Below are 54,771 nucleotides of genomic sequence, written 5' to 3' on the forward strand. Positions count from 1 at the left end.
GCGGATGAGGCGGCCCGTGGAGGGTCACCGAGCATCCGCGAGGAGCGGGGGCCGGCCACGGCGCGCGGGAACGCCGCCCTCCTCCGGCAGCTGGTGTCGAACCTCGTCGCCAATGCCCTCATCCACAACCTCCCGGACGGGGCCGAGGTCGCCGTACGCACCCGGACGGCACCCGATGGCTCAGCGCTGCTCGAGATCGCCAACACCGGTCCCGACCTCGATCCGGCTCGCGTCGCAACGCTCACGGAGCCGTTCGTGCGCGCGGGAGACCGGACCCGCGCGGCATCCGACCGGGGGATCGGTCTCGGACTGACGATCGTCTCGGCCATCGTCCGCAGCCATCGCGGCGATCTGCGGATCACCCCGCGTGAGGGCGGGGGCCTGATCGTCCGCGTGACACTGCCCGGCGCCTGACAGCGCCTAGGCCGTCTCGGCCCGGCTCTGACACTCGATGCACGCGGGAGCGTAGGGCACCGCTTCCAGGCGTGCCGGCGCGATCGCGCGGCCGCATCCGACGCAGCGCCCGTACGAGCCCGCGTCGACGCGATCCAGGGCCTCGGTGATCAGGGTGATCGTGGCGCGGTGCGATGCGGCGGTCTGATATGCCACCGGGTCGACGGAAGGAACCGCGCGCGGCTCGATATCCTGCAGCAGCTCGCGGCGTTCGGCGAGCAGCGCTTCGAGGCGCATTCGAACGTCGCTCGACGTCGCGTCGGCGGTCTTTTCCATTTTTCTTCCGTTCTGATTTTTCTGGTGCGCGAAAAACCCCGGTCTCAAGCCTGCAAGGGCGAAACAACGGGGCGGTGACCACCCACCATAGCCAGTCCGCACAGAAAAGCAAGCTGCGCCGAGGCGGCCCGAAAAGCGGATTTGACTTCTTTTTCTTCCGGGCTATGGTCGGGAGTCACACGCCAGCCACGAGGGGAAGCGAGTTCTCATGTCGACCAAGACACCACGCACACGAGGCGACAAAAAGGCGCCGCAATTGTCGTTGAAAGAAAAACGCGCGGCCAAGCGCGAGAAGCAGGAGGACGGCGCGTTCCTGAAGCCCCGCAAGGGGTCCTCCCGCTGACACCGCGAGCGCGCATGCGGGATATCCCTTGGCGCATCTCGAATCGATTCGATACACTGATTGACGGCGGCGCTCCGGCGCCGCCGTTGTCGTGCCCGCATCTTCTCGAAGGCCACCGCGATGTCCCGCACCCTCACCACCGGCAGCCCCTGGCGCGTCATCCTCGCGTTCTCGGTGCCTCTCCTGATCGGCAACGTGGTGCAGCAGATGTACCACATCGTCGATGCGGTCGTGGTCGGGCGCTGGCTCGGCGTCGACTCTCTCGCCGCCGTCGGCGCGACCGGCTCGATGCTGTTCCTGCTCATCGGGTTCGCGTGGGGACTCACCTCCGGATTCGCGATCCCGACGGCGCAGGCCTTCGGCGCGGGCGATCACGCCGCGGTCCGCCGGTCGGTCGCGGCCGGCGCCACGCTGACCGCGATGACGAGCGTCGTCCTCACCGTCGTGGCTCCGTTCCTGTCGCGTCCCCTGCTCGAACTGCTGCAGACTCCCCCCGAGCTCCTCGATGATGCGACGACCTTCGCCGTCGTCAGCTTCCTCGGCGCCGGGGCGACGATGTTCTTCAACTACCTGGCGGCGATCATCCGCGCGATCGGCGACTCCCGCACTCCGCTGATCTTCCTGACGGTGGCATGCGTCTTCAACGTCGTGCTCGTCGTGCTGATGGTCGGGCCGCTCGGATGGGGCGTCGGTGGCGCCGCCCTGGCGACGGTCGTGTCGCAGGCGTTGTCGGTCGGGCTGTGCCTCGACTACATCCGCCGCCGCATCCCGGTCCTGCGCATGCGGCGCGCCGACTGGCGCATCACGCGCGCCGACCTCGCCCTGCACCTGCGACTCGGACTGCCGATGGGTTTCCAGGCGTCGATCATCGCGATCGGCACGCTCGCGGTGCAGGTGCGCCTGAACGAGCTCGGCGCCGACGCCGTCGCCGCCTACACGACCGCTTCACGCGTCGACGGGCTCGCGATCGCTCTGCTGCAGTCGCTGGGACTCGCCGTCTCGATGTTCGTCGCGCAGAACTACGGCGGTGGACGTCCCGACCGCATCCGCCAGGGCGTCGCACAGGCGACGTGGATGGCCGTGATCGGCGCTGTCGGACTCGGCGCGGTGCTCATCACTCTCGGGGCGCCGCTCGTCCGCCTGTTCGTCGGTGACGGCTCGGACGACGTGGTCTCGCTCGCCGCCCTCATGCTGATCATCAACGGCGCGACCTATACGGCGCTGGGCGTCCTGTTCGTGCTCCGCGGGGCGCTGCAGGGCCTCGGCCACACTCTCGTGCCGACCATCACCGGAATCGTCGAGCTCTTCATGCGCGCCGGAGCCGCTGTCGTGCTCGGCGCGCTCATCGGTTTCGCGGGGGTCGCGTGGAGCAACCCCCTCGCCTGGCTCGGTGCCACCGCCATCCTGATCCCGGCCTACCTGCGAGCGCGTCGCGAACTCGCGAGCATGCCGGTCGCACGCGCGGATCACATCAGCGCGGCCACGACTCCCGTTCCGGTCGTCGGCCCCGCGAGCGGATCGATGGTCGTCGATGCGGTGGTCACGCAGCCGGTCCCCGTCGTCCCGGCCCGGCGACGCCGGCGTACGGTCGCCGCAGCGCTGCGCCGCAGCCGCGGCTGACCCCGGGTGACCTGCGGATCAGCTCGCGGATGAACCGGGGCGTGATGCCCGGCGTGGCGTCCGCTTGACGGGGGCGGCTGCCGCCGCGGGCTCTTCGGCGCGCGGCTCCACGGCGGGCTCCGCGGGAGCGTCCGTCACCGGAGCCTTCCGGCTGCGGGGTGCCCGCTTCGGCCGAGTGGGCGCCTCGGCATCGGCCCCGGCTTCGGCTTCGGCTTCGGTATCGGCTTCATCCGACGGTGTCTTCGGAGCGGCGGCCCGGCTCCGCGAAGCGCGCTTCGGCCGAACCGGGGCGTCGGTCGAAGGCTCGGTCTCAGCCGGAACGGACTCGGCGACGGGCTCGACGTCAGCCGCGGGGGCGGACGCCGCATCGGTGCTCGGAGCCGGCGCAGCCTCGTCCGTCTGCGTCTCCGTCGACGCGTCGGCGTCCGTCGCGCGCTTCGCGGCGGTGCGGGCACCGGTTCTGCGAGGGGTCCGGGTCTTCGACTCGCCGCTCGCCGACGTCGTCTCCGCTTCGGACTTCGCGCTCGTCTTCGCCGCTGTCCTCCCGCCGGTCTTCTTCCCGGCCCGGCCCGCAGCGGGCGCCTCATCCGTGACCGGAGCGGCGTCAGCCGAAACCGCCGGCTCGTCAGTGCTCGCGACGTCCGACGTCTCGGTCGCGTCGGATGCCGGCGCGGGCTCGATAGTTGCCACGCCGGCCGCCGTCTCCGTGCTCTCCGACGGCGCTGCGGACGCTGCGGCGTTGCCGCGCGCCGCCGACGAGACCGCGTCGAGAGCCGCATCCAGGGCTGCGCCCAGCGTGAGCTGCTCGATCATCGGACGGCGGTTGCGCGGCGTCGATCCGCTCGTCGGTTCTGCCGGAGGCATCGCCCGCGAGCCCTCGTCACGCGCCTCGGCGGCGACCTCCGGGGCCGGCGGCTCAGCGTCCTGCGCGGCGCTCTTGGCGCGGGACGGCTTGCGCCGCGAGCGACCGCCGGTCGTCCCGGCTTCGGCCTCGCCGCGAGCGTCGCCGCGCCCCTTCGCGGACGCATCCGCAGGGGTGTCGTCGGAGCCCTTCACGCCCGCTGCGTCCTTCGGGCGAAGCGACATCCCGCCCGGCTTCGACTCGATCGTGAACAGCCCCACCGCCCGCACGAGATCCGAGAGTTTCGCGTAACCCCAGTTGCGGGGGTCGAAGTCGGGCTGCTGCTTGCGCATGAGCTGCCCCACCGTCCCGAGGTCGGACCAGCCGTCATCGGCGGAAGCCGTCTCGACGGCGCTCCGGAGGAGAGCCACGAGGCGCGCATCGCCGCGCAGCGCCGCGGACGTCCAGCGCTCAGCCGTCGTCGAGCGGGCGGCATCCTTCTCGTCGACGACTCCGAGCACCTCGAGGTAGGTGAACTGATCGCAGGCGTTGCGGAAGGCCTCGGGCGTCTTCCGCTCGCCGAAGCCGTAGACGGTCACACCCTCCTCGCGGATGCGCGAGGCGAGGCGCGTGAAGTCGCTGTCGCTCGAGACGATGCAGAACCCCTGGAATCGGCGCGTGTACAGCAGGTCCATCGCGTCGATGATCAGCGCACTGTCGGTCGCGTTCTTGCCCGTCGTGTTGTCGAACTGCTGCATCGGCTGGATGACGTGCTCGCTCGCGGCATCCTTCCATCCGCGCAGCTGCGACTTGGTCCAGTCGCCGTACACGCGCTTGACCGAGGCGGTGCCGTAGGTGGCGATCTCGGCGAGTACTCCGCCGATCCGCGATGGCGAGACGTTGTCGGCATCGACGAGGACGGCGAGGAGATCGCTCTGCTGAGGCATACCTCCAGCATGTCATTGACGGCGGGCCGGAGCACTGTCAAGCCGCTCCCGCCGCTCCCGCGCCCGCCGTAGCGTGAGGTCCGATGACACTCGAACGCCAGCCCCCGCTGCACCGTCCGACCGTCTCGGTCGTGATCCCGGTGAAAGACGATGCTGTGATGCTGCGGCGGTGTCTGCGCGCTCTCGCCCAGCAGTCCGAACAGCCCGATGAGATCGTCGTCGTCGACAACGGTTCACGCGACGACTCCGCCGAGGTCGCGCGAGCCGCGGGTGCACGGGTCGTCGAGTGCGTGACCGCCGGCATCCCGGCGGCGGCCGCCACCGGCTACGACCATGCGACCGGCGATCTCGTGCTGCGCCTGGACGCCGATTCGCTTCCGGATCCGACGTGGGTCGCGGACTTCCGTCGCGACTTCGCCCAGCGGCCTGACGTCGATGTCCTGACCGGCGCCGCGCACTTCGTCGACGGGCCCCGCGCCCTGCGGGTACCGCTCGCAGCGACGTACCTGGGACTCTATGCACTGCTGGGCTTCGCCGCTCTCGGCCACCTGCCGTTGTTCGGCTCCAACCTCGCCTTCCGTCGCGCGGCCTGGCGCAGCGTACGGACGGAGGTCCACCGCGGCGACGCAGAGGTGCACGACGACTTCGACCTCGCGTTCCACCTCGGCGGGCGACACCGCATCGCGTACTCGCGCCGTGCCGACATGGGGATCTCGATGCGACCCTTCGACGACGGGCGAGCCTTCCGCACGCGTATCGCCCGCGGCTTCCGCACCGTCCTCACCCACTGGCCGGACGAGCTGCCGCACCGCCGCGTCGCCCGGCGGCTCCGCCGCGCGCAGCGCGTGGCCCCGGAGCACCCGGCCTCGGCGCTGTCCGCGCAGGTCAGCCCATGACGGTCTCGACGGGCACGGCTGCGGCGATGCCGCGCATGTTCGGTCCCGACGAGATGCATCCTCACGACCTCCACGTCGCGACCTGGAACATCCGGCGCCGCATCGACGGCCCCACCTGGCCCCCGAACGACCGTTGGTCGGTGCGCGGCCGGCGCCTGGCCACGGTGCTCCACGCCGACCCGCCCGCCATCCTCGGAACGCAGGAGGCGATGCCCGATCAGGCCGACCTGGTGCGCGCCTCGCTCGGCACGGCCTACCGCTTCGTCGGTCATGGCCGGGGCGCCGACGGCCGCGGCGAAGGCTGCCCGATCTTCTTCGACAGCGACCGGCTGCAGCTCACCGGTCACGAGCAGCTCGCTCTCTCCGAGACGCCCGAGGTCGCGGGATCGATGTCGTGGGGCAATCCCGTGCCGCGGGTGGTCGTCCGGGCCGCCTTCCGCGATCGGGTCACCGGCAGCGGCCTGACCGTTCTCAACACCCATCTCGACGTGTTCTCCGCGCGGTCACGGCTGCGCTCGGCATGGCTCCTGCACGACCTCGCCGCCGAGACCGCGGGCCCGGTGGTCGTCATGGGCGACATGAACGCCGGGCCGGGTTCGGCACCTCTCGCGGCGTTGTTCAGCAGCGACCTGGTGGATGCGTGGCATGCGGCGGAGGTCCGGACGACCCCGCTCTGGGACACCTACGGCGGATATCACCCACCGCGCGTGCGGAAAGGCCCGATCGACTGGATCGCGGTCGACCGGCGCACCCGCGTCATGCGCGCCGCGGTCGACACCCGGACGAGCGACGGCGCCGCGCCCTCCGATCACCTCGGGATGCACATCCTCCTCCGCCTGAGCAGGGAGCAGTCGTGAGCCGGCCCGTCATGATCGACAACTTCCTCCGACCGCCCCGCACCACGAGCGCTGTCGCCGCGGACGCGGTGCGGCTGTGCGGCGTCCTCAGCATCGTGGTCGCGGTGCTGAGGTTCGAGCCCACGGACGCCGGCATCCTCGCCTTCGCCCTTCCCGCACTCGTCGCACCGCGGTTCGTCGGCGTCCGTCCCGCATTCGACATCGTGTGCGGCATCACGGTCCTGGTGGCGGCGTGGAGCAACGTCGTCGATCTGTATCGCAGCGTCCCACCGTGGGACATCCCCGTGCATCTCGTTTGCACGGGCGTCCTCGCAGCGCTCGCCTACATCGCGGCGGCTCGGGTCTCGATCGTGCCGCTTCCCGGCGCCGCGGGCTTCCGGCGGCGGACCGGCCTCATCAACACGACGGCGTTCGGTCTCGCCTTCGCCGCCCTCTGGGAGATCGTGGAGTGGGTCGGCAAGGCGTTCGTCGACACCATCCTCGTGACCTACGACGACACGATCGGCGACATGGCCGTCGGTGGACTCGGCGCGCTGATCGCCGGCATCCTCGTGGCCCGCGTGCGGCTGACAGTCGAGCGCACGCCCGCGGCGGGCAGCGACGCCGACCACGACGCCGCGGGCGTCACGCCCTCCCGGTGAGGATGAGGTTCCAGTAGACCCAGGGCAGCACGCGCCGGTCGAAGAACCACGACAGCGCGCTCTCGCGGTACATGCGGCGGAAGAAGGGGATCGTCGGCATGAGATCGCCGGTGGGCCCGAACTCGGCCCACACGACGCTCGAACGCGACACCGTCATCGGGCATACGCCGTAGCCGTCGTACCGCGCACGGGGTTCGCCACCCGAGGCGACGGCCGCGAGGTTCTTCGCGAGCACCATGGTCTGCTTGCGCAGCGCTCCCCCGCTCTTCGAGTTCGTCGTCGCGGCGGCGTCACCGATGGCCCACACGTTGCCGAAGCGCCTGTGGCGGAGGGTCTCGGGGTCGACGTCGACGAACCCGTCCGCATTGCCGTCCGCTGCCAGGCCCGAGGCGCGGATCCAGTCGGGCGCCGACTGCGGCGGCACCACGTTGACGAGATCGAACCGGAGGCGTTCGATGCCGGAGGGCGAGCCGATGACGACTTCGGAAGCCGCGGCATCCACCTCGATCAACGCGCTCTGCGTCCGCAGCTCGATGCCGTAACGGTCGATCGCCCGCTGGATCTCGTGGTCGAAGGCCGGGATGCCGAACACGGTGCTCTCCGGCACGACGAGGACGACTCTGATGTCGTCGAGCACACCGGTGCGCTGCCAGTAATCGCACGCCTGGTACATGGGTTTCTGCGAGGCACCCGCACACGAGGCGGGGCCTGCGGGCTGCGTGAAGACGACGGTGCCCTGCCGCAGATCGCGCAGGCGCAGCGACGTGCGCGCCGCGAGGTCGCCCTCGTAGTGCGTGGTGACGTCGCCCGTGCCGATCGACTCGGCGAGGCCCGGAACGCTCGCCCAGTCCTTCTGCATCCCGGGGCTGAGGACGAGGTGGTCGTAGCCGATCTCGTCGCCCGAGATCAGGCGGACGACCGATCGACGCGGGTCGACCGAGACGACGGCATCCTGGATCCACCGGACGCCGTCGGGGATGACGCTGCGCTGTGGCCGGACCGTCTCGCTGATGCGCGCGGTGCCGCCGGCGACGTGCGAGAACAGCGGCTGATACTCGTGGACGTCCTTCGGCTCGATCAGCGCGATGTCGTCGAGTCCGCGCCGCTGCAATCGAGCCGCGGCGGACACCCCGCCGTTGCCGCCGCCGACCACGACGATCCGGTGATGCGCGTTGTGCGACCGGGTCGCTCGGGGATCGGATGCTGCGTCTGCCGTCGCCATGCGACCACGGTAGGTGGCAGGCGCGGAACGACCGAGGTGCTTGCGTCGCGCGACGGCGGGGTCTAGAGCGTCTCGGTGATGTAGATGAGCACGAAGATCGCGAGAGACCCGACGGCGAGGATGCCCATCGCGACGGCCAGCCGCCGATTGCGGACGGGGGCATCGGCCGACGACCGGGCGGCGACGACCATCATCGCCCAGCCGACGACCGCGAAGATGATGCCGACCGCGGGCAGCGCCGTCTGCAGCTGGAATGCCAGCACGTAGAGCACGATCGCGACCGCGGCCAGGACGCCCGCGGGCACGAGCCACCGCGAGGCCGATCCGTGTCGGAAGCTGGCCTGATTGGTGAGATCGGTGGGATCGGGCCGGGGGTGGCGGTCCGGCATCTGCTCGGGTCCGTGGGGCTCGTTGCGCTTGTCGACCATGTCGTCCTCCCGTTCGACCCCACGGTATGCGCTCCCCGCGCCCCCGCCGACCCCCTTGCGCATCCCGCGCCGAGCACGCACCGTCCGCGCGAGAACGCACCCTGCACGGTGCGCTTTCGGCGCGACGGTGCGTACTCGCGCAGCACAGCCGGCGCGGGCGGGTCAGCGGGCGAGGGCGACCATCTCGGCACTCCGGTCCCAGAGCTCGCGGGCGAGGTCGGCGTCGGTCGCATTGCGGTGGGAACGGGTCGGACGGTCGTTCTCGTAGTAGGCGCCGGGCACCCAGTCACGGTTGGGGATGCCGTCGGCGAGGAAGACCAGTCGAGCGCCGCCCTCGTCGGTGGTCGTGAGCAGGCGCCGGGCGAGGGGGTTGTGGTAGACCCAGCGGAGCGGGCCGGGAACGTTCGCGGCGAACTGCGTCGCGACGACGCCGGGGTGGAACGCGGCCGCCGAGATGCCCTGTTCGCCGAACCGGGTCTGGAGTTCCCGCGTGAACAGGATGTCGGCGAGCTTGGCGTTGCCGTAGGCGATGCGTCCCGAGTAGTGCTTCGCCGCGTTCAGGTCGGTGACGTCGAACCGTGAGAACAGGCGAGCCGCCACACTCGCCGTCTGGATGACGGATGCCTCGCTCTCGATGAGCCGCTCGAGCAGCAGGTTCGTCAGCAGGAACCCGGCGAGGTGATTGACCTGGAAGGTCTGCTCGTAGCCGTCGACGGTGAGGGCACGCGGGCCGAAGATGCCGCCGGCATTGTTGGCGAGTACGTCGATGCGCGGATAGGCCTCGAGCAGCTCGTCGGAGAGCCGACGCACCTGCGCGAGCTCGGCGTAGTCGGCCAGGTGGTAGGGCGCGCCGAGCTCGCTGGCGAGAGCCCGCGTCTTCTCCGGCGAACGCCCGACGAGCACGACTCGATGCCTCTCTCGCGCGAGGCGCCGCGCCGCGGCCGCCCCGATTCCGTCGCTGGCTCCCGTGATGACGATCGTGCGCATGCCCGCAGTCTCGCAGGCTGCGGCCGGTCGACGGGAGTGCTGGCGCATCCGACCCCGGTGTGTCAACGACTTCTCCCCCGGCACCGGCCGGCGGAAGGATCGCGGCAACCGAAGCACAACGGAAGGAGCCGGCATGGCTCAGGAACTGTCGAAGGGCGACCGCGTCAGCTGGGACACCTCCCAAGGGCGGACGCAGGGGAAGATCGTCGAGAAGAAGGAGAAGGACTTCCAGTTCGCGGGTCAGAAGTTCACAGCATCCGCCGACGAGCCGGCCTTCATCGTCGAGTCGGAGAAGAGCGGCGACCAGGCGGCCCACAAGCGTTCGGCGCTGCGCAAGCTCAGCGATTGAGCGGCAGCCACCCCGCAGCGCGACGAGAGGCCCCTCCGCCGAACGGAGGGGCCTCTCGTCGTAGCCGTCAGCGTCGAGGTCAGTTCTCGATGTCGCCGCGCCAGGCTCCGGTCTCGGTGCCGCGCGACTCGATGAACTCCTTGAAGCGCGTGAGGTCCTTCTTCACGGCGTGGTCGTCGATGCCGATGGCCGCGCCGACCGACTCGACGAAGCCCTCGGGCTTCCAGTCCAGCTGAACCGTGACGCGGGTCTCGTTGTCGCTGAGCTTGTGGAAGGTCACGACACCGGCGTGCTCGTCCTTGCCGCCGACGCTGTTCCAGGCGACACGCTCGTCGGGGTGCTGCTCGGTGATCTTCGCGGTGAACTCGCGCTCAGCCCCGCCGATCTTGACCTTCCAGTGGGTCGTGCCGTCGTCGAGCTGGGTGACCGACTCGACGAAGCTGAGGAAGTGCGGGAACGACTCGAACTGCGTCCACTGGTTGTAGGCGACGGAGACGGGAACGTCGACGTCGATGGTCTCGATGATGCGAGCCATGGGCGGCTCCTTTCGTTTCGATTGCGGGGCTGTCACCATGCTTCGCCGTCACCGGCGCCATCGCGACCGACTTGCGACCTCGACGGTCGGCTGGTAGGCCAGGGGCGGAGTCAGTCGAGTCCGCGTACCGGCACCCCGAGCCATTCGGCCAGGTCGCGGATCTCCGCCTCGACCATCTCGCGCTCCTCGCTCTCCCAGGGCACGAGCTCGTGCAGCGCCGCGACGACGAGGTTCTCCTTCGGTTTGTCGAGCGCCGCGTCGAGGAGGCCGATGAACCGGTCGCCGCAGAGGATGGGATGCGCGAAGTAGCCGTAGACGCGCTGCGCCTTCGGCACGAACTGCTCGAGCTTGTAGGTGAAATCGAAGGCCTCGACCAGTCGCGGCCGGTCAAACAGCATTCCGTCGTACGGATTGAGGATCGCCACCCTCCCGCCGGGGTCGTCGTCGATGGCTTCGAGCGCCCGCGGGTCGACCCGCCACTTCCACGTGCTGCCCTCGACGGAGGCCGGCTCGCCGGCCATCCCGACCCCCGACCACGACGACTTCTGCCGCGCGAGCCCCGCGCCCTGCAGGCGGCGCTCGTCGAGGATCGCCCCCGCCTCGTCGTAGGTCAGGTCAGCGGGCTCGGGACCACGCGCCCGCTCGGCGACATCCCAGCGGCGCAGCCGACCGGCACGCCCCACGACCGCGACCTCGCCGAGCCGCTCGAGCAGGTCGAGCATGCGCGGCACCTGGTTGTCGCTGTACCAGCCGCTGTCGTTGCCGGCGGGCACGGCGGCGGTGTCGGGGATGTCGGCCGCCAGCAGCGGTCCGTCCGCGCGCAGGCGCGCCAGCACGTCGGCCCGGAACGCGCTGTTGGCCTCGAGCCACGCCGCGGTGCTGTCGCGCACAGGACGCATCCGCATCCGCACGCGCATCGCGGGCAGCATGCTCGCGGGGTGGAACGATCCGGCGTACTCGAAGAGCTGCCGGTCGTCTTCGACGGCCTTCGTCAGCTGCCCCGGCTCATATCCCCAGCCGATCCTCGCCCACGGGATGGCCTGCTCGCTGGGCGCGATGACGGCCGTCGGGTCGATCTTGATGGCGCCGATCTGCTCGGCCACCTCGACGACGTCGCCGGGACGGTCTGCCTCGAGCAGCTGCGCCCGCACGATGACGCGGCGCGCCTGCTCGCGCGTGAGCCGATGCGGTTCCATGCGATGACGCTACCGCCGACCCCCGACCGCGACGCTCAGAAGCGGGCGACCCACTCGGGAACGGTCGCCGTCGCCGGGCCGAGCAGGACGTCGTCGAACAGGCGAAGGTCCTCGTAGGCCTCGAGGTTCAGCAGAGCGGTGCGGGCCCCGGCTTCCGCCGCCACCGCGACGAGGGATGCCGCGGGCGTGACCGCCCCCGACGTCCCGATCACCCAGAACTGCTCGCACAGCGCCACCGCGTCGAAGATGTCGTCGAGCCCATATACCGCCTCACCGAACCAGACCACGTCGGGGCGGAGCGCTCGGGCTCCGCACACGGGGCAGGGCGGCCCGTCGGCGAGGTCGCCGTGCCACGGCATCCGCTCTCCGCACGCCTCGCAGAGCGCCGACTCGAGCTCACCGTGGATGTGGCTGACGCGCACCGACCCGGCACGCTCGTGCAGGTCGTCGATGTTCTGCGTGACGATGAGCACATCGCCCGGGCGCCGTGCTTCGAGGTCGGCGAGGGCGATATGCGCCGCATTGGGCTCCGCGGCGGCCGCCGCGCGACGACGCTCGTCGTAGAACGCGTGGACGAGAGCCGGGTCGGCCGCATAGCCCTCGGGAGTCGCGACATCCTCGATGCGGTGGTCCTCCCAGAGCCCGTCGGCGGCGCGGAACGTACGGATGCCCGACTCGGCGGAGATGCCGGCCCCCGTGAGGACGACGATTCGCGCCACCGTCAGCGCCGCGCCGTCAGGTCGGGGGCGAGAGCCTCGCGCTCGTCGAAGACGAAGCACTCCCCGTTCCAGTGCGCACCGCCCGCGTGCTCGAAGTAGCCGAGGATCCCGCCCTCGAGCTGGTAGGCGTCGACCCCCTCCTCGCGCAGGACGATCGCCGCCTTCTCGCAGCGAATACCTCCCGTGCAGAAGCTGACGACCGTCTTATCGGCGAGCTGGTCGCGATGCACGGCCGCAGCATCCGGGAACTGGGTGAACCGCTCGATCCGCCAGTCGATGGCGCCCGCGAAGGTGCCGTAGTCGACCTCGAACGCGTTGCGGGTGTCGAGCAGCACGATCTCGCGGCCGGTGTCGTCGTGGCCCTGGTCCAGCCAGCGCCGCAGGTCGTCGGGCGACACGCTGGGCGCGCGTTCGGCGGCGGGGCGGATCGCGGGGCGGTCCATGCGGATGATCTCGCGCTTGACCTTCACGAGCATCCGGCCGAACGGCTGATCGTCGGACCAGCTCTCCTTGGCCGTCAGCGCTGCGAAGCGCTCGTCGGCGCGCAGGTCGTCGAGGAAGCCCCGGACATCGCTCTCGGGACCGGCGAGGAACAGGTTGATGCCCTCCTCGGCCAGCAGGATCGTGCCCTTGAGCCCCGCGCCCACGGCACGCTCGCGCAGCACCTCGCGCAGTGCGGCGGGGTCGGCGATGTGCGTGAAGAGATACGCCGAGACGTTGAGAACGGATGCCACGCCTCCAGCCTACGAAACCGGCGGCCGCACGCGGATCGGGCGCAGTTCCCGACGTCCGCCGCAGAAGAATCTGCGCGGGATGCCGAGAACTGCGCCCGAAGCCGAAGCCGGAACGGCCCGAGGGGGGTCAGTTCACCTCGGAGGGGTGGGCGCTCACGCGGCCCGAGCCGTCGCCCGGGTCGAGCGCCGAGATCGCGTCGACCTGCGCCGTGGTGAGCTCGAAGTCGAACAGCGATGCGTTCTCGACCATGCGCTCGCGGCTGACCGTCTTGGGGAAGACGATGAAGCCACGCTGCAGGTGCCAGCGCAGCACGACCTGAGCCGGGCTCTTGCCGTGCGCGGCGGCTGCCTCGGCGACGGGCTCGGCGCCGAACAGGTCGTACTTGCCCTGACCGAGCGGACCCCACGACTCGATGCGCACGCCCTTGTCGGTCGCCCAGTCGACGACATCCTTCTGCTGGTAGGCCGGGTGCAGCTCGATCTGGTTGACGGCGGGGAGCACACCGGTCTCGGCGTGGATCTTCTCGAGGTGCTCGACGAGGTGGTTCGAGACGCCGATCGAGCGGGTGTGGCCCGCGTCGCGCAGCTCGATGAGCTTCTGCCACGCGTTGACGTAGTTGCCGTTGGCGGGGGCCGGCCAGTGCACGAGGTAGAGGTCGACGTGGTCGAGCCCGAGCTTCTCGAGGCTCTCGGAGAGTGCCTTGCGGGGCTCATCGCCGCCATGGCGGTCGTTCCACAGCTTGGTCGTGATGAACAGCTCGTCACGCGGGATGCCGCTCGCGGCGATGGCGCGGCCGACGCCCTCCTCGTTGCCGTAGATCGCGGCGGTGTCGATGTGGCGGTAGCCCGCCTCGAAGGCCTCGGAGACGAGACGCTCGGTCTCGGCCGGGTCGACCTTGAAGACGCCGTAGCCGAGCTGCGGGATCTCGAAGCCGGAGTTGAGTGACACGTTCGGAACGTGGATCTGATCTGCCATGAGTCCACCCTACGAGCGCGCTCCGACCGCGTCGCCGGGATTGACGCGGGGCGCTCCGAGGGGCATGGCAGCACTCAGCCGGCGAGCGCGTGCAGGGCGTCGCCGGTGAGGCGCTGCGTCGTCCACTCCGACATCGGCTCGGCCCCGATCGAGCGGTAGAACGCGATCGAGGGGGCGTTCCAGTCGAGGACGGTCCACTCCAGCCGCGAGTATCCGCGTTCGACGCAGACCTCGGCGAGCGACGCGATCAGCGCCTTGCCGTAGCCGGTGCCGCGCTGCGATTCGTCGACGAAGAGGTCTTCGAGCCAGATGCCGTGGCGTCCCGTCCAGGTCGAATAGGTCAGGAACCAGATCGCGATGCCCATGATCGCGCCGTCGCGCTCGACCACGTGGCAGAAGGCGCGGGGCTCTGGTCCGAACAGCGTCTCGGTGAGCATCTCGGCGGTGTTCTCGACGGCATCCGGTTCGCGCTCGTAGACGGCGAGGGCGTGGATGCAGGCGAGGATGCCGGTCTCGTCACCGGGGCGGGCGGCGCGCAGGACAGCGCCGCCGGGAAGGTCGCGCGGGGTCATCCCGCCAGCGTATCGAGCGTGGCGTCCGCCGCCACGCCGCGCCAACTCCTCACTTTCGGGCGTTGCCCGCACCGGACGGCCCGGGATGCCCGCGATGGCCGCCGAGACGACTTCCGACCATGAGGAGTTAGCGCGAGCGTCGGGAATCACCCGACGAGCGGGCCGCCGTGCCGCCAGTACCCGAGGAACGAGATGCGCTCCTTCGGCATGCCGACCTCGGCGGTCAGGAACCGGCGGATGCCGGTGACGACGCCCGACTCGCCGGCGAGCCACACGCCGTAGCCCGGGTCGGCCGCGGCGGCGGCACCGTGCTCCGCGGCCCAGGACCGCACCGCCGTGGAGAGGGCGTCGTCGCCGGCGCGGTGCTCGACACGCGTCACGAGGGCACGGTCGGCGATCGATCGCGTGACGAGGTCGTCGGCGGGGTCCGCCGCGCCGACGATCACGTGCGGCTGCGCCTCCTCCGGCAGCGAGTCGACGATGTTCCGCAGGGCGGGGAAAGCCGTCTCGTCGCCCACGAGGAGGAAACGGCTCGCCTCGCCCGGCGTCCAATGGATGCCGTATCCCGTCCATCCCATCCGCACGTCGGGTCCCGTGATGACGAGCGGGTCGCCGGGGCGGGCGGCCAGGGCCCATGCCGAGGCGGGGCCGACGGGCTCGTGCAGGAAGAAGTCGACGTCGATCTCGCGTTCGGCGACGCGAATCGCCGACGGCGTATAGGTGCGCAGCACGTTGCGGTCGTCCTCGTCGAGCGCCTTCCACCGGGCGTACCAGTCGGAGGGGTGCGGGGTCGGCTCGTCGAGCAGGCCGAACTCGGCGAGCCCCGGGTGTGGGCGCCCGGGCATCGGCAACACGATCTTGATGCGCTGGTCGAGCCCCCACGGCGCGAAGTTCGCCAGCGCCTCCCCGCGAAGGGTGATGCGGATGAAGCCGGGGCTCAGTCTCGCCACGGCGGCGACCTCGACGACGAAGGCGCTGTACGCCCAGGGACGCTCAAGGCTCACGGTGCTTCCTCCCCCGTCACTGCCCTGGGCCGACGCGCGCGCAGCGGCACGACGAGCGGCCCACCCGTGACCGGATCATCGACGACGATGTTCGCGAGCCCGAAGACCTCCTGCACCCGCTCGCTCGTGATCACCTCCGCCGGGGGTCCCTCCGCGAGGATGCGCCCGTCTCGCATCGCGACGATGCGGCTCGCGTACCGGGCGGCGTGGTTCAGGTCGTGGAGCACCGCGACGATCGTACGGCCCCGCTCGTTCAGCTCGGCGAAGAGCTCCATCAGGTCGACCTGGTGGGCCACATCAAGGAACGTCGTCGGCTCGTCGAGCAGCAGCAGGTCCGTCTGCTGCGCCAGGACCATTGCGACCCAGACGCGCTGCCGCTGGCCGCCCGAGAGGGCCTCGACCGCGCGCGAGGCGAGCTGCGTCGTTCCCGTCGCCGCCAGCGCCTCGTCGACGGCCGCATCATCGGCGGCCGACCACTGCCGGAAGAGGTTCTGGTGCGGATAGCGCCCGCGTCCGACGAGCTCGCGTACGGTGATGCCCTCGGGCGCGATCGCCGATTGCGGCAGCAGACCCAGTCGGCGGGCGACCTCCTTCGCGGGCAGCTCGGTGATCGCGCGCCCGTCGAGCACGATGTTCCCCGCACGCGGCGCGAGCAGGCGCGACAGGCCGCGCAGAAGAGTGGATTTGCCGCAGGCGTTGGGCCCGATGATGACGGTGAACGACCCGGGCTCGATTCGCACCGACAGATCGCGGACGATCTCGGCGCCGTCGTAGGCGAGGGTCACGGACTCGGCGGCGAGCGATGTCGCCGAAGGGAACGGGTCAGGCACGGCGGCGGACCTCCAGCACGATCATGAGGACGAGGTAGGCGCCGCCGAGCGAGACGGTGACGACGCCGACGGGAAGCGGAGCGGGCAGCACGTGCTGCGCGATGAGGTCGGAGGCGATCAGCAGCACGGCGCCGATCAGGGCGGAGAGCCCGAGCGACAGGTGCGGAGTGCGCGCGATGAGGCGCCCCACCTGCGGCGCGGCCAGCGCGACGAAGGCGATGGGACCGCCGACGGTCGTCGCGGCCGCGACCAGCACGACCCCGACCAGCAGCGCGAGCGTGCGAACGAGCTGCGGTCGGGCGCCGGTGGCGGCAGCGAGGTCGTCACCGAGCTCGAGCTGACGCAGCCGCGGTACGAGCGCGAACGACAGGGCGACGAACGGCACCGCACACGCGAGTGCACCGGCCACCGCCGGAGCCGTGACGCCGTTGAGACTGCCTGCGCCCCAGGCCGAGGCGAACATCGCGGTCTCGAGCTCGATCTGCAGCAGCATCCAGGTGTTGAGCGACGCGAGCATCGCCGAGACGCCGATGCCGACGACGATGAGGCGGAACCCCTGCAACCCGCCGCGCCAGGCGAGCGCCCAGATCGCGACCGCGGTGCCGAGAGCACCGATCAGCGAGCCGCCCACGAGCACCGGCCAGCTCGACGACACCAGAACGAGCGCGGCGAGCATCCCGGTGAACGCTCCGCTCGACAGCCCCAGGATGTCGGGGCTCGCGAGCGGATTGCGGGTGACGGTCTGGAAGAGCGCCCCCGCGATCCCGAGGATCGCCCCCACGCCGAGGGCTCCGAGCGCTCGCGGCAGCCGCCACTCGCGGACGACGGTCTGCACGAGCGCATCGTCGCTCGCGCCGGCCAGCGCCGCGATGACATCGCCCGGCGCGACGGGGAACGTACCGGCGCCGAGGGCGACGACCAGCAGGACGCCCGCGACCACGAGAGCAGCCATCCCGACGACGACGCTGCGCAGGCGGACGGGAACGTGCAGTCCACCGACCCGCAGGCGCAGCATCCGCGGCCCGCCGCTCACAGTGCGCTCGCCCGGCGTCGGCGCGCGAGCGCGATGAGGATCGGAGCTCCCACGAACGCCGTGACGATGCCGGCCGGCAGTTCCGCGGGCGCGATGAGCACGCGCCCCACGACGTCCGCGGCGAGCACGACGACCGGGGCGAGCAGGGCGCTGACGGCGAGGATCACCCGGTGATCGGCACCGAACAGCCAGCGTGCGATGTGCGGCACCATGAGCCCGACGAACGAGATCGGCCCCGCCAGTGCCGTCGCCGCCCCGGCCAGGAGGGTCACCGCGACGGTGACGCCGATCCGGATGCCGGCGAGGTTCGCCCCCTGCGCCCGAGCGACGTCATCGCCCAGTGCGACGGCGTTGAGTCCGGCGCCGAGCACGAGCGCCAGGACGAGCCCGAGCGCGATGAAGGGCGCGACCGGCACGATGGTGTCCCAGCCGCGACCCAGGAGCGACCCGGCGTTCCAGCTGCGCATCGCGTCGAAGGCGTCGGGATCGCTGAGCACGATGCCCGTCGTGATGCCCGACAGCACGGCACCGAGCGCGACACCCGCGAGCGTGAGCCGGATCGGTCCCGCCGCCCCGCGCCCGCCCGAGCCGATCAGGTAGACGGCGACCGTAACGACGAGTGCGCCGACGAACGCGAACCAGACCGCTCCCGACGTCGCGTGGACGCCGAGGACCGCCATTCCGAGCGCGACCGCGAGAGCGGCGCCGGCGTTGACTCCGAGGATGCCGGGATCAGCGAGCGGATTACGCGTGAAGGCCTGCATCAACGCTCCGGCGACACCGAGGGCAGCACCCGCGATAAGCCCCACGACCGTCCGCGGAACGCGGAGCTCGGCGACGACGAACGTCGCCTCGGGCGAGCCCTCGCCGCGCAGCACCCCGATGACGGTGTCGAGTGACAGCGGATTCGCCCCGACGGCCAGGGATGCCGCGACGACGAGCACCAGGGCCAGGGCGATCGCGGCCCCCGCCGCCGCGCGTCCGGCTCTCGAGCTCACCGCCCGTCGAGGAAGCGCTCGATGTCGCTCAGCACGCTCTGGGCGCCGCGCGGACCGACACCGGCCACCCAGGTGCTCGTGTCGACGAGGGTCACCGACGGGAAGGCATTCGCGTTCTGGGTGATCGCCGCCGGAACCGCCGATGCGTCGGTCGTGTCGGATGCCGTGACGAAGACGGCGTCCGCACGCGCGTCGAGGACGTTCTCGGGAGAGATGTCGGCCTGCAGTCCGTCGGCCCAGTCGTGCGCGGGCGTCGTGTAGCCGACGCACTCGAGCAGGCTGCCCGCGAACGAGACGGGTCCGTACAGGCTGAGGGTCGTCTCGTCGCGGGGGCGGATGACCTGTGCCGTCTTGCCGGCGAGATCGTGGGCTTCGCCGATTTCGGCGCAGCGGTCGTCGACGGCGGCGATCTGCGCCGCGACCTCATCCTCGCGCCCGAGCGCCTCGCCGATCAGCTCCGCGTTGTCACGCCACGGGTCCGCCTGCGTCGCGATGAAGACTGTCGGGGCGATCGCGGACAGCTGGTCGTACAGCTTCGAGTGACGCGCCTCGGTTCCGAGGATGAGATCGGGCTTGAGCGCGGCGATCGCCTCGAGGTCGGGCTCGGGTACCGTGCCGACCGGTTGAACGCCATCGACGCCGAGGTAGGCGGGGATCCCCGCGACGTTACTCGCGACCGCGGCTCCGACCGGCGTGATGCCGACGGAGACCGCGGTGTCGAGTTCGAGGGGCTCGAGGGTCACGACGCGCTGGGGCTGCTCGGGAATCTCGGTGACGCCGCGGGCGTGCTCGACGGAGCGAGCCGCGGCGCTGGCCTCAGGGGCGACGTCGGCCGCAGAGGGCTGCGCCGCACATCCGGCCACGACGAGGGCCGCGGCGGCCGAGATGGCGACGGCGCTCAGGGCGCGCCGAAGGGGACGAGACAGCATGTGGGGGCCTTCCCTCGGGTCGATCTCGCGGCGAGCGCGATGAGGCAAGGCAACCCTAACAAAAACGGTCAGTCGGCTGTGAGGGCCGCCTCGATCGGGGTGTCGCCGCCCGTGAACTCGATCATGCGTCCGGCCGTCGAGGGCTCGGCGAGGACGGCTGCGATGACCGCCGCGACATCGCCGCGGGGAACGGACTCCTCGCCCGAGCCGCCCACCGTGATCTTGCCGGTCGGCTCGTCGAGCGTCAGGCCGCTCGGCGCGACGATCGTCCAGTCCAGCCCGCTCTCGCGCAGGTGCGCGTCGGCCTCCGCCTTCGCCTCGGCGTAGGCGTAGAAGGAGTCGTCCTCGGGCACGCCGTGATCCGGTCCCGCACCGAAGTACGACACCATGACGTAGCGGCGCACGCCGGCTGCCGCGGCGGCGTCGATCGAGCGGATGGCCGCGTCGCGGTCGACGGCCCAGGTTCGGGCGGCATCCCCTCCTCCGGCTCCGGCAGCCCAGACGACCGCGTCGTTGCCGCTGAGCAGGTTCGTCAGCTGGTCGACGTCGAAGGACTCGACGTCGGCGACGAGTGGCGTGGCACCGGTCGCGGCGACGTCGGCCTCGTGATCGCGGTTGCGGATGACGGCGGTGACGGTGTCACCGCGCTCGGCGAGGATCGGCTCCAGGCGGAGCGCGACCTTGCCGTGGCCTCCGATGATCAGGATGCGGGACATGGGTGTTCCTTTCGTCGGGGGGGTGTGGATCGGATGCGGCTGCGCCGGCTCTTCGGCCGGCGCGTCAGCCGCGGAAATCGTCGGGATCGATGTCGTCGAGGAACTCGCGGAACTCCGCGACGCGCTGCTCGGCCGCCTCGGGAGTCTCGGCCCCCTCCGGCGCTTCGCTCACGGTATCGGGGATGCCCGCCTCGGCGAGCACGTCGTCGGCGACGAAGATCGGCGCCCCGGCACGCGAGGCGAGCGCGATCGCGTCGGAGGGGCGGGCATCGACCACCCGAGATCCGGTGAGGGCCGTGACCGTCACCTCGGCGTAGAAGGTGCCGTCGTCGATGCGGGTGACCTCGACACGGTCGACGGTCGCGTCCGTCGCGTCGAGCAGGCGGATCATGAGGTCGTGCGCGAGGGGACGCGGGGGCGAGACCCCTTCGACCGCGACGAGGATCGACGTCGCCTCCTGCGAACCGATCCAGACCGGCAGCACCCGATCCGACAGCGCGTCGACGGGCTTGAGCAGGATGACGTGCTGCTGAGCGGGATCGAGCGCGACCCCGAGAACGCGGACCTGGACCATGACACCTCCCGGGGTCGGTTTCGCCCAGCCTATGCACGGGGGAATGCGAACGGGGCCACGGGCGTTGCGGGTTGACATGCAGCGTTTCGGCACTCTCTCGTTCGGTCACTACGGTCCCCTGGGCGGCGGTCGCGAGCTCACCGCCGGTGATTCGCTGCGTCAGGCCATCGACCTCGCGCAGGGAATGGACGACCTCGGCGCCGTGGGCGCCTACTTCCGCGTGCACCACTTCGCACGGCAGCAGGCGTCGCCGATGCCGCTGCTGGCCGCGATCGCCGCGACGACGAAGAACATCGAGATCGGCACCGGCGTCATCGACATGCGGTACGAGAACCCGCTCTACCTCGCCGAGGAGGCCGCGGCCGTCGACCTGATCTCCGACGGGCGACTCGCGCTCGGCGTGAGCCGCGGGTCACCCGAGACCGTCGTCCGCGGGTACGAGGCGTTCGGGTACACCGGCTCGCAGGATCCGCGCGGCGCCGACATCGCACGCGAGCACTTCGACACCTTCCTCCGCGCCATCGAGGGCGAAGGACTCGCCGAGCGCGACCCGAACAGTCCCTTCGGCGGCGGGAACGGGATGCAGCGGATCGAGCCCCACTCCTCCGGACTCCGCTCCCGCATCTGGTGGGGCGCCGGCACGACCGAGACCGCTGAGTGGGCCGGACGCAAGGGTGTGCACCTGATGTCGTCGACGCTCCTCACCGAGGCGGACGGTACGCCGTTCGACATCCTGCAGGCCCGACAGCTCGATGCGTTCCGCGCCGCGTGGCGCGAAGCCGGGCATCCCGGTGAGCCCCGCACGTCGGTCAGCCGCTCGGTCTTCCCGATCACGACCGCCGAGGACGAGCTGTACTTCGGCGGCAGCAACGACCAGGACGGCATCGGTTACATCGACGGCATGCGCTCGACCTTCGGCAAGACGTACGCCGCGGCGCCCGACGTCCTCGTCGAGCAGCTGCTGCAGGATGCCGCGGTCATGAGCGCCGACACCCTCATGCTGACGATCCCGTCGCAGCTGGGCGTCGAGTTCAACCTGCGCGTCGTCGAGTCGTTCGCGAAGCACGTCGCTCCCGCGCTCGGCTGGAAGTCGGCACCCGCCACCGTCTGACCGCCTAGGCTCGGCGGCGTGACGAAGCTCGACGTCCATCCATCTGCACCGCTCGCGATCGCGTCGGGCGCGGTCGTACTCGCGGGACTCGACGTCGCGTCCGGCCTGATCGCGGTGCGAGATGACGAGGCGTATCTCGCTATCGCGGTGTCCGCTGGCCTTCGTCTCTTCGCGGCGCTGTGCCTCGTCGTCGCGCTGGTTGCGGCGTTCCTGACCCCGAAACGGCGGGGCGTGCAGATCGCCGGGGTTCTCGCGGTGGCGGTGGTTGCGATCGCCGTGGTATCCATCGGCGAACACCTCGCCCGCGAAGCGAGCGCCTTCATCCCCTGACCTGACACAGCCCAGCCAGCCGTTAGCGTTGAGCGCGAGCGCCGCTGACCGGCGCACGGCTGCCGCGACCGCGGCACCGCCCGCCCCCGAAGCGAAGGCGCCGCCATGATCATCGAGCTCGTCCGTATCGACCCGACGGGAGCCGACCGCGAGGAACTGATCGCGTTCATGACCGGCGAGGTGTTCCCGTTCCACGTCGGGACCCGGCCGACGCGCGAGCAGGTCGAGGACGGCATCGCCGCGGGACGGTTCCGCGACGACGACAACGACTCGTTCTGGATCGACCATGTCGAGCACGGCCGCATCGGGTTCTTCCGCCTCGAGGAGATCAGCGACGGCGCACCGCTGTTCGATCTCCGGCTGGCGTCGGCGTGGCGGGGCCGCGGCCTCGCGAAAGACGTGCTGGCGACGGCGGCAGACCACGTGTTCACGACGATGCCCGACGTCGACCGCTTCGAGGGGCAGACCCGCGAGGACAATCGCGCGATGCGCCGCGTCTTCGATGCGTGCGGCTGGGTCCAGGAGGCCTACTACCGCGAGGGATGGCCCGTCGAGGGGGCCGAACCGCTGGGATCGGTGGCGTACAGCATCCTCCGTCGCGACTGGGAGACGGGCGAGGTCACGCCACTGCGCTGGTCGTAGCTCGCGCCGAGCACGCACCATGGCGGCGAGAATGGAGGGATGACGCAGCACCGCCGCACCATCATCGACCGTGACGGCGTCTCGCTCACGGTGACCGAGGCGGGAGGGTCGGGTTCCGCGGTCCTGCTGCTGCACGGGTTGGCGGGCAGCTCGCGCGAGCTCATGCCCACGGCGGACGCGCTCACCGACCGGCATCGCGTGCTGCTGCTCGACCAACGCGGTCATGGCTGCAGCACGCGGCGACCCGACGATCTCTCCCGCGACGCCTTCGTTGCGGATGCCGTCGCCGTGATCGAGCGGTTCGCGCCGGACGAGCGGGTGGCGCTGGTCGGACAGTCGATGGGCGCGCACACCGCGTTCCTCACCGCGAGCCGTCATTCCGACCTGGTGAGCCGGCTCGTCATGCTGGAGGGACACCCGGCGGGAAGCGCCGATCCTCAGGATGCCGCCGACCTCGGCGCCTTCTTCGCCTCGTGGCCGACCCCGTTCGCCGACGCTGCCGCCGCGCGGGCCTTCCTGGGCGACTCGCCGCTCGTCGACGCCTGGGTCGCCGACCTCGAGAAGACGCCGTCGGGATTGCGGCCGCGCTTCGACGCGGACGTCATGCAGGCCGTGATCACCGCGGTGCACGAGCCGCGATGGCCCGAGTGGGAGAGCCTCACGGTGCCGACGACCGCCGTCTTCGCCCACCGCGGCATGTTCTCCCCCGAGCAACAGGCCGAGCTTGTCCGCCGACGCCCCGGCACCCGCATCCTGCCTCTCCCCGACGGCACCCACGACGCACATCTCGACGCATTCCCCGCTTGGCTCGCCGTGCTGCGTGAGGCGCTTGCCTGACGTAGCTCGGCCGAGTACGCACCCATGGCGCCGAGAGCGCACCGTCGCGGGTGCGTTCTCGCCGCGACGGTGCGTGCTCGCCGCTCGCACGGGCCCGCAAGGGTACAACCACGGCGGGAGTGGGCGAAAGAGCGAACGTGATCCCGCGGGCGCGGCCATAACCTGTCGTCCGCCCCCGGGTGCCCACCGGCACCTGTTCCAGCGAAGAAAGAAGAAGCACCATGCTCTGGACGATCCTCGGCCTCATCCTCGTCGGACTGATCGCCGGCTTCATCGCACGCGCCGTCATCCCCGGCAAGCAGAACATCGGCATCCTGATGACCATCGTGCTCGGCATCGTCGGCTCGTTCGTCGGCGGATTCCTCGGATTCCTCATCTTCAACCACAGCCCCGAGGGCGGCTTCCTGCAGCCCTCCGGCATCATCGGCTCGATCATCGGCGCCATCATCGTGCTCGGCATCTACGTCGCCGTCACGCGCCGCGGCTCGACCCGCACGCGCTGACACCGCCGCGCACGCGCACCGCGCCAACTCCTCAGATTCGGCGGCCCCCTCCCCTGGCGGGGGCTCGGCACCGCATGGCGGGTCGGATTCTGAGGAGTTGGCGCGTCGTCGTTGGACCGGAATACGAACTCGCCCCCACACCTTGAACCCAACATGAGCACGATCGGAAACAGCGACCTCTCCGTCTTCCCCCTCGCCCTCGGCGGCAATGTCTTCGGCTGGACCGCCGACCGCGACGCGTCGTTCGCGATCCTCGACGTTTTCGTCGAGGGAGGCGGCAACTTCGTCGACACCGCCGATTCCTACAGCGCCTGGGCGCCCGGCCACAGCGGCGGCGAGAGCGAGACGATCATTGGCGAATGGCTCGCCGCGCGCAGCCGCCCCGAGGTCGTCGTGGCGACCAAGGTCAGCCAGCATCCCGACTTCCGCGGCCTGTCCGCCTCGAACGTCCGCGCTGCCGCGGAGGCATCGCTGAAGCGCCTGGGCGTCGACGCGATCGACCTCTACTACGCCCACTTCGACGACGAGGAGACCCCTCTCGAAGAGACGGTCGGCGCGTTCGGCCAGCTCGTCGCCGACGGCCTCGTCCGCCACATCGCCGTGTCGAACTACACCGCCGAGCGCATCGAGGAGTGGCTGCGCATCGCCGATGAGACCGGCGTCGCCCGCCCCGTGGCCATCCAGCCCCACTACAACCTCGTGCACCGCAACGAGGTCGAAGACACGATCGTGCCGATCGCCGAGCGCGAGAACCTCAGCCTCATCCCCTACTTCGCTCTGGCGAAGGGCTTCCTGACCGGCAAGTACCGGTCGACAGACGCCTCGGCTCACAACACCCCGCGCGCCGAGGGCGCCGCCGTGTATGCGACGCCGCAGGGCCTGCAGATCGTCGACACGCTCGAGCGCATCGGCGCCGCACACGACGTGTCGATCGCCTCGGCCGCTCTCGCGTGGCTGCGCTCGCAGCCGACCGTCGTCGCGCCGATCGCGAGCGCCTCGCGCCTCGAGCAGGTGCAGGGCCTGCTCGACGGCGGACGCGTCGAGCTCACGGCCGACGAGATCGCCGAGCTCACCCGCGTCTCGACGTGGAGCCCGGAGGCCTGATCGGCAGCATCCGTAGCTCGGAGAATCACGCGAACCTCGGAGCCCCGCGCACGCGGGCTCCGAGGTTCGTCATATGCTCCGACGTTCGCGTCGACGCGCGCTCATCGCCGCAGGTCGACCGCAGTGGAGTCGCGGGCATGCAGCGAGGGCAGCACGTGGGTGCGCTGAACGGGTCGCGCGGCCCCGCCGGCCAATCGCGCCGTCACCGCCTCGACCGCGAGCCTGCCGATGTGCTGCTTCGGCGGCCGCAGAGCCGTGATGGCGGGCTCGGCGCTCGCAGCGACCTCGTCGTCGTAGGCGATGATCGCGAGGTCGTCGGGCATGGACCACCCGAGGTCGCGCGCCTGCTGCTGCACGAGGACCGCCTGAGGGTCGGAGTGGACGAGCAGCGCGGTCGTCCTGCTCCGGCGGCACTCGGCGAGCAGGTCCGCCACGACGCTCTCGCGCGTTGCGGCGTCGAGCTCGTCGAGGGAGAGATCGCGGTCGATCGTCAGGACGAGCCCGTCGTTCTCGATGGCACGCCGCCAGCCGCGTCGCAACGGGGGTGATGTCGGCGAACCGGCCGATGTCACGAAGCCCACGCGGACGTGTCCGCGCGCCGAAAGATGGGCGGCGGCCAGCGATCCTCCGAAGTCGTGGTCGGTCGTCACCCACTCCAACCGGGTGAGCGCGAGGTGCGAGGGAGCGCTGCGCTCCGCCAGGACGACGGGGATCGGCAACGCGTCGAGCCAGTGCAGCAACGCCGCGCCGTCGGCTCCGAGCGTCTCGGGCGCCACGATGAGCCCGTGAAGATCGCCCATGTCGAGCAGCGACGAGATCTGACGGCGTTGGTCGTGCACCGAATAGCTCGCCCCCCGCAGGATGAGCTGCACGCCCGCATCCGTCGCCGCAGCACGGGCACCGATCACGATTTGCGGCCAATAGTAGGTCAGCGACGGGACCACCATTCCCACCCGGAACAGAGTCGGACGTCTGCCGCCCACCCCGAGCGGTACCGAGGTGTCGAGGCGGCTGCGCAGAGTGGCTCCGCCATGCACCCGCGTGAGCAGCCCGCGGTCGGCGAGGTAACCGATGTCGCGGCGGATCGTGAGTTCCGCGACTCCGAAGCGGCGAGCGAGATCGGCGACACGGACCGAGCCCGCGTACCGGAGCTCGTCGAGGATCCGCTCGCGGCGCGACACCGCGAATCTCGCCCCCGTCGGCTCCTCCACGCCACCCACCATAGCGATCGCCTCGGTTCGAGTGTGTTCGAACGCGATCGGATGCCTCGCCTCGATGGCGCCCGGGTGGTTCCCTCGAAGCATCCCCACTGGACCTTCACCGACGAGGAATCCACCGATGACGAAGATGTCATGGGCTCGGGCGTTCGCGCCCGTCGCCGCCGCTCTCATCACGACGACCGGACTGGTCGTCCCCGCAACCGCGGCGAACGCCGTACCCCTCTCGTCCGTCGCAGCGGATGCCGCCACGGCGACCTCCGGCGCTTCCGAGCTGCCCACGCTCACCTATGACGACGTCGCAGAATGGGCCGAGCTGCTCGTGGACGGCGAGGACGTCGAGCGCGATGCATCGGGCTCGCCGTTCAACACATTCGGCGGCTTCGGCTCGGTGTCGTGCAACAACACCTCGAACCTCCTCCTCGATTACAAGGAGGAGCACCCGGACGTCTATTGGCGCATCCTGCGGATGCTGTTCGACCCGGTGGAGGGCGCGGGTCTGAAGCACATCAAGGTCGAGCTCGGCGCGGACAACAACACCTCGTCGGGAACCGAGCCCGCCACGAAGCGCTCCGCCGACGAACCCGCCAACGTGCTGCGCGGCGCCGGCTTCCACTTCATCGCCGACGCGCAGTCGATCAACCCGGACGTCGAGGTCGAGGCCCTCCGCTGGGGCGAGCCGTCGTGGACGAAGGCCGAGCCCGACCTGCGATACCAGTGGTACAAGGAGACGATCGACGCCGCCTACGACACCTACGGCGTCGAGTTCGACTACCTGAGTCCGTCGCAGAACGAGGTCCACGCGAACTACATCGGCTCCGAGCTCGCTTGGACCGTCGACTTCGCGAAGCGCCTCGAGGCCGACGCGCAGGCGGAGGGTGCTCGCTACGACTACGGGAACATCAAGATCGTCGCTCTCGACTCCTACCGCAACGTCGGTCAGGTCTCGCGAGCCATCCTCGCCAGCCCCGAGGCGCTCGAGCAGGTCGATGCGATCGGCTACCACTACGACATCTCCGGTGATCCGGCGCTGACCCGCCTGAACAAGGAGTTCGGGATGGAGGTGCTCTACTCGGAGGGCGTCGCGCCGATGATCGACCCCGAGTACCGCGTGCAGGCCGACCCCGCGCGCGGCGGCATCGGGGGCACCGTCGGCGCCGTCGACATCGCCGACCGGTTCATCAACGCCTACCGGTGGAGCGGCTCGAGCGCCGACCCCGGACACATGACGACGTTCCTCTTCCAGCCCGCCGTCAGCGCGCTGTACGAGGGCTCGCAGTACTCCCCGAAGCACCTCATCCGGGCGTCCGACCCGTGGTCGGGCTACTACGAGGGCGGTGTCGGCATCGCACTGGTGCGGCACTTCACGCAGTTCATGGACGAGGGCTGGGAGTACATCGAAGGCGCCTCGGGCGGCGACGGGCAGAAGGGCGACGGCGGAACCGTCGTCGACACCTCGACCCGCACAGCCCTGACGCTGCGCACGCCCGCAGCCGACGTCGCCGCGGGCGAAGATCTCGAGTTCAGCCAGGTGCATGCCAACAACACCTCACGCGTCCGGAACTTCGAGGTGAAGGTCGCGAACCTCGACACCGACGACGACACCCCGCTGTACGTCTGGGAGACGACGGGGCCGGATGCCGGTGACGCGTTCGACGCGGACTGGTTCCAGAACACCGGGAAGGTCGTCCCGGTGCGCACCGAGACGAAGGACGGCGTCGAACACGACGTCTACCGGGTGCAGGTGCAGCCGTACTCGATCCTCACTCTGGCGACACAGCAGCACGGCATCCACGACGCCGCGGCCGACTACGCCAGCGGCCAATACGCCGCCACCGCCACCGACGACGTCCTGCCCCTTCCCTACACCGACGACTTCGAGTACGCCGAGTACGCCGTTCAGGACGTCGGGGGCGTCCCGATGGACTACGTCACCCGCCGGGGCGGGTCGCCCCGCTACACCGCCGACCAGAACGGCGCGTTCGAGGTCATCGGCACGGATGCCGGCAACGTGATGCACCAGGCGATCCACGCCGACAACCGCGGCTACACCTGGAACGTCTGGGGCGACGGCTCGCAGCGGAACCCCTCCACCACGACGCCGGCGACGGTACTGGGCGACCACACCTGGACGAACTACACTGCGAAGATCGACTTCCGCCTCGACGGTGTGGTGCGTGACGCATCGCTGGCGAACTTCGCGGGCCTCGGGGTGCGGCAGACGACCACCGAGGGCACCGGCGCGGACCTCGCGACCTACACCGCTCGCGTGCACGCCGACGGAACGTGGGAGCTGCGCAAGCTCGGCCAGAACGTCGCGACCGGCACCATCTTCATGTTCGACGCCGATGCGTGGCACGAGCTCGAGGTCGAGGCCCGCGAGAACGTCATCACCGTCCGCCTCGACGGTCAGCAGCTCGGCACCTACGCCGACACCACGCCGAACCCGACGATGGCCGGGCGCGTCTCGATCGTGAGCGGCTACTACAACACCCAGTTCGACGACCTCGCGATCAGCCCCATCGAGGATCTGTCGTGGCACGCCGTGAAGGTCGATGACGCCGACGCGCGCATCGCGTACCCGCAGGGCTCGTCGTTCACGCAGGCCGGCTATGCCCACTACAACCGCACGCAGCACGTCGTCGCCGCGGGCCGCTCGTTCGCCTTCGACCTCGAGGGCACCGGCTTCAACCTCAACGGCGCGACCGGCGCCTCGGTCCTCTCGATCATGATCGATGATCAGCCGGCACGCTCCGTCACCGTCTCGGGCATCGGCAACCGCCAGACCTCGGCATGGGTGCGCGGACTCGAGGACGCTCCGCACCGCGTCACGGTGCAGGTCGTCTTGGGAACCTTCAGCCTCGACAGCATCGACTTGCTCGTCGGCGGATCGAGCGGTGGCACGGCCGACCCCGAGCTGCGGCCGGTCGAGGTCCTGACGGCGCTTCCCCGCCTGTCGACCGCTCCCGCGGCGGTCCCGGGGCTGCCCGACACCGTGCGCGCTCGCAGCGAGGCCGGCGGCGAGATCGACGCCCCGGTGACGTGGAGCACGACTCCCGCGCAGTTCGGCACCGCCTACGATCTCGTGAAGGTCGACGGTGTGTTCCGTGACAACCCGGCGCTGGCGGTCAGCGCCTACGTCGAGGTGGTGCCCGCCGGCATCCGCTACTTCGTCGATGCCAACGCCCCCGCCGATGCGCCGTCGTACCCCGCGGTTCGGGATGCCGCGGCCGACACTCTGCGCAACACCGCCGCCGACGCCGCCTACTCGGCGAGCGCCGGATGGGGCCGCGTCGGATCGGCGTCGGCGAAGGGCCGTTTGAATCAGACGCCGTACGACAAGACGCGCGAGACCGGCTGGTACAGCGCGAACGCGGCGACCCCCCTCGTCTACCGCTTCGCCCTGGAGGCGGGCGAATACGACATCGCGACCGGCCACACCGAGTGGTGGAACCCCGGCTCGGGGCGCAGCCGGGTGGTGACGGGGACGGTCGAGTACACCGCGGGCGGCGAGACCGTGCAGGTGTCGATTGGCAGCCACACCTTCGCCAACGGCAGCATCGGCCAGAACACCGTACTGCGAGGTGGATTCACTCTCGACGCAGCGACCGACGTGACGGTGCGGATCAGCGGAACCGGCGGAACGGAGGCCCCGGCCCTCAGCTGGATCGGCATCTCCGACCACACCGAGACGGCCGATCGCACCGAGCTCGCCGCGGCGTTGGCCGAAGCGACGACGGCGCCGCGGCAGGCCTACACCCCCGAGACCTGGCAGGCATTGCGCGACCAGGGCCTCGCGGCCAAGGCCGTTCACGACGACCCGACGGCGACGCAGGAGCAGGTGGATGCCGCGACCGCGGCGCTGCGCGCGACGATCGACGCCCTCGTCGAGGTCGCCTACCTAGCACTGCCCGACTACCGCGTCGCCGTGGTGGCAGGCGAGGAGCTCGATCTCCCCGACACGGTCGAGCTGGCGACGCGCAGCGGTGCGACGCAGGAGGTCCCCGTGCAGTGGCAGGAGACGCCGACCGCCGAGACGCCCTACGCGGTCGTCCCGGTCGCAGGTCGCGCCGGTCAGACCGGTCAGACACCGGTGACGCTCCAGCTCGAGGTCGTGCCGGACGGCGTCGTTGCCTTCGTCGACGCGGCATCCACGCAGGGCGCCGCCGACCCCGAGGCGCCGGGGGCGTCACCCGCCTTCGATGCTGTCGCCGAGCTCCGCGGCGACGCGCTCATCGGCGACGTCCCCGATCAGGTGTTCGACGACGAGACCGGGTGGGGGCTGCGCAACCCGATCGGGTCGGGCGAGAGCTATGTCGGCCTCCGCGCCCGCGGCACCGGCGTCTACGACAAGAGCCGCACCACCGGGTGGTGGGCGAGCTCAGGCGGATCGGTCGACTACGGCTTCACCTTCCCCGCCGGCTCGTACGAGCTGACCAGCGGGTACCAGGAATGGTGGAGCGTGACGCGCCAGGTCGCACCGAGCGTCGAGATCGGCGGCGAGCGGATCTCCGGCGATCGGGTGAACCTGTCGGGATCGACCCCCCAGGGCACCTCGACGATCGCGTTCACGCTCGACGAGGAGACCGTCGTCGACTTCCGGGCCGCGCGCGGCACCGGGACCGCGGACCCCGTGCTCAGCTGGATCGCCATCGCCGATGTCACGGCGCCCGGCGCACCCTCCGGCGTCGCGGCCGAGGCGACGTCGACGACGACCGCGACGGTGTCGTGGCAGGCACCAGCGGGTGCCGGTACCCGGTACGACGGTTTCCGTGTCTTCGTGGGCGACGCGGCCGAGCCGGTGTGCGAGGTGGCATCGGATGTCACCACCTGCGAGGTGACCGGGCTGACCGCGGGCAGCACCTCCGACGTCTCCGTCGTCTCTTTCGACGCCGATGCCGAGAGCGAGCGCGCCACGGTGAGCCTCGTCCTGCCCGAGGTGCCGGCCGACGACGCCCGCTCGGTACCCGGCAAGGCGGTGCTGAGCTCGGACGACGGCTGGGACACGGGCCTGAGGGACGGGACGTTCCGGGTCACCATGAACCTCTGGTGGGGTCAGAACGGTTCGCTGTTCAAGCTCTACCGCGACGGCGAGCTGGTCGGGTCGGTGCCGTTGGAGATCGCGAGCGGCCCGAGCGCACAGCAGGCGGTCGTCGACATCGCGGGGCTGCCGAACGGCACCTACCGGTTCACCGGTGAGCTGGTGAACTCGCGCGGGACGACGGCGACGGCACCGCTGACGGTGACCGTGACCGACGCCTCCCCCGGCTCGCCCGTGCTCTCTCACGACAACCACGACGGCGACGGCAGCTACACCGTGCGCGCCGACATGTGGTGGGGCACGAACGCGACCTCGTACCGGTTCCTCGAGAACGACGTCGAGGTTGCCACGGGAGACCTCGCGTCCGCCAGCCCACGAGCCCAGATGGCGACGCTCGCGGTGTCGGGCAAGACCCCCGGGCGGTACCGGTACGTCGTCGAGTTCATCAACGCGGCGGGCACGACGGTGAGCAGGCCGCTCGTGGTGACCGTGCGGTAGCGGCATCCGTAGCTCGGAGAATCACGCGAACCTCGGAGCCCCGCGCACGCGGGCTCCGAGGTTCGTGGCTTTCTCCGAGGTTCGCCGGCCGAAGTGCTCGACGGCGTGAGCAAAACGACAAAATTCACGGTGTGGTAGGACCACACCGGTTTTCCGTGTTTAATGAGTCCTATGAGCACCGCGACCGTCGGATACAGCGCCATCTCGAGCTACTCCCGCGTGGAGATCCTGCACCTCATCCAGGAGCAGCCCCGCCGGACGATCCTCGAGCTCCAAGAGGCCACCGACCTGCACCCCAACACCATCCGCGAGCACCTGGCACGCCTGATCTCCGACGGGTTCATCGTGGCCGAGAAGGAGCACCGCACCACCCGCGGCCGCCCCCGCGTGCTCTACAGCGCCGCTGACGGCGACGCGACCCGTAGCGCCATCCAGCGCCGCAAGGTGCGGGATGCCGCGCAGCGCGGCGACCTCATGCGCCGCGTCCTGACCCTCGACGTGCCGGACGTGCTCGAGACCCGCGCCCTGCACCAGATCGATGCCCTCGTCGAGGAGCTCGAGGACGAGGGCTTCGACCCGATCATCGACGACGCCGCGCTGACCGTCGACCTCACCCCGTGCGCCCACGCGACGGCGCAGGCGGATCACCGCGAGGTGCTGTGCAGCGTGCACTTGAGCCTGCTGCAGGGTGTGCTCACCGAGGCGGGCGGACCGCTCGCTGTAGATGGCATGCGCTCCTCGTGCGACCCGTCGGTGTGCATCATCCAGCTGCTGCACGCAGCGACCACCCACGACTGACCCCGATCGGGCTGGGCACGGCACCCGAGCCCGGCGTCAGACCCCGGCGGCCGCGATCAGGATCGCCGCCGTCGAGCGCGCGTGCGCGGTGTCGTGATCGCGCTCGCGCAGCCGCATCGCCAGGTCTCCGCTGACGACGAGAAGCAGCCGCTCCGCAAGCTCGTCCGCGGCGGCGCCGGCGACGGGACGCGCGAGCGCCGTCAGCCGCGCCCGCATGCCCTCGGTGTCGGCGCGGACAGCGGATGCCACCTCCGGCGGCGGGTCGGCATACTCCGCGGCCGCCCCGAGGAAGGCGCACCAGCGCGACCCGCGTGGCTCGTCGCGGAACGCCGCCAGCGCGTCGAACACCGCCAGCAGGCGCTCCACGTCGTCGGCGCTGCGCGCCACAGCGGCATCCCACGTCTCCAGCCACACCCGCTGCCGCCGCTCGAGCGCCGCCGCGAGCACCGCCTCTTTGCTGGGGAACCCGCGGTAGAGCGTCGCCGCCGACACGCCAGCACGCGCGATCACCGCATCGATCGGCGTCGCGGCGATGCCCTGCGTGAAGAAGAGGTCCTCGGCGGCGTCGAGGATGCGTTCCTCCGTGCGCGGCCGCATTCCCATGCCAGCACTCTATGCTCGGTAAAGTGAAACGGTCGTTTTTGTTTTGGCGGTGGCCCCTCGTCGCTTCGGGTGTCGCGCTCATCGCGGCGACCTACGGCCTCGTGCGACTAGCCTTCGGACTCCATCTGCCCGATATGAGCGACGACCTCGGGATAGACACCGGCGCGGCCGGCCTCATCTCGGCGGCGGGCTCGATCTCGTACGCGGTCGCCGCGGTGATCGGGTTCCTCGCCGCCGAGCGCCATCCCCGGCTCCTCGTGATCGCAGCGACCCTCACCGCAGGCGGCGGCGCCGTCGGGATCGCCGTGGCGACGGATGCCGCGACCTGCGCCCCCGCGGCGGCGATCGCCTCGGCCGGGGCCGGGCTCGCCTCCCCCGCCCTCGTGCGCCTGGTCGCTCGCACCTTCGCCGAGCATGAGTCGAGCACGCCGCAGGCGATCGTCAACGCCGGAACCGGCCCGGGCCTCGTGGCTGCCGGAGCAATCCCCCTGATTCTCACCGCCGATTGGCGCATGTGCTGGATGATCGCGGCCGTCGCCACCGCGGTGGCGGGGATCGCCGTCCTCATCACCGACCGCGCGCGCGAAAGCGCACCGGTCGACACGCGCGCGAACCGGCCCGCCATCCTCCCGCCGCGCGAATGGTGGGCGGCGCATCGGTCCGCGGTCGCGGCATCCGTCCTCCTCGGGGTCGGCGCGTCCGCGATCTGGAACTACGGCCGTACCGTCCTGGTCGAGGCGGGAGCATCGGAGGCGCAGTCGGTGACGTCCTGGATCCTGCTCGGATGCGGCGGCGCCGCCGTCATCGTCACGTCGCGGCTTCTGCGCGGGCTGCAGCCGCGCGCCCTCTGGCTGATCGGCGCGAGCCTCATCAGCGTGTCGACGCTGGCGATCGGCGCTGCCCCGGCCCAGGGCACGCTCTCCGCCGCAGCGTGCGCCGTGTTCGGGTGGGCGTACGTCACGGCGTCGGGGGCCCTCATCGGATGGACGACGCAGATCGATGCTGCCCACGCGGCAGCCGGCACAGCCCTGCTGTTCGTGACCTTCATGGTCGGCCAGGCGCTCGGAGCGGCGGTTCTCGGCGCCCTGCTCCCCCTCGTCGGGCCCGTGACCGGGTTCGCCGCCGCGGCCGCTCTGGGCATCGCCGGCGGCGCGAGCCTGATCGCACCGGCCCGCCGCGAGGCGACCGCACCCCGCGTCTGAGCCTCGACCTCGGCCTAGCCGCCGATGGCGTTCATGCCGCGCGCAGGCTGCAGGAAGGCGGGGTCGTCGATCGCGTGACCGGCCTTCTTACCCGCGATGCAGTTGCGCAGCACCTGATCGATCCGGTCGGCACGGCCCTCGGGCGTCATCTCCGAGCGGAGAACCGGGAGCAGGTCGTACTCGTCGATCGAGAAGAGGCAGTTGCGCAGCTGACCGTCGGCCGTCAGCCGCATCCGGTCGCACGCACCGCAGAACGGCGCCGTCACCGACGCGATGACGCCGACCGTGTGCGGGCCGCCGTCGAGGCGCCATCGCTCGGCGGGCGCACCGCCACGCCCGGGGACGGGCTCGAGACTCCAGCGCGCGGACAGCGCCTCGAGGATCTCCTCTCGGGTGACCATGGTGGACCGGTCCCACGTGTGCCCGGCATCGAGCGGCATCTGCTCGATGAAGCGCATCTGGGCGTCGTGCTCGACGGCGAAGGCCACGAGGTCGGCGAGCTCGTCGTCATTGACGCCGCGCATGGCCACCGCATTGATCTTCAGGGGGCGGAGCCCGGATGCCTGCGCGGCGCGCACGCCGTCGAGCACGTCGTCGAGACGGTCGCGACGCGTGAGGTTGCGGAACCGTTCACGGTCGAGGGTGTCGAGCGAGATGTTCAGGCGAGCCAGCCCGGCGGCGACGAGGTCGGGCAGCACCTGAGGCAGCCGGATGCCGTTGGTGGTCATGGCGATCTCGATCGGGCCGTCGGATGACTCGATCGCCGCGAGCCGCCGCACGATCTCGACGAGGTCCGTCCGCAGCAGCGGCTCGCCGCCCGTGAGCCGGAAGGTCGTGATGCCCGCCGCAGCCGCGACGGTGGCGATCTCGACGATCTCGTCGAGGGTGAGGATGCTCTGCCGAGCGAGCCACTCGTTGCCCTGCTCGGGCATGCAGTACGTGCAGCGCAGCGAGCAGCGGTCGGTCAGCGATATGCGCAGGTCGCGGTGGACCCGGGCGAATCTGTCGACGAGCGGCTCCCCCATGGGTCGAGCGTAAGCGGCTCCGGTGCACCCGCGGGTCGATCCCGCCCGATCGGCCCGCGTCGGCTGTGGTCTGACAGCACCTTGATAAGTGGTCAGACCACGCGTAGCATTATTCCCGGCCGCCCCTGAGACCGGGGAAAACCACACTCGATACCTTCAGCCTGTCGAAACCTTCGCCTCCCGAAAGGCACCTCCCGATGGACTTCCTCGATCCGCTCCTGCTGGCCCGCTGGCAGTTCGGTCTGACGACGCTTTACCACTACCTCTTCGTGCCGCTGACCCTCGGGATGGCTCTCGTCGTGGCGATCTTCCAGTCGGTGTGGCACCGCACCGGCAACGTGAAGTGGCTGCACCTGACGCGCCTGTTCGGCAAGATCTTCCTCATCAACTTCGCGATGGGCGTCGTCACGGGCATCGTGCAGGAGTTCCAGTTCGGCATGAACTGGTCGGCCTACTCGCGTTTCGTCGGCGACATCTTCGGCGCACCGCTGGCCTTCGAGGGCCTCCTCGCCTTCTTCTTCGAGGCGACCTTCATCGGCCTGTGGATCTTCGGCTGGGACAAGCTCCCGAAGGCGCTTCACCTGTTCTCCATCTGGATGGTCGTGCTGGGTTCGACCCTGTCGGCCTACTTCATCCTCGCGGCCAACGCGTTCATGCAGAACCCGGTGGGGTATCAGATGGCCGCCGACGGCGGCCGCGCCGAGCTCATCGACTTCGGGGCGGTCCTCACCAACCCGATCGTGCTGGCCGCCTTCCCGCACACGATCTTCGCCGCGTGGATGTTCGCCGCCGCCGTGGTCATCGCGGTCGCCGCCTGGCACCTCTCTCGCGCGCAGCACATCGAGACGATGCGTCCCGCGCTCCGCTTCGGCATGTGGGGCATGATCGTCTCGTTCGTCGGCGTCGCCCTCTCGGGCGATCAGCTGAGCCTCGTGATGGTGGCGACGCAGCCCATGAAGATGGCCGCGGCCGAAGCCATGTTCAACAGTGCCTGCGGCGCGGATGCATCCTTCTCGATCTTCTCCATCGGAACGCCCGATGGCACCGAGGAGATCTGGTCGCTGCGCGTGCCGTACCTGCTGTCGTTCCTCTCGACCCACAGCTTCGACGGGTGCGTCGAAGGGCTCAACGACCTGCAGGCCCAGTACACCGAGACCTTCGGTGTAGGCGTCGATTACCGCCCGATCGTCTGGGTCACCTACTGGTCGTTCCGCTGGATGATCGGCCTCGGCGGTGTCGCCACCCTCATCTCGGTCGCCGGCCTCTGGCTGACCCGCAAGAAGGCTCAGCGTCCCGTGGCCCGCTGGATGTGGAAGGTCGCGATCTGGTCCGCGCCCCTCCCCCTCCTCGGCAGCCTCGTCGGCTGGGTCTTCACCGAGATGGGCCGCCAGCCCTGGATCGTCTTCAGCCTGATGCTGACCGAGGACGGCGTCTCACCGAACGTCCCCGGCTGGACGGTCCTGATCTCGCTGATCGCGTTCACCGCGGTCTACGCCTCGCTCGCCGTCGTCGAGTTCGGCCTCATCCGCAAGGCCGCACAGAAGGGCCCCGACCCGCTGCCCGAGCCGGGCTCGCCCGAAGCCGAGAACCCCTCGGCGTCCCACACGCAGACCACCGTCTACTGAGGAGCACGACATGGATCTCGCATACGTCTGGTTCTTCATCGTCGGAGTCCTGTTCGTGGGCTACTTCGTCCTCGACGGGTTCGACTTCGGTGTCGGGATGTCGCTGCCCTTCCTCGGGAAGGACAACGTCTCACGGCGCCAGATCATCAACACGATCGGTCCGGTCTGGGACCTCAACGAGACCTGGGTCATCGTCGCGGGCGCGTGCCTCTTCGCGGCCTTCCCGGAGTGGTACGCGACCCTCTTCAGCGGGTTCTACCTGCCACTGCTGCTGATCCTCATCGCCCTGATCCTGCGCGGGGTCTCGTTCGAGTACCGCCACCAGCGCGATGATGCCACCTGGCGCAAGCGCTTCGACCTCATGATCGTCGTGGGCTCGGCGCTCCCCGCCTTCCTCTGGGGCGTCGCGGTCGCCAACATCGTTCAGGGCGTGCCGATCGACGCCGACAAGGAGTTCACCGGCACCCTGTTCACGCTGCTGAACCCCTACGGCCTGCTCGGCGGGGTCGTGACGCTCCTGCTGTTCTTCACGCACGGCGTCTACTTCGTCGCTCTCAAGACCGACGGTGACGTCCGCGAGCAGGCCCGCCGGCTCGCGACGAAGTCGGGACTGCTGACCCTCGTCGCGGCGGCCGTCTTCCTCGCCTGGACCGTGCTGTCGGCCATGGGGGCCCAGGCGCCGCTGCTGCCGCTGGTGTTCGTGACGGCCACCGTCGCCGCGGTCATGCTGATCGGGGCCATTCTCGCCAACGCGACCGGGCGTGAGGGTTGGGCCTTCGCGGGAGGTGCGGGAACCGTGATGTTCGCCGTCCTGACGCTGTGGCTCTCGCTCTTCCCGAACGTCATGCCGTCGTCGACGGATCCCGCATGGAACCTCACGATCGAGAACGCGTCGTCGACGGATTACACGCTGACGATCATGACCTGGGCGGCCGTGATCTTCCTGCCCCTCGTGCTCCTCTACCAGGGCTGGACGTACTGGGTCTTCCGCAAGCGCGTGACCCGGGCACGCATCGAAGAGGCCGAGCTCGTCACCCACTGACCGAGTGACGGGATGCCTCGGATCCGCGCGATCGCGCCGGACCCGAGGCATCCCGGTCCCGGGGTAAGGCAGGATCGAAGGGTGAGCATGGACGACCCCGAGGCGCCCGCGCGCTCGAGCGGACGACCCGTCGATCCGCGGCTGCTGCGCTACGCCCGCACCTCGCGCCTCTTCTTCGTCGCGATCGGCGCGATCGGCCTCGCCCAGACCGCCGTCGTCGTCGGGTTCGCCTGGCTGACCACGCAAGCGATCGTCGGAGCCATCGGCGGGATGCCGGTAGCCGACCTCATGCGCGTCCTCGCCGCCCTCGCCGCCGTCGTCGCCGCGCGCGCCGGGCTCCTCTGGCTGCGCGAGGGCGTCTCTGCTCGCGCCGCCGCCCGGGTGCGCAGCGAGCTGCGCGGCGGGCTCACCTCGGCCGTCGGCCGCCTCGGCCCCGGCTGGCTCGCGAACCGCAACTCTGCTCAGCTCGCGGTGACCGCGGGCCGCGGCCTCGACGCGCTCGACGCCTACTTCGGCCGCTACCTGCCGCAACTCGTCCTGACGGTCATCGCGACCCCGGTGCTCATCGCCGTCATCTGGTGGAGCGACTGGATCTCGGGCGTGACGGTCCTGCTCACGATGCCGTTGATCCCGCTGTTCATGGTGCTGATCGGACTCGCCACCCGCGCGGTGCAACGCGCGCAGTGGCAGACCCTCCGCCAGCTCGCAGCCCGCTTCGCCGACACCGTCCGCGGACTCTCGACCCTCACGGTGTTCGGCCGGCAGCACCGCGCCGCGTCATCGATCGAACGGGTGACCGAGAACTACCGCATCGAGACGATGCGCGTGCTGCGGGTGTCGTTCCTGTCGGGCTTCGCGCTGGAGTTCCTCGCGTCGATCTCCGTCGCGATCGTGGCGGTGTCGATCGGCTTCCGGCTCATCGACGGCTCGCTCGCCCTGTCTGTCGGACTCTTCGTGCTGCTACTGGCCCCCGAGGCCTACCTTCCGCTTCGTCAGGTCGGGGTCCAGTTCCACGCCGCCGCAGAGGGTGTCGCGGCCACCGACGATGTCTTCGAGGTACTCGACGCGGCGCGCGCGCTGCCGCCGCAGGATGCCGCGAGCTCAGCGTCGACGACGGACGCCGCGACGAGCGTCGCGGCGGAGCGCGGCATCCTCCGCGCCCGTGAGCTCCGGGTGCGGCGCGGCGATTCGCTGCTCGCACCCGTGTCGTTCACGGCGAGGCCGGGCACGATCACGCTCCTGTCCGGGCCGAGCGGCGCGGGCAAGTCGAGCGTCTTCGCCGCGCTGCGCGGCGTCGCCCCGTTCGAAGGGGAGCTGACCCTCGACGGCGAGCAGGTTCCGCCGCCGGCGTCGTGGCTCGCCTGGGCCGGACAGGACGCGGGGCTGATCGCCGGCACCGTCGCCGAGAACGTCACGCTCGGCGCTTCGACGGACCGCGTCGCCGGGCCCGCGGGTGAGCGCGCCGTCGTCCGCGCGCTCACAGCCGCCGGCGCCGCTGACCTCGACCCGGCGCTCGAGCTCGGCGTGCGCGGCGCGGGCCTCTCCGGCGGGCAGGCGCAGCGCGTCGCGGTCGCCCGGGCTCTCTTCCGGCACGTGAACAGCGGTGCGCCGGTGGTCGCGCTCGACGAGCCGAGCGCCGCACTCGACGCCGAGACCGAGGCCGCGCTCTGGCAGAGCCTCCGCCGTGTCGCTGACGACGGCGCGACTGTCCTGCTCGTCTCGCACCGGGAGTCTGCCCGGTCGATCGCCGACGTCCTCGTCGACGTACGACCCCGATTGGAGGTGACGGCATGACCACGACGTCCGAGGTGCTCCGCGGCGCGATGCCCCCGCCGCGACGATTCTGGCGCGCCCTCGCGACCGGGTTCGCCACGGAGGCCTCGGCCGTCGCGCTCCTCGCGTGCAGCGCGTGGCTCATCGTCCGCGCGAGCGAGCAGCCCGCGGTGATGTACGTGATGGCGGCCGTCGTCGGGGTGCGGGCGTTCGCGATCTCGCGTGCCGTCTTCCGCTACCTCGAGCGCCTCACGTCGCACGATGCGACGCTGCGTCAGCTCGCAACGACGCGGACCGACCTCGTCCGACGCCTGATCCCGCTCGCACCCGACGGGCTCGGCCGCATCCGCCGCGGATCCGCGCTCTCCGCCCTCGTCGACGACGTCGACGACCTGCAGAACCTGCCGCTGCGAGTGGTGGAGCCGCTCGTGGCCTCGGCCACCGTCGCTCTCGCCGCCGTCGTCTTCGTCGCGACGGTCTCGTGGCCGGCCGGGCTCACCCTGCTCGGCTGCCTCGTCGTCGCCGCGGCGGCGGCCACCGGCTGGGGCTGGGTCGCGGGTGCTCGCGCGGAGCGCACGATCGCCCCGCTCCGCGCCCGGCTCGCCGACGCCGTCGCCGACCATCTCGGAAGCCTCGACGTGCTGCTGGCGTACGGGGCCGAAGAGCAGAGCCGTCGCCGTGTCGAGGCAGCGGACGCCGACCTCCGACGTGCGGTCGTCCGCCGCGCCGGTGCGCAGGCCGGAAGCGCAGCCATCGTCTCGCTCGCCGCGGGCGCCGCATCGATCCTCGCCGTCATCGTCACCGCCCCGGATGTGACCGCCCTCGGCGGTCCGTGGCTGGCCGTCGCCGTCCTCGTGCCGATGGCCGTGTTCGAGGTCTTCCAGACGGTTCCGCTCGCAGCGGCATCCTGGCGTCAGGTGCACGCGTCGGCGGAACGGATCGCCGAGACCGTGCCCGGCGACATCCCGTCGGGACTCGTTGCGAGCAGCGTCGCTCCCACGGGCGTCGCGCCCGCGCTCGGCGACGGACTCCACCTGCGCGACGTGTCGGTGACGTGGCCCGGAGCAGATCGGCCGGCCCTCGCGGGCGTCGACCTGGACGTCCGCCCGGGTGAACGCCTGCTCGTCGTCGGGTCGAGCGGTGCGGGCAAGTCGACGCTCGCGCATGCCCTCGTGCGCTTCCTCGACGTCGACGGGAGCTACCGGATCGGGCGCACTGACGTGCAAGGCCTCTCTCCCGACGACGTGCGGCTGACAGTGGGACTGTGCGAGCAGCAGCCGATGCTCTTCGACGAGGACATCCGCCAGAACCTCCTGTTCGCCCGCGACACCGCGACCGACGCCGAGCTGGAGGCCGTGCTCGAACGCGTCGGCCTGGGCGGCTGGCTGCGCGAGCGCGGCGGTCTCGACGCTCGCGTCGGCGAGCACGGCGCCCTCGTCTCGGGCGGCCAGGCGCAGCGCATCGCGCTCGCTCGTGCGCTGCTGCACGGCTTCCCCGTGCTCGTGCTCGACGAGCCGACGGCCGGGGTCGACCCCGCGGCATCCGACGCGCTGATGCGCGATCTGCTGTCCGCCGTAGACCCGGAACGTGCCGTCGTCCTCATCTCGCACGTCCGGGTGCCGAGTGCGCTCGTCGACCGCACGGTCCGCATCTCCGACGGGCGCCTGCTCGCCGGCTGACGCGCGGCCCCCACCCCGCGCGGTCCCATTTCGGCCGGGAAACCCGCCCCCAAACCCGGCCCAACGGGGACCTCGGCGAGCCGCGTGACCGGGCCTCAGCGGTCGAGGTCGATGCCGAACGCCTGCGCGCCGGGCGAGGAGGGCAGGCGCTCGAACCCCAGGCGGTCGTAGAAGGCGAGCGCCCCGTCGTTGGCCGCCGACGCGACCAGGTGCAGACGGATGACGCCCGACGCGCGGAGCTGCTCCGACACCCGGTCGATCAGCCGTCGCCCCCATCCCTGCCCCTGGGCCGCGGGCAGCAGGTCGATGTGCAGGTGCGCGGGATAGGTCGCGGCGAGCGGCTCGGCTCCGGGGCGTCGACCGTAGGCGTATCGCAGCGTCCCCGCCTGCCGCGAGGTGTCATCGGGCGAGGGCTCGGGCCAGCGGTCGGCGAACCGCGGCCACCAGTCGCCGCGGAACCACTCCTCGAAGGCATCGGTGTCCGGCGTCGCGACGACGTAGCCGATCGCCCGGTCCTCGTCATCGGCCACGACGAAGGCGGAGTCGGGATGCCGCTCGGCGTAGGGCAGCACGAAGATCGCTCCCCAGATGTCGTCGTCGTCGAAGAGTCCGGTGGCATCGGAGCCGTGGTCGGCGGTCCGCAGACAGATCTCGCTCAGCGCGGCGTCATCGCCGGGCCGGACGGCGCGCATGTGGGGCATTCCCCCATCGTGCCACTCAGTCCCATGTGATCGCGGCGGTCGGCAGCGAGAGCTGCACGAGGCCGCCCGCGCCGAGGTCCGCGGCCAGATCCACCGGGATGTCGACCGCCGCCGGCGGATCGGAGACGATCACCCGGACTCCGCCGACGGTGGGCTCGAGCCGAACGACGCGAGCCCACCACACGACGCGGTCGGCGTCCGACGGCGCAGCCCCCGACCGCGCGAGCCCGTCGCCGGCCGCGACCCCCTCGAGCCGGACGTCGCTCGGGCGGAACAGAGCGGCAGCGGCACCACCGTCCGCGCCGGGCCGGGGCACCGCGAGGGTGCCGGCCTGCCAGACCGTGTCATCGCCCTGGCCGACCACGTTGCCGACGACACGGTTCACTCCCGCGATGGCAGCACCGAACGCCGTGGCGGGGGTCCGCAGCACCTCTCGGACGGCGCCGCTCTGGGTCACGAGTCCCGCTTCGAGCACCACCAGCCGATCGGCCACCGCCGCCGCATCGAGGGCGTCGTGGCTGACGATCACGGCCGTCGCCCCGGCAGCCCGCAGCTGTTCGCCGAGCATCGCCCGCAGTGACGCGGCCGTCGCCGGATCGAGCGCCGTGAACGGCTCGTCGAGCAGGATGACGCGCGGCCGCGCCGCGAGCGCGCGGGCGAGGGCGACGCGCTGCTGCTGCCCCCCGGAGAGCTCCCGGGGATGCCGGCCGCCGACCCCGGCGAGCCCGACCCGCTCGAGCCATTCGTCGGCGATGAGGCGCGCCCGGCGTGCCGGCTCTTTGCGAGAGCGGAGCCCGAAGGCCACGTTCTCGCGCGCCGAGAGGTGCGGGAAGAGGCCGGGGTCCTGACGCAGCATCACGATGCCGCGGTGCTGCGGCGCCACGCGCCTGCGGGGGCTCGCGACCTCGTCGTCGTCGACGCGGATCGATCCCGCGTCGAGCGGCACGAGGCCCGCGATCGCCTCGAGCACCGTCGTCTTCCCCGCGCCGCTCGGCCCCATGACCGCGACGACCTCCCCCGGTTCGGCGACGAGGTCGACGGTCACGGTGAGGCCGGGCCGCTGCACCCGGACGCGTGCCGTGAGCCGGGCACTCATCGGGCACCGCCCGGCCGCCAGGCCCGCACGAGCAGAAGCGCGGCGATCGCCGTGATGAGCAGGAGGAGCGCCAGTGCCACAGCCGTGCCCTGCGACACCCCGGCACCGTTGAACGCCGTGTAGATCGCCAGCGGCATCGTCTGCGTGACGCCGGGCGCGTTGCCGGCGAACAGTGCGGTGGCGCCGAACTCGCCGAGGGCGCGGGCGAAGCACAGCACGGTCCCCGCGATGAGCCCGGGCGCGGCGAGCGGCAGGGTGACCCGGAACAGGATGCGCCACCGTCCCGCCCCGAGCGCGGCGGCGGTCTGCTCGTACCCGACTCCCGTGGCCCGGAGTGCGCCCTCGAGCGCGAGCACGAGGAAGGGCAGAGCGACGAAAGTCTGCGCGATCACGACAGCCACGGTGGTGAACGGGATGCGGATGCCGGCTTCGCCGAGCATCGCGCCCAGCCAGCCGGTCCGCCCGAACAGGAACAGCAGGGCGACGCCGCCGACCATGGGGGGCAGCACGAGCGGGACCGTCACGATGGCTCGCAGCACCGCCGCTCCGCGGGCGCCTACCCGGGCGATCGTCAGGGCGAGCGGAACGCCGAGCACGATGCACGCAGCGGTGGCCGCGAGCGCGGTCTGCAGCGAGAGCGCGAGCGCCGCGCCGGCCTCGGGCGACGTGACGTCGGTCCACACCGTCGCGGGGTCGACGCGGCCCACCAGGGCGGCCAGCGGGACCACGAGCAGCGCGAGCCCGACGACCGCCGGCACCAGGAGGACGCGCGGCACATACCCCGGCGCACTGCGGCGCGTCGCCCGGTGACCGCCTACCCCACCGCCGCTCACGGCGCCCCGAAGCCGAGACGGCGCAGCACCGCCTGGCCGTCTTCGGACAGCACGTAGGCGACGAACTCCGCGGCGGCCTCGGGCGACCGCGCGTCGGCGAGCGCCGCGATCGGATACCGGTTGACGACTCGCTCGGCGCCGGCGACCTCCACCGTCTCGACATCGCCGGTAAGGGCGGCATCCGTGACGTAGACGAGGCCGGCATCGGCCTCACCGCCCGCGACCTTCGTCAGCACCGCGGTGACGTTCTGCTCGTAGCTGTCGACGCTCGGAGTGACACCTGCGTCGCTGAGAAGCGTCTCCGAGGCCGCGCCGCACGGCACCGCCTGTGCGCACAGCACGACGGTGCGGTCGGCGTCGGCGAGGTCTGCCAGGCCGGTGATCGAACCGGGGTTCCCGGCCGGCACCACGAGGGTGAGCCGGTTCGTCGCGAAGACGTCCGGGGCGGCGGCGAGCCCGGCGTCGACGACCTTCTGCATGTTCGCCTCGTCGGCCGAGGCGAACACGTCGCCGGGGGCTCCCTCGATCAGCTGCGTCGCGAGCGTCGACGACCCGTCGTAGCTGATGGGCGAGATCGTGACGGAGGGATGCCGCTGCTCGAACTGCGACGCCAGCTCGTCGAATCCCGTCTTCAGCGACGCGGCAGCGAAGACGGTGACCTCGCCCGAGACCTCGGATTCCGCGGTGCCCGGCCCCGACTCCGCGACGCCGCCCGCGGCGCACCCCTCCAGGAGGAGCATGACAGCCGCGAGGGCGGCGACGGTGATTCGCCGTGTGCGCACGGCTCAGTCCTTCGGAGTCTCGACCACGACCGTCGTGGCCTTCACGACCGCGACCGCGAGCGATCCGGGTTCGAGCTCGAGTTCGCGCGCCGCCTCGGCCGACATGAGCGACACGATGCGGTGCGGTCCCGACTGCACGTCGACCTGGGCCATCACCCCGTCGATCTGCACGCGGGTGACAAGGCCGACGAAGCGGTTGCGGGCGCTCGAGAGTCGGTCGGAGGGGTCCGCCGCGGCGGAAGCGAGCTCGACCGCGTGCGCGGCGAGCGCGTCGCCGGGCACCCTCGCCGGGCTGTCACCCGAGACCGGAAGGACACCCTGCTCGATCCAGCGGCGCACGGTGTCGTCGCTGACTCCGAGCAGGCGGGCCGCCTCCGAGATGCGATACGTCGTCATGGGCCGAACATACCCGCAACTGCGGAAGAGGGGGGCCGAATCCGCCGCATCCGCGGATGCTCGCCCGGGTCCCACCCGCGCCCGCCCCGGGTACCCCTATGCGCGTCTAGCCTGATCCCATGACCCTGCCGCCCCTCGTCGATCCCGCCGAGACCCTGTCGAATCGTGAGCGCGAGCGCACCGCGAGGCATGCCGTCCTCGCGGGCCTGGGCGACCAGGGTCAGCGACGGCTGGCGGCGGCCCGCGTCGCGGTCGTCGGCGCCGGCGGTCTCGGCTCGCCGGTGATCCTCGCCCTCGCCGCCGCCGGGGTCGGGACGATCACCGTCATCGACGACGACGTGGTCGAGTACGCCAATCTCCAGCGGCAGGTGATCCATCGCGTCGACGACGTCGGTTCACCGAAGGTCGCCTCCGCGGTCCGAGCCGCCACCGCATTGTCGCCCGAGACCCGGATCGAGACGCGCCGCGAGCGGCTGGATGCCGATAACGCGTCGCGTCTGCTGGCGGCGAGCGACCTCGTCATCGACGGCACCGACACGTTCGAGACCCGCACCGTCGTGGCCGCGGCATGCGCGGCACTCGGGCTGCCGCTCGTCTGGGGCGTCATCCAGGAGTTCCACGCGCAGGTCACCGTCTTCTGGACCGCGCCGCCGGCAGGCGTTCCGGCCGTCGGCCTCGACGACCTCTACCCCGCGGGCAGCGCGGACGACCTGCCGACGTGCGCCGAGGTGGGCGTGCTCGGGTCCCTCTGCATGACGGTGGGCGGGATGCTCGCGACCGAGGCGATCAAGCTCATCACCGGGGTCGGCGAACCGCTCCTCGGCCGGCTGGCCGTCGTCGATGCCCTCACCGGCGCCCAGCGCGAGGTCCCGCTGCGCGCGGCGTCGAGTGCGGCGTCCCCGGCCGCGGTTCCTCCGCCCCCTGCAGAGCCGAGACGGACCGCGGCACCCGAGGTCGATCTCGAGCAGCTCCGAGCGCAGCAGTCCGTCGGCGCGGTGGTGCTCGATGTGCGGGAGCCCCACGAGACGGCGACCGGTGTGCTGCCCGGCTCGGTGCTGGTACCGCTCGGCGAGCTTCTCGCTGATCCGAGCCTCGCCGGTGCCGACCGGGTCGTGGTGGTGTGCGCGCACGGCATCCGCGCCCATCGCGCGGCGGATGCCCTCCGGGGCCGCGGTGTCGCGGCATCCGTGCTCGCGGGCGGGCTCGCACGGTGGCAGTCGTGAGCGGCGGGCTGCGCACCGTCGAGGAGCAGCTCGCGGACGTCCTCGCCGCCGTCCGCCCGCTGCCGACCCGCACGGCCGGGCTCGCCGACGCCGCCGGCTGCGTCCTGCGCGAGGCTGCGATCGCGCGCGGGGGGATCCCCGACTTCGACAACTCGGCGATGGACGGCTTCGCGGTGCGCTTCGACGATGTCGCAACGGCGTCCGACGAGCGTCCCGTCGACCTCGCGGTCATCGCCGATCTGCCGGCCGGCACGGCGGACGATCCGCATCTGACCCCCGGCGAGGCCGCACGCATCATGACGGGCTCCCCGGTGCCCAGCAGCGCCGACACCATCGTGCCGTTCGAAGACACCGCGGGCGGCCTCGATGATTCGCTGACGACCGCACGCGTGCTCACCGCCCCCGCGAGGCGGGGCATGTTCGTCCGGCGCGCACACGACGACATCCGCCCCGGCGACACGGTGCTGGACGCCGGGACGCTGCTCGGCCCGCGGCAGCTGGCGGCCCTCGCCGCCGCCGACATCGCCCGGGTCACCATCTCGGAGTCCCCGCGCGTCGTCGTCATCTCGACCGGCAGCGAGCTCGTCGAGCCCGGCTTCCCACGCATCCGCGGACAGATCCCCGAGTCGAACGGCCTGCTGCTCGAAGCGCTCAGCCGTCAGGCGGGCGGTACGGTCATCCGCCGCGTGCACGTCGACGACGGCGGCGCCGCCTTCCGGCACGAGATCGCCGCGGCCACGACCGGCGGATCCCGAGCGGACGTCGTCATCACCTCGGGCGGGGTGAGCGCGGGCGCCTACGAGGTCGTCAAGACCGAACTGGGCGACGCGCTGCGTTTCTCGCGGGTGGCGATGCAGCCGGGCAAGCCGCAGGCCTTCGGGGTCCTGCCGTCGGGAACGCTCGTCTTCGGCCTGCCGGGCAACCCGGTGAGTGCGGCGGTGTCGTTCGAGGTGTTCGTGCGCCCTGCCCTGCTCGCCCTCCAGGGCCGCTCCGACCTGCGGCGGCCGGCGCTTCGGCTTCCCGCGGCCGAGTCCTGGCGCACGCCACCGGGTCGCCGGCAGTACCTGCCCGCGGTGGTCGACCGCACCGACCCTGCAGGATGGTCCGTGCGCCCGGCGACACCGGGCGGCTCGGGCTCGCACCTCGCGGGCGCACTCGCCCTCGCCGAGGCGTATGCGGTCGTCCCGGAGGAGACGGCCGTCGTCGAGCCCGGCGACCTCATCGACGTCGTGCTGCTGGAAGGATGAGGGCATGAGCTTCACACACCTCGACGACGCCGGTCACGCCCGCATGGTCGACGTCACCGCGAAGCAGCCGACCGTCCGCGCGGCGACTGCTCGCGGATTCGTCCGCTGCTCGCCCGAGGTGGTCGCAGCGCTGCGCGACGGCGCCGTGCCGAAGGGCGACGTCCTCGCCGTCGCACGCATCGCCGGCATCCAGGCCGCGAAGCGCACCCCCGAGCTGCTTCCGCTGGCGCATGTGATCGGCGTGCACGGCGTCGTCGTCGACCTCGACATCACCGACGACGGCATCGAGATCGAGGCGACCGCACGCACCGCCGACCGCACCGGCGTCGAGATGGAGGCGCTCACCTCGGTCTCGGTCGCCGCCCTCGCCGTGGTCGACATGGTGAAGGGCCTCGATAAGGCGACCTCGATCGAGAACGTCCGCATCACCGCGAAATCCGGTGGCCGCAGCGGCGACTGGCGACGTCCCGGCGAGGACGCCTGATGGCCCGCGTGCGCTACTTCGCCGCCGCCGCTGAACGCGCCGGCCGGAACGAAGAGCATCGCTCCGAGACGACCCTCGGCGCCCTGCGCGACGCGTTGTCGCGCGAGATCACTGGGCTGGCGGCCATCCTGCCGAAGTGCGCCATCCTGGTCGACGGCGCACGCGTCGCCGACACCACCGAGATCGGCCCCGACGTCACCGTCGACATCCTGCCGCCCTTCGCGGGCGGCTGAGATGGCCCGGGTTCGACGCGATCAGCCGCCGATCCCCTTCCACGCCGTCGTGCCATCGGCCTCGATCTGCTGCTTCCAGATCGGCAGCTCGCGTTTGATCGCCTCGATCAGCTCGCGGCAGACGTCGAACGCGTCGCCCCGGTGCGCCGTGCCCACCGCGATGACGACCGCGGCGTCCCCCACCGCGAGGTCGCCGATGCGGTGACTGACCGCGACGATGCCGTCACGGTCGCCGAGGGCCGCCTCGGCGATGGCTCGGAGCGTCGCCTCGGCATCGGGATGTGCCTCGTAGCGCAGCGCGGCGACCGTGCCCGCGGCATCCGGGTCGTGGTCGCGCACGGTGCCGACGAAGCTCGTCACCGCTCCGACGGCGGATGAATCGACGGCCTCGAGGTGCTGGGAGACGTCGAGAGGCTCCGCGGTGATGCGGGCGATGCGGATCTCGCCCATCAGTGATCGTGCCCGTCGAGCTGGGCGACGACGTGCCCGGCGATTCCCGTCACCACGTCCATGCCGGATGCCACGGCGCGCGGCGACCCCGGCAGGTTCACGATGAGCGTTCGGCCGGCCACCCCGGCACGTCCGCGTGAGAGCACCGCAGTGGGCGTCTCGGCGACACCGCGGCGTCGCAGCTCTTCGGCCACGCCGGGCAGCTCGCGCTCGATGACCTCGCCGGTACCCTCGGGAGTCTCGTCGCGCGGTGCCACGCCGGTGCCGCCCGTCGTGACGATCAGGCGTGCTCCGTCGGCGATCGCGACGCGCAGCGCCTCGGCGACGGGGGCGGCTCCGTCGGCGACGACCACCGCATCGCCACACTCCCACCCCGCGGCGCGCAAGGCCTCGACGGCGACCGGGCCGGCCGCATCCGGACGCTCGCCGCGCGCTGAGCGGTCGGAGACGGTGATGACGACGGCGGAGCGGCTCATGACCCCACCCTAGAAGCGTCCGCGCCCGCGGGGGCGGTGTCATCGTCGGCGTGGGTGTTCTCGACGGCGATCCGCCCCTCTTCGACCTTCCCCTCGGCCATCTCCGTGATGCGCGTGGCCATCGCCGTGAAGATGAGCCCGTGGAACGGCAGCACACCGAGCCAATACAGCCGCCCGGCCAGTCCGCGCGGGAAGAAGATCGCGCGCTGCTCATAGCGGGCACCACCATCCCGCGGTGCGACTTTGAGCTCGAGCCAGGCCTCCCCCGGCACCCGCATCTCGGCACGCAGCCGCAGCAGGCGGCCCTCCTCGACGGCCTCGACGCGCCAGAAGTCGATCGCATCCCCCACCCGCACCTTTCCCCGGCTGCGGCGGCCGCGCGCGAGGCCGATGCCGCCGACGAGACGGTCCATCCAGCCGCGGATCTCCCACAGCGCGCGAGCCGAGTACCAGCCGTTCGTCCCGCCGATGCCGGCGATCACCTCCCACAGTCGCTCGGGCGACGCGCTCGTTTCGGCGGAGCGCTCGTCGGTGAACACGGTGCGGCCCGCCCATTCGGGGTCGCTCGGCAGCGGATCGCTCGGCGCGCCGAGCACGTCGGCGTCCTGCCAGCTCGTCTCGACCTCGTCGGCGTCCACCCGGCCCAGCGCCAGCCGCACGCTCGTCCGGTACGACGTCAGGCCGCCCTCGGGCTGCGGGATGATGTCGTCGATGTCATGGTCGTCCATGACGCACTCGTTCTGAAGCGACGCGATGAGCGGGCGGGCGATGGCGCGCGGCACCGGCGTCACGAGGTTGACCCAGTGGGAGGCCAGCCCGGGCGTCAGCACCGGCAGGGCCGCGATCGCGCGCTGCCGCAGGCCCGCCTCGAGGGCATAGCCGTTCATCATCTGTCCGTACCGCAAGACGTCGGGACCGCCGATGTCGACGGCACGGTTCAGCTCAGGATCGACGCGGGCTGCGCCGAGCAGATAGTGCAGGACGTCTCGCACGGCGATCGGCTGGATGCGGTTGCGCACCCACTTCGGCGCCGGCATGTACGGCAGCACATCGGTGAGATGACGCACCATCTCGAACGACGCCGACCCCGACCCGATGACGACTCCCGCCTGCAGCACGAGGGTGGGCACGCCGGACTCCAGCAGAATCTCGCCGACCTCCACGCGCGAGCGCAGGTGCGGCGAGAGCTCCGCATCGGAGGGGTGCAGGCCACCGAGATAGACGATGCGCTTCACGGATGCCGCCGCCGCGGCGTCAGCGACCGTGCGGGCGGCCCGCTCGTCGGCCTCCTCGAACCCGGCCCCCGCTCCCATCGAGTGGATGAGGTAGTAGACGACATCCACGTCGTCGACAGCCTCGGCGACGGCATCCGCGTCGTCCGCCGAGCCGCCCACGATCTCGACGGCGTCTCCCCACGGGAAGCTGGCGACCCGCTCGGGCGTCCGTGCCAGCACGCGCACGCGGTACCCCGCCGCGACGAGGCGAGGCACCAGCCGTCCGCCGATGTACCCGGTGGCGCCGAGGACGAGGGCTCGCGGGGCGGATCCGTCCGGTCGGGGCTGCGCCTGCAGCTCGGGCTCGTGTCCGGTGGGTGCGGTCAGCTCGGTCATGATCAGACGGTAGGCGTCCGTCGGCCCCGTCCGACACGACTTGACACGTGACGGATGGACGGTCGCCGGCCGGGCGTACGGGCCGTTCGCCTCACGCGCGCGCGATAGGCGGCGACGCACCGGACCGCAACGCCCGTCCCCGAGGTTCGCACGACCCCGCACCGGGGTCTACGCTCCCGTGAGCGAAGGACAGTCGTCTGGCGACCCGAGCCCGGCGGCGCTGCCGGAGGAGAATCGAATATGTCACGCACGCGCACCAAGCGGCCTGCCCGCCGACGTCTCGAGATCGACGACGTCATCGTCGTCGAACGCAAGAAGGTACGCACCGCGATCTCGGGCACCGTCGTCGGCAACTTCATGGAGTGGTTCGACTTCGGGATCTACGGCTACCTCGCCGTGACCCTGACGGTGGTGTTCGCGGAAGACATCCCCGACCCGTGGGGCCTTCTCGTGACGCTCCTCGGCTTCGCCGTGTCGTTCCTCGTGCGTCCCCTCGGCGGGATCGTGCTCGGCCCGCTCGGCGATCGGATCGGGCGCCAGAAGGTCCTGTTCCTGACGATGGCGATGATGGCGACCGCGACCGCGCTCATCGGACTGCTGCCGACGTCTGCGCAGATCGGTATCTGGGCTGTCGTCCCCCTGTATGTGCTGAAGATGGTGCAGGGCTTCTCGACCGGCGGCGAGTACGCCGGGGCGTCGACGTATGTGACCGAGTTCTCCCCCGACCGCTCGCGCGGTTTCTGGGCATCATGGCTCGACGTCGGCTCGTACGTCGGCTTCGCCGCCGGCGCTACCGTCGTCGCGCTGACCACCCTCATCACGCAGGGGCTCTGGGGCCCCGACGCGATGGTCGACGGCGGCTGGCGCATCCCGTTCCTCGTCGCCATCCCGCTCGGCATCGTCGCCATCTGGTTCCGCCTGCGCATCCCCGAGACCCCGGCATTCGAGCAGGAGTCGGAGTCGGCCGCGGCGCCCAGCAAGGACGACCCGATGGCTCGTCACGGCATCGGCGGCATCCTGCGCCACCACTGGCGGACGATCCTGGTCGCCGTGGCGATCGTCGCCGCGACCAACACGGCCGGCTACGCGCTGACCAGCTACATGCCGACCTACCTCGAGAAGGAGGTCGGACTCTCGAACCTCTCGGCCGCGGTGGCGACCGTGCCGGTGCTGATCGTCATGTCGGCGACGCTGCCGTTCGTCGGGCGCCTCAGCGACCGGTTCGGCCGGCGTCGCATCTACGCTTTCGCGATCGGCGCGTCCCTCGTCCTGACGATCCCCGCCTTCGCCGTCATGCAGATCGGCGAGCTGTGGGCCGTGTTCATCGCGCTGGGCATCATCGCGGTACCGGTCGCACTGTTCGTCGCGATCTCGGCGAGCGCCCTGCCGGCGCTGTTCCCCACCGCGACCCGCTTCGGCGCGATGGGCATCGCGTACAACCTGGCGGTGTCGCTCTTCGGCGGTACGACGCCGCTGTTCAGCCAGGCGCTCATCGAGTGGACGGGCAACACCTACATGCCCGCGTTCTACATCATGTTCTTCTCGGCGCTCGCGGCCGTCGCGCTCTTCGCGATGCGCGAGACGGCGCAGCGGCCGCTGCTCGGGTCGGTGCCGACGGTCGAGACGATCGCCGAGGCCGAGGCGCTCGTCGCCGGGCAGGACGACGATCCGCGCATCGACACCTCGACGATGCCACTCGACATCATCCGTCCCTGAGACGCCCGCGTCCCGGGCGCGCCGTCAGCGCCGTCCGGTGCTCAGCGCCGTCCGGTGCCGAAGATTCCCCGGATGACGCCGGTCAGCACCTCCTGGGCCGCGCGCGAGCCGAGGATCTGCTCCGCCGGCGTTCTCCGGCGCGAGCGCGTGTTCGAGGTCATGCTGCGCAGCATCCGGTCGTCGTCGCGTCGCTCCTTCGCCTCGTCGGCCGCGGCCTGCTTCCGGATGGCGGCGAGCTCCTTCGCGTAGGCGGCGTCGGCCTTCGCCCGCAGCTTCGCGGCGTCCTGCTCGGCCTTGCGGCGCGCGGCCTCGGCCTCGGCCGCATCGAGAGCCGCCTGCGCGGCGTTCATGCGAGCGGTGAGGATCTCGCGCGCCGACTCGCGATCGACCGCCTCGGCGTAACGCGGCCGGATCTCGGATGCCGCCACCCGGGCCTGGACGTCCTCCACCGCTGCCGGCGACATCGACGCCTGCGGCGCACGGAGCCGTGTCCACGCGACGGGGGTGGGCGCACCTTTCTCGTTCATGACGGTGACGACGGCCTCGCCGGTGCCGAGCTCCTGCAGAACCCTCTCCAGGTCGTAGCCCGATCGCGGGTAGGTGCCCACACTCGCGCGCAGCGCCTTGACGTCATCCGGGGTGAAGGCACGAAGCGCATGCTGTACGCGCGAGCCGAGCTGCGCCAGCACATCGGACGGCACGTCCTTGGGCGTCTGCGTGACGAAGAAGACGCCCACACCCTTCGACCGGATGAGCCGGACCGTCTGCACCACCGCGGCGAGGAAGTCCTTCGACGCGTCGCGGAACAGCAGATGCGCCTCGTCGAAGAAGAACACGAGCTCCGGCTTGTCGACATCACCCACCTCGGGCAGCACCTCGAACAGCTCCGCGAGCAGGTACATCAGGAAGGTCGAGTAGAGCACCGGGCGGTCGGCCACACCGGGCACCTCGAGGAGGGTGACGATGCCCTCGCCCGCGTCCGTGGTCCGCATCAGGTCTCGGACGTCGAACTCCGGTTCGCCGAAGAAGACGTCCGCCCCGGCGTCGGCGAAGGTGATGAGTTCGCGGAGGATGACGCCGGCCGTCGCCTTGGAGAGTCCGCCGAGCTCCGCGAGCTCGGCTTTGCCGTCATCGCTCGTGAGGTAGGTCAGCACCGCCCGCAGATCGGCGAGGTCGACGAGAGCCAGGCCGTTCGCGTCGGCGTAGTGGAAGACGAGACCGAGACTCGACTCCTGCGTCGCGTTGAGTCCGAGCACGCGGCTCAGCAGCAGCGGGCCGAAGCCGGAGACGGTCGCGCGCACCGGCGTTCCCGCCCCACGGCCGCCGAGCGCCAGGAACTCGGTCGCGAAAGAACGCGGCGACCAGTCCTGCCCGATCGCGCTCGTTCGCGAGAGGAGCTTCTCGCCCGGCTCGCCCGCCGAGGCAAGACCCGAGAGATCGCCCTTGATGTCGGCCGCGAACACCGGCACGCCGTTGGCGGCGAGCTGCTCCACGAGAACCTGCAGCGTGCGGGTCTTGCCGGTGCCAGTGGCGCCGGCAACGAGACCGTGACGATTCGTCATCGCCAGCGGGATCCGCACGGGCGCATCACGCTGAGGCTCGCCGTTCAGGAGCGCCCCGAGCTCGAGGACGGGACCGTCGAACGTGTAGCCCCGGCGGATGTCGTCGACCTCGGATCCGTCGAGCGGAACCGCCGCCCCGGAGGGCTCGGCTTCCCCGGCCGCCGACGGCTCGGGTTCGCCGGTCGGAGCCGACGGCGCCGCGTCCCCGGCCGGGGCCGACCCGGCTCGCGCGGCGGCTGCCTCGGCGGCGGCCAGG

General features: G+C 71.2%; 55 protein-coding genes (2 of these 55 running past the window's edge). 25 read left to right on the forward strand and 30 right to left on the reverse strand.

Annotation, left to right across the window (positions count from 1 at the left end):
* Positions 1–414, forward strand: partial view of a HAMP domain-containing sensor histidine kinase gene (locus ACI2K6_RS04870; protein WP_323987379.1) — the final stretch only. 690 nt of this gene lie to the left of the window's left edge; only the last 414 of its 1,104 coding nucleotides appear in the window; its start codon lies beyond the left edge, outside the window; its stop codon occupies positions 412–414.
* Positions 415–420: 6 nt separating this feature from the next.
* On the opposite strand, the gene ACI2K6_RS04875 is transcribed toward ACI2K6_RS04870, so the two are convergent.
* On the reverse strand, positions 421–729 hold the full coding sequence (locus ACI2K6_RS04875; RefSeq protein WP_114588055.1) for a TraR/DksA family transcriptional regulator: 309 nt from the start codon (positions 727–729) through the stop codon (positions 421–423).
* A 208-nt stretch (positions 730–937) separates the two neighbouring features.
* Between ACI2K6_RS04875 and ACI2K6_RS04880 the strand changes: the two genes are divergently transcribed.
* Complete coding sequence (locus ACI2K6_RS04880; RefSeq protein WP_274177495.1) at positions 938–1,072, forward strand: hypothetical protein; 135 nt, start codon at positions 938–940, stop codon at positions 1,070–1,072.
* A 120-nt stretch (positions 1,073–1,192) separates the two neighbouring features.
* Complete coding sequence (locus tag ACI2K6_RS04885; RefSeq protein ID WP_282502232.1) at positions 1,193–2,692, forward strand: MATE family efflux transporter; 1,500 nt, start codon at positions 1,193–1,195, stop codon at positions 2,690–2,692.
* 18 nt (positions 2,693–2,710) lie between these two features.
* On the opposite strand, the gene ACI2K6_RS04890 is transcribed toward ACI2K6_RS04885, so the two are convergent.
* Positions 2,711–4,480, reverse strand: a complete 1,770-nt coding sequence (locus ACI2K6_RS04890; protein ID WP_282502231.1) for an NYN domain-containing protein — start codon at positions 4,478–4,480, stop codon at positions 2,711–2,713.
* Between the two features lie 83 nt (positions 4,481–4,563).
* Between ACI2K6_RS04890 and ACI2K6_RS04895 the strand changes: the two genes are divergently transcribed.
* The 3 genes from ACI2K6_RS04895 to ACI2K6_RS04905 are packed head-to-tail and all read left to right on the forward strand — an operon-like array spanning position 4,564 to position 6,874.
* Positions 4,564–5,376: a glycosyltransferase family 2 protein gene (locus tag ACI2K6_RS04895; protein ID WP_282502230.1), complete on the forward strand. Its 813-nt coding sequence runs from the start codon at positions 4,564–4,566 to the stop codon at positions 5,374–5,376.
* Positions 5,373–6,233: an endonuclease/exonuclease/phosphatase family protein gene (locus ACI2K6_RS04900; protein WP_282502229.1), complete on the forward strand. Its 861-nt coding sequence runs from the start codon at positions 5,373–5,375 to the stop codon at positions 6,231–6,233. Before ACI2K6_RS04895 ends, ACI2K6_RS04900 begins: the two co-directional genes overlap by 4 nt.
* On the forward strand, positions 6,230–6,874 hold the full coding sequence (locus ACI2K6_RS04905; protein ID WP_354451082.1) for a hypothetical protein: 645 nt from the start codon (positions 6,230–6,232) through the stop codon (positions 6,872–6,874). Before ACI2K6_RS04900 ends, ACI2K6_RS04905 begins: the two co-directional genes overlap by 4 nt.
* Here the strand turns inward: ACI2K6_RS04905 and ACI2K6_RS04910 are convergent.
* The 3 genes from ACI2K6_RS04910 to ACI2K6_RS04920 form a co-directional block, all read right to left on the reverse strand.
* A complete protein-coding gene (locus ACI2K6_RS04910; RefSeq protein WP_354451084.1) occupies positions 6,858–8,096 on the reverse strand; it encodes an FAD/NAD(P)-binding oxidoreductase in 1,239 nt (412 codons plus the stop codon). The two genes, ACI2K6_RS04905 and ACI2K6_RS04910, sit on opposite strands and share 17 nt — an antisense overlap.
* A gap of 62 nt (positions 8,097–8,158) precedes the next feature.
* Positions 8,159–8,524, reverse strand: coding sequence for a hypothetical protein (locus ACI2K6_RS04915; protein ID WP_269267484.1), 366 nt, complete (start codon positions 8,522–8,524; stop codon positions 8,159–8,161).
* 162 nt (positions 8,525–8,686) lie between these two features.
* On the reverse strand, positions 8,687–9,511 hold the full coding sequence (locus ACI2K6_RS04920; RefSeq protein WP_323987373.1) for an SDR family NAD(P)-dependent oxidoreductase: 825 nt from the start codon (positions 9,509–9,511) through the stop codon (positions 8,687–8,689).
* A gap of 133 nt (positions 9,512–9,644) precedes the next feature.
* Here ACI2K6_RS04920 and ACI2K6_RS04925 point away from each other — a divergent pair, with 133 nt between their 5' ends.
* Positions 9,645–9,860: a DUF2945 domain-containing protein gene (locus ACI2K6_RS04925; RefSeq protein WP_112613597.1), complete on the forward strand. Its 216-nt coding sequence runs from the start codon at positions 9,645–9,647 to the stop codon at positions 9,858–9,860.
* Positions 9,861–9,939: 79 nt separating this feature from the next.
* On the opposite strand, the gene ACI2K6_RS04930 is transcribed toward ACI2K6_RS04925, so the two are convergent.
* The 13 genes from ACI2K6_RS04930 to ACI2K6_RS04990 form a co-directional block, all read right to left on the reverse strand.
* Entirely contained in the window at positions 9,940–10,395 is a 456-nt protein-coding gene (locus tag ACI2K6_RS04930; RefSeq protein WP_023951935.1) for an SRPBCC family protein, read from the reverse strand.
* A gap of 110 nt (positions 10,396–10,505) precedes the next feature.
* Positions 10,506–11,591: a DNA glycosylase AlkZ-like family protein gene (locus ACI2K6_RS04935; RefSeq protein WP_354451088.1), complete on the reverse strand. Its 1,086-nt coding sequence runs from the start codon at positions 11,589–11,591 to the stop codon at positions 10,506–10,508.
* Between the two features lie 35 nt (positions 11,592–11,626).
* A complete protein-coding gene (locus ACI2K6_RS04940; protein ID WP_354451090.1) occupies positions 11,627–12,310 on the reverse strand; it encodes an NAD-dependent deacylase in 684 nt (227 codons plus the stop codon).
* A gap of 2 nt (positions 12,311–12,312) precedes the next feature.
* Positions 12,313–13,044, reverse strand: coding sequence for a sulfurtransferase (locus ACI2K6_RS04945; RefSeq protein ID WP_354451092.1), 732 nt, complete (start codon positions 13,042–13,044; stop codon positions 12,313–12,315).
* 127 nt (positions 13,045–13,171) lie between these two features.
* The gene (locus ACI2K6_RS04950; protein ID WP_354451094.1) at positions 13,172–14,020 is read right to left on the reverse strand and encodes an aldo/keto reductase; all 849 of its coding nucleotides are present in this window, start codon (positions 14,018–14,020) and stop codon (positions 13,172–13,174) included.
* Between the two features lie 74 nt (positions 14,021–14,094).
* Positions 14,095–14,592 (reverse strand): GNAT family N-acetyltransferase, encoded by a 498-nt coding sequence (locus ACI2K6_RS04955; RefSeq protein WP_354451096.1) that lies wholly within the window; start codon positions 14,590–14,592, stop codon positions 14,095–14,097.
* A 146-nt stretch (positions 14,593–14,738) separates the two neighbouring features.
* Positions 14,739–15,596, reverse strand: coding sequence for a siderophore-interacting protein (locus tag ACI2K6_RS04960; protein ID WP_274177482.1), 858 nt, complete (start codon positions 15,594–15,596; stop codon positions 14,739–14,741).
* A complete protein-coding gene (locus ACI2K6_RS04965) occupies positions 15,593–16,426 on the reverse strand; it encodes an ABC transporter ATP-binding protein (RefSeq protein ID WP_354451099.1) in 834 nt (277 codons plus the stop codon). The genes ACI2K6_RS04960 and ACI2K6_RS04965 overlap by 4 nt, the downstream gene beginning before the upstream one ends.
* Positions 16,419–17,459: an iron chelate uptake ABC transporter family permease subunit gene (locus tag ACI2K6_RS04970; RefSeq protein WP_274177480.1), complete on the reverse strand. Its 1,041-nt coding sequence runs from the start codon at positions 17,457–17,459 to the stop codon at positions 16,419–16,421. The genes ACI2K6_RS04965 and ACI2K6_RS04970 overlap by 8 nt, the downstream gene beginning before the upstream one ends.
* Complete coding sequence (locus tag ACI2K6_RS04975; RefSeq protein WP_282502217.1) at positions 17,456–18,457, reverse strand: iron ABC transporter permease; 1,002 nt, start codon at positions 18,455–18,457, stop codon at positions 17,456–17,458. The genes ACI2K6_RS04970 and ACI2K6_RS04975 overlap by 4 nt, the downstream gene beginning before the upstream one ends.
* Positions 18,454–19,386 (reverse strand): ABC transporter substrate-binding protein, encoded by a 933-nt coding sequence (locus ACI2K6_RS04980; RefSeq protein WP_282502216.1) that lies wholly within the window; start codon positions 19,384–19,386, stop codon positions 18,454–18,456. The genes ACI2K6_RS04975 and ACI2K6_RS04980 overlap by 4 nt, the downstream gene beginning before the upstream one ends.
* A 68-nt stretch (positions 19,387–19,454) precedes the next feature.
* Positions 19,455–20,102, reverse strand: coding sequence for an NAD(P)H-binding protein (locus tag ACI2K6_RS04985; RefSeq protein WP_274177477.1), 648 nt, complete (start codon positions 20,100–20,102; stop codon positions 19,455–19,457).
* Positions 20,103–20,166: 64 nt separating this feature from the next.
* Entirely contained in the window at positions 20,167–20,676 is a 510-nt protein-coding gene (locus ACI2K6_RS04990; protein WP_023951957.1) for a bifunctional nuclease family protein, read from the reverse strand.
* A gap of 76 nt (positions 20,677–20,752) precedes the next feature.
* Between ACI2K6_RS04990 and ACI2K6_RS04995 the strand changes: the two genes are divergently transcribed.
* The 6 genes from ACI2K6_RS04995 to ACI2K6_RS05020 all read left to right on the forward strand — a co-directional run bounded on the left by ACI2K6_RS04995 (position 20,753) and on the right by ACI2K6_RS05020 (position 25,203).
* The gene (locus ACI2K6_RS04995) at positions 20,753–21,787 is read left to right on the forward strand and encodes an LLM class flavin-dependent oxidoreductase (RefSeq protein WP_274177476.1); all 1,035 of its coding nucleotides are present in this window, start codon (positions 20,753–20,755) and stop codon (positions 21,785–21,787) included.
* Between the two features lie 18 nt (positions 21,788–21,805).
* The gene (locus tag ACI2K6_RS05000) at positions 21,806–22,117 is read left to right on the forward strand and encodes a hypothetical protein (RefSeq protein WP_323987366.1); all 312 of its coding nucleotides are present in this window, start codon (positions 21,806–21,808) and stop codon (positions 22,115–22,117) included.
* 105 nt (positions 22,118–22,222) lie between these two features.
* Positions 22,223–22,759 (forward strand): GNAT family N-acetyltransferase, encoded by a 537-nt coding sequence (locus ACI2K6_RS05005; protein ID WP_274177474.1) that lies wholly within the window; start codon positions 22,223–22,225, stop codon positions 22,757–22,759.
* Positions 22,760–22,798: 39 nt separating this feature from the next.
* Entirely contained in the window at positions 22,799–23,596 is a 798-nt protein-coding gene (locus ACI2K6_RS05010) for an alpha/beta fold hydrolase (RefSeq protein WP_274177473.1), read from the forward strand.
* 221 nt (positions 23,597–23,817) lie between these two features.
* On the forward strand, positions 23,818–24,099 hold the full coding sequence (locus ACI2K6_RS05015) for a GlsB/YeaQ/YmgE family stress response membrane protein (RefSeq protein ID WP_094262115.1): 282 nt from the start codon (positions 23,818–23,820) through the stop codon (positions 24,097–24,099).
* Between the two features lie 153 nt (positions 24,100–24,252).
* Positions 24,253–25,203, forward strand: a complete 951-nt coding sequence (locus tag ACI2K6_RS05020) for an aldo/keto reductase (protein ID WP_404568201.1) — start codon at positions 24,253–24,255, stop codon at positions 25,201–25,203.
* A gap of 101 nt (positions 25,204–25,304) precedes the next feature.
* On the opposite strand, the gene ACI2K6_RS05025 is transcribed toward ACI2K6_RS05020, so the two are convergent.
* Positions 25,305–26,426, reverse strand: a complete 1,122-nt coding sequence (locus tag ACI2K6_RS05025; protein ID WP_404568202.1) for a substrate-binding domain-containing protein — start codon at positions 26,424–26,426, stop codon at positions 25,305–25,307.
* Between the two features lie 115 nt (positions 26,427–26,541).
* Between ACI2K6_RS05025 and ACI2K6_RS05030 the strand changes: the two genes are divergently transcribed.
* Entirely contained in the window at positions 26,542–31,959 is a 5,418-nt protein-coding gene (locus ACI2K6_RS05030; RefSeq protein WP_404568203.1) for an Ig-like domain-containing protein, read from the forward strand.
* Between the two features lie 171 nt (positions 31,960–32,130).
* Complete coding sequence (locus ACI2K6_RS05035) at positions 32,131–32,757, forward strand: metalloregulator ArsR/SmtB family transcription factor (protein WP_112613567.1); 627 nt, start codon at positions 32,131–32,133, stop codon at positions 32,755–32,757.
* 36 nt (positions 32,758–32,793) lie between these two features.
* Here ACI2K6_RS05035 and ACI2K6_RS05040 read toward each other — a convergent pair whose 3' ends face one another.
* Entirely contained in the window at positions 32,794–33,360 is a 567-nt protein-coding gene (locus ACI2K6_RS05040) for a TetR/AcrR family transcriptional regulator (protein ID WP_274177469.1), read from the reverse strand.
* A 23-nt stretch (positions 33,361–33,383) separates the two neighbouring features.
* Here ACI2K6_RS05040 and ACI2K6_RS05045 point away from each other — a divergent pair, with 23 nt between their 5' ends.
* Positions 33,384–34,562 (forward strand): MFS transporter, encoded by a 1,179-nt coding sequence (locus tag ACI2K6_RS05045; RefSeq protein WP_274177468.1) that lies wholly within the window; start codon positions 33,384–33,386, stop codon positions 34,560–34,562.
* 14 nt (positions 34,563–34,576) lie between these two features.
* Here the strand turns inward: ACI2K6_RS05045 and moaA are convergent, their stop codons facing one another.
* On the reverse strand, positions 34,577–35,587 hold the full coding sequence (gene moaA, locus ACI2K6_RS05050; RefSeq protein ID WP_112613561.1) for a GTP 3',8-cyclase MoaA: 1,011 nt from the start codon (positions 35,585–35,587) through the stop codon (positions 34,577–34,579).
* Positions 35,588–35,784: 197 nt separating this feature from the next.
* Between moaA and ACI2K6_RS05055 the strand changes: the two genes are divergently transcribed.
* From ACI2K6_RS05055 to cydC, 4 genes are all read left to right on the forward strand, one after another.
* The gene (locus tag ACI2K6_RS05055) at positions 35,785–37,212 is read left to right on the forward strand and encodes a cytochrome ubiquinol oxidase subunit I (RefSeq protein WP_404568204.1); all 1,428 of its coding nucleotides are present in this window, start codon (positions 35,785–35,787) and stop codon (positions 37,210–37,212) included.
* 10 nt (positions 37,213–37,222) lie between these two features.
* A complete protein-coding gene (gene cydB / locus ACI2K6_RS05060; protein WP_112613557.1) occupies positions 37,223–38,254 on the forward strand; it encodes a cytochrome d ubiquinol oxidase subunit II in 1,032 nt (343 codons plus the stop codon).
* 87 nt (positions 38,255–38,341) lie between these two features.
* Complete coding sequence (gene cydD, locus ACI2K6_RS05065; protein ID WP_274178010.1) at positions 38,342–40,048, forward strand: thiol reductant ABC exporter subunit CydD; 1,707 nt, start codon at positions 38,342–38,344, stop codon at positions 40,046–40,048.
* On the forward strand, positions 40,045–41,706 hold the full coding sequence (gene cydC / locus ACI2K6_RS05070) for a thiol reductant ABC exporter subunit CydC (protein ID WP_274177466.1): 1,662 nt from the start codon (positions 40,045–40,047) through the stop codon (positions 41,704–41,706). Before cydD ends, cydC begins: the two co-directional genes overlap by 4 nt.
* 95 nt (positions 41,707–41,801) lie before the next feature.
* Here cydC and ACI2K6_RS05075 read toward each other — a convergent pair whose 3' ends face one another.
* Genes ACI2K6_RS05075 through ACI2K6_RS05095 form a run of 5 tightly spaced genes read right to left on the reverse strand, consistent with a single transcriptional unit; the run spans position 41,802 to position 45,514 of the window.
* Positions 41,802–42,407, reverse strand: coding sequence for a GNAT family N-acetyltransferase (locus ACI2K6_RS05075; protein WP_274177465.1), 606 nt, complete (start codon positions 42,405–42,407; stop codon positions 41,802–41,804).
* Positions 42,408–42,423: 16 nt separating this feature from the next.
* Positions 42,424–43,503, reverse strand: a complete 1,080-nt coding sequence (locus ACI2K6_RS05080; protein WP_404568205.1) for an ABC transporter ATP-binding protein — start codon at positions 43,501–43,503, stop codon at positions 42,424–42,426.
* The gene (locus tag ACI2K6_RS05085; protein WP_404568206.1) at positions 43,500–44,279 is read right to left on the reverse strand and encodes an ABC transporter permease; all 780 of its coding nucleotides are present in this window, start codon (positions 44,277–44,279) and stop codon (positions 43,500–43,502) included. The genes ACI2K6_RS05080 and ACI2K6_RS05085 overlap by 4 nt, the downstream gene beginning before the upstream one ends.
* A 53-nt stretch (positions 44,280–44,332) precedes the next feature.
* A complete protein-coding gene (modA, locus tag ACI2K6_RS05090; protein WP_274177462.1) occupies positions 44,333–45,118 on the reverse strand; it encodes a molybdate ABC transporter substrate-binding protein in 786 nt (261 codons plus the stop codon).
* Between the two features lie 3 nt (positions 45,119–45,121).
* A complete protein-coding gene (locus ACI2K6_RS05095; RefSeq protein ID WP_112613545.1) occupies positions 45,122–45,514 on the reverse strand; it encodes a molybdopterin-binding protein in 393 nt (130 codons plus the stop codon).
* A gap of 119 nt (positions 45,515–45,633) precedes the next feature.
* On the opposite strand from ACI2K6_RS05095, the gene ACI2K6_RS05100 reads away from it, so the two are divergent.
* Genes ACI2K6_RS05100 through ACI2K6_RS05115 form a run of 4 tightly spaced genes read left to right on the forward strand, consistent with a single transcriptional unit; the run spans position 45,634 to position 48,701 of the window.
* Positions 45,634–46,737: a ThiF family adenylyltransferase gene (locus tag ACI2K6_RS05100; protein WP_404568207.1), complete on the forward strand. Its 1,104-nt coding sequence runs from the start codon at positions 45,634–45,636 to the stop codon at positions 46,735–46,737.
* Positions 46,725–47,984, forward strand: a complete 1,260-nt coding sequence (glp, locus tag ACI2K6_RS05105) for a gephyrin-like molybdotransferase Glp (protein ID WP_404568208.1) — start codon at positions 46,725–46,727, stop codon at positions 47,982–47,984. The genes ACI2K6_RS05100 and glp overlap by 13 nt, the downstream gene beginning before the upstream one ends.
* Before the next feature lie 4 nt (positions 47,985–47,988).
* A complete protein-coding gene (gene moaC, locus ACI2K6_RS05110; protein ID WP_112613541.1) occupies positions 47,989–48,468 on the forward strand; it encodes a cyclic pyranopterin monophosphate synthase MoaC in 480 nt (159 codons plus the stop codon).
* A complete protein-coding gene (locus ACI2K6_RS05115) occupies positions 48,468–48,701 on the forward strand; it encodes a MoaD/ThiS family protein (RefSeq protein WP_112613540.1) in 234 nt (77 codons plus the stop codon). The genes moaC and ACI2K6_RS05115 overlap by 1 nt, the downstream gene beginning before the upstream one ends.
* A 21-nt stretch (positions 48,702–48,722) precedes the next feature.
* On the opposite strand, the gene ACI2K6_RS05120 is transcribed toward ACI2K6_RS05115, so the two are convergent.
* Genes ACI2K6_RS05120 through ACI2K6_RS05130 form a run of 3 tightly spaced genes read right to left on the reverse strand, consistent with a single transcriptional unit; the run spans position 48,723 to position 51,237 of the window.
* Entirely contained in the window at positions 48,723–49,151 is a 429-nt protein-coding gene (locus tag ACI2K6_RS05120; protein WP_404568209.1) for a molybdenum cofactor biosynthesis protein MoaE, read from the reverse strand.
* Positions 49,151–49,627: a molybdenum cofactor biosynthesis protein B gene (locus ACI2K6_RS05125; protein WP_282502200.1), complete on the reverse strand. Its 477-nt coding sequence runs from the start codon at positions 49,625–49,627 to the stop codon at positions 49,151–49,153. The genes ACI2K6_RS05120 and ACI2K6_RS05125 overlap by 1 nt, the downstream gene beginning before the upstream one ends.
* Positions 49,624–51,237, reverse strand: coding sequence for an SDR family oxidoreductase (locus ACI2K6_RS05130; RefSeq protein ID WP_404568210.1), 1,614 nt, complete (start codon positions 51,235–51,237; stop codon positions 49,624–49,626). The genes ACI2K6_RS05125 and ACI2K6_RS05130 overlap by 4 nt, the downstream gene beginning before the upstream one ends.
* 240 nt (positions 51,238–51,477) lie before the next feature.
* On the opposite strand from ACI2K6_RS05130, the gene ACI2K6_RS05135 reads away from it, so the two are divergent.
* Positions 51,478–52,953, forward strand: a complete 1,476-nt coding sequence (locus ACI2K6_RS05135; protein WP_404568211.1) for an MFS transporter — start codon at positions 51,478–51,480, stop codon at positions 52,951–52,953.
* A 41-nt stretch (positions 52,954–52,994) separates the two neighbouring features.
* Here ACI2K6_RS05135 and ACI2K6_RS05140 read toward each other — a convergent pair whose 3' ends face one another.
* Positions 52,995–54,771: the 3' portion of a helicase HerA-like domain-containing protein gene (locus tag ACI2K6_RS05140; RefSeq protein ID WP_404568212.1), read on the reverse strand. 128 nt of this gene lie beyond the right edge of the window; only the last 1,777 of its 1,905 coding nucleotides appear in the window; the start codon falls outside the window, past its right edge; the stop codon is at positions 52,995–52,997.

The sequence above is a fragment of the Microbacterium sp. NPDC006705 genome, from assembly GCF_044903545.1.
GTDB lineage: Bacteria > Actinomycetota > Actinomycetes > Actinomycetales > Microbacteriaceae > Microbacterium > Microbacterium plantarum.

What these genes read in the sequence shown, in the direction of transcription:
- cydC (WP_274177466.1), top strand. Translation starts at nt 40,045, where the DNA reads ATGACCACGACGTCCGAGGTGCTCCGCGGCGCGATGCCCCCGCCGCGA.
- cydD (WP_274178010.1), top strand. Translation starts at nt 38,342, where the DNA reads ATGGACGACCCCGAGGCGCCCGCGCGCTCGAGCGGACGACCCGTCGAT.
- ACI2K6_RS05115 (WP_112613540.1), top strand. Translation starts at nt 48,468, where the DNA reads ATGGCCCGCGTGCGCTACTTCGCCGCCGCCGCTGAACGCGCCGGCCGG.
- ACI2K6_RS05015 (WP_094262115.1), top strand. Translation starts at nt 23,818, where the DNA reads ATGCTCTGGACGATCCTCGGCCTCATCCTCGTCGGACTGATCGCCGGC.
- cydB (WP_112613557.1), top strand. Translation starts at nt 37,223, where the DNA reads ATGGATCTCGCATACGTCTGGTTCTTCATCGTCGGAGTCCTGTTCGTG.
- ACI2K6_RS04895 (WP_282502230.1), top strand. Translation starts at nt 4,564, where the DNA reads ATGACACTCGAACGCCAGCCCCCGCTGCACCGTCCGACCGTCTCGGTC.
- ACI2K6_RS05010 (WP_274177473.1), top strand. Translation starts at nt 22,799, where the DNA reads ATGACGCAGCACCGCCGCACCATCATCGACCGTGACGGCGTCTCGCTC.
- ACI2K6_RS04915 (WP_269267484.1), bottom strand. Translation starts at nt 8,524, where the DNA reads ATGGTCGACAAGCGCAACGAGCCCCACGGACCCGAGCAGATGCCGGAC.
- ACI2K6_RS04995 (WP_274177476.1), top strand. Translation starts at nt 20,753, where the DNA reads ATGCAGCGTTTCGGCACTCTCTCGTTCGGTCACTACGGTCCCCTGGGC.
- ACI2K6_RS05005 (WP_274177474.1), top strand. Translation starts at nt 22,223, where the DNA reads ATGATCATCGAGCTCGTCCGTATCGACCCGACGGGAGCCGACCGCGAG.
- ACI2K6_RS04875 (WP_114588055.1), bottom strand. Translation starts at nt 729, where the DNA reads ATGGAAAAGACCGCCGACGCGACGTCGAGCGACGTTCGAATGCGCCTC.
- ACI2K6_RS05135 (WP_404568211.1), top strand. Translation starts at nt 51,478, where the DNA reads ATGTCACGCACGCGCACCAAGCGGCCTGCCCGCCGACGTCTCGAGATC.
- ACI2K6_RS04920 (WP_323987373.1), bottom strand. Translation starts at nt 9,511, where the DNA reads ATGCGCACGATCGTCATCACGGGAGCCAGCGACGGAATCGGGGCGGCC.
- ACI2K6_RS05095 (WP_112613545.1), bottom strand. Translation starts at nt 45,514, where the DNA reads ATGACGACGTATCGCATCTCGGAGGCGGCCCGCCTGCTCGGAGTCAGC.
- ACI2K6_RS04935 (WP_354451088.1), bottom strand. Translation starts at nt 11,591, where the DNA reads ATGGAACCGCATCGGCTCACGCGCGAGCAGGCGCGCCGCGTCATCGTG.
- ACI2K6_RS04990 (WP_023951957.1), bottom strand. Translation starts at nt 20,676, where the DNA reads ATGGTCCAGGTCCGCGTTCTCGGGGTCGCGCTCGATCCCGCTCAGCAG.
- ACI2K6_RS04880 (WP_274177495.1), top strand. Translation starts at nt 938, where the DNA reads ATGTCGACCAAGACACCACGCACACGAGGCGACAAAAAGGCGCCGCAA.
- ACI2K6_RS05100 (WP_404568207.1), top strand. Translation starts at nt 45,634, where the DNA reads ATGACCCTGCCGCCCCTCGTCGATCCCGCCGAGACCCTGTCGAATCGT.
- ACI2K6_RS05025 (WP_404568202.1), bottom strand. Translation starts at nt 26,426, where the DNA reads ATGGTGGGTGGCGTGGAGGAGCCGACGGGGGCGAGATTCGCGGTGTCG.
- ACI2K6_RS05125 (WP_282502200.1), bottom strand. Translation starts at nt 49,627, where the DNA reads ATGAGCCGCTCCGCCGTCGTCATCACCGTCTCCGACCGCTCAGCGCGC.
- ACI2K6_RS05020 (WP_404568201.1), top strand. Translation starts at nt 24,253, where the DNA reads ATGAGCACGATCGGAAACAGCGACCTCTCCGTCTTCCCCCTCGCCCTC.
- ACI2K6_RS04910 (WP_354451084.1), bottom strand. Translation starts at nt 8,096, where the DNA reads ATGGCGACGGCAGACGCAGCATCCGATCCCCGAGCGACCCGGTCGCAC.
- ACI2K6_RS05055 (WP_404568204.1), top strand. Translation starts at nt 35,785, where the DNA reads ATGGACTTCCTCGATCCGCTCCTGCTGGCCCGCTGGCAGTTCGGTCTG.
- ACI2K6_RS04955 (WP_354451096.1), bottom strand. Translation starts at nt 14,592, where the DNA reads ATGACCCCGCGCGACCTTCCCGGCGGCGCTGTCCTGCGCGCCGCCCGC.
- ACI2K6_RS05075 (WP_274177465.1), bottom strand. Translation starts at nt 42,407, where the DNA reads ATGCCCCACATGCGCGCCGTCCGGCCCGGCGATGACGCCGCGCTGAGC.
- ACI2K6_RS05130 (WP_404568210.1), bottom strand. Translation starts at nt 51,237, where the DNA reads ATGACCGAGCTGACCGCACCCACCGGACACGAGCCCGAGCTGCAGGCG.
- moaA (WP_112613561.1), bottom strand. Translation starts at nt 35,587, where the DNA reads ATGGGGGAGCCGCTCGTCGACAGATTCGCCCGGGTCCACCGCGACCTG.
- ACI2K6_RS04930 (WP_023951935.1), bottom strand. Translation starts at nt 10,395, where the DNA reads ATGGCTCGCATCATCGAGACCATCGACGTCGACGTTCCCGTCTCCGTC.
- ACI2K6_RS04985 (WP_274177477.1), bottom strand. Translation starts at nt 20,102, where the DNA reads ATGTCCCGCATCCTGATCATCGGAGGCCACGGCAAGGTCGCGCTCCGC.
- ACI2K6_RS04900 (WP_282502229.1), top strand. Translation starts at nt 5,373, where the DNA reads ATGACGGTCTCGACGGGCACGGCTGCGGCGATGCCGCGCATGTTCGGT.
- ACI2K6_RS05080 (WP_404568205.1), bottom strand. Translation starts at nt 43,503, where the DNA reads ATGAGTGCCCGGCTCACGGCACGCGTCCGGGTGCAGCGGCCCGGCCTC.
- ACI2K6_RS05040 (WP_274177469.1), bottom strand. Translation starts at nt 33,360, where the DNA reads ATGGGAATGCGGCCGCGCACGGAGGAACGCATCCTCGACGCCGCCGAG.
- moaC (WP_112613541.1), top strand. Translation starts at nt 47,989, where the DNA reads ATGAGCTTCACACACCTCGACGACGCCGGTCACGCCCGCATGGTCGAC.
- ACI2K6_RS04925 (WP_112613597.1), top strand. Translation starts at nt 9,645, where the DNA reads ATGGCTCAGGAACTGTCGAAGGGCGACCGCGTCAGCTGGGACACCTCC.
- ACI2K6_RS04950 (WP_354451094.1), bottom strand. Translation starts at nt 14,020, where the DNA reads ATGGCAGATCAGATCCACGTTCCGAACGTGTCACTCAACTCCGGCTTC.
- ACI2K6_RS04980 (WP_282502216.1), bottom strand. Translation starts at nt 19,386, where the DNA reads ATGCTGTCTCGTCCCCTTCGGCGCGCCCTGAGCGCCGTCGCCATCTCG.
- ACI2K6_RS04885 (WP_282502232.1), top strand. Translation starts at nt 1,193, where the DNA reads ATGTCCCGCACCCTCACCACCGGCAGCCCCTGGCGCGTCATCCTCGCG.
- ACI2K6_RS05120 (WP_404568209.1), bottom strand. Translation starts at nt 49,151, where the DNA reads ATGGGCGAGATCCGCATCGCCCGCATCACCGCGGAGCCTCTCGACGTC.
- ACI2K6_RS04890 (WP_282502231.1), bottom strand. Translation starts at nt 4,480, where the DNA reads ATGCCTCAGCAGAGCGATCTCCTCGCCGTCCTCGTCGATGCCGACAAC.
- ACI2K6_RS05030 (WP_404568203.1), top strand. Translation starts at nt 26,542, where the DNA reads ATGACGAAGATGTCATGGGCTCGGGCGTTCGCGCCCGTCGCCGCCGCT.
- ACI2K6_RS05035 (WP_112613567.1), top strand. Translation starts at nt 32,131, where the DNA reads ATGAGCACCGCGACCGTCGGATACAGCGCCATCTCGAGCTACTCCCGC.